The organism is Wolbachia endosymbiont (group A) of Acrocera orbiculus, assembly GCF_947250015.1.
Classification (GTDB): Bacteria; Pseudomonadota; Alphaproteobacteria; order Rickettsiales; family Anaplasmataceae; genus Wolbachia; species Wolbachia pipientis.
Genome location: NZ_OX366272.1, coordinates 749,729 through 807,399 on the forward strand (window position 1 = coordinate 749,729; position 57,671 = coordinate 807,399).

Here is a 57,671-nt window from a genome sequence, read left to right on the forward strand (position 1 = left end):
AATCATTCAATGCAGCATAAAGATCCATGCCAGCACTCTGCGTAGTTGCATAACATGGAAGAGACAAGTCTTCTCCGTGTGATAATCTTTTTATTTCTACTTTAATTTTACTTCTTTGCACTCCAATTTACCATCTATGAAGACTCAATTATAGCATGTAAATTGTATCTGCAAAAGTGATAAATGTTACATCGTATAGCATTTCTCATAATAGTCCAAACAGGTCATAGGAAGGCAGAATCAACAGCACGAAGAAAGGATTCGAATAGAGGAATGTTTTTCCTGGCTCTGTTTTTTATAGCAAACCAATGATGCTCAATTTTGTTGAAATCTGGAGAATAAGGCGGCAGATACAAAATTTCTGCACCAACCCCTTTAGCAAGCTCGATAATCTTATCAGACTTATGAAAAGTAGCATTGTCAAGAATGACAGTCTGTCCAGGTTCCAAGATCGGTGTCAAAAATTGCTCAAACCATCCATTAAAAACATCCATATTACAGTGGCCTTCAAAGGTTAACGGAACAACTATCTTTCTTCCACTTAAGGCTGCAACCATACTGATTCGTTGAGTTTTCTTTCCAGATTTTAAGGCATAAAACCGCTGTCCTTTCTGGCAATATCCGTAGGGGTAGTCTTCGGTGTTATCAATGCCAGACTCATCTATATACACTAAGTTTTTAGGTTCTTTTGTCGCTATAATTTTCAAAAATTCAGCACGTTTTTCTTCGTTTCTTTCCTTGTATCCATATGTCTTTTTTTGCGCGTAAATCCAATTTTTTTAAGGGCTCGATAGATCGTTTGGATACTAACGTTGTTCCAAAGTTTAGCCATTTCCGATAGAGTCTTTCCTCCGTGTTCTCTGGCAAATTTGGCAAAGGTATCCCAGTCGGTAATTTTGTGATTGTAACCCCCATTTCCAAGTTTTTTTGATTGAAAGTCTCCTGTTTCTTTTCTTCTTTGCTGCCACTCCCATAAAGTAGTTCGTCCAATCTTAAATCTTGCTGCCACTGTTTCTCTGCTTTCTCCTTCGTCTAGCGCTTCCATTGCTTTTTTTCTTAAATCATAACTATATGCTGCTGGCATTCAACCTCCTTATCATCATCTATCCTTATCCTATCACATCCGGACTTTTATCGAAAGAGCTATAAATGATGTCATTCCAGCGCGTGACGCTAGGCCATAAAATTCCTTGACAAGTTCAGTGCTCCTTTTTTTGTCATCCCAGTGCCCCTATGATGTTATTCCAGTCTGGAATCTAGTCCTTATTATGCAGCCACTTGGTTGAAATTAAGTCTTCTGGATCCCAGTGTCTGGGCACTGGGATGACATCATAAGGGCGCTGGGATGACACCCTGACAACCGTCATCCCGCTACTTGTTAGCGGGATCTAGAGATACCGCGAATGAATCGCGGTATGACGTAGATTGCTGTCATTCCAGTGTCAGCTACTTGAATGACACCCTCTTGGTATTCGTGTAGTTGTAAGCAGTATAGCTATAAATCACTCACAATCGATATGCTTGAATTATTCTCAGTAAATAAATCAAGCATAATGTTAGGTATTCTACCATCAACTATGTGAACAACTCCAGCACATTCCTCCGCCATTTTAACGTATGCCATAAGCCTTTCAATAAATTTTTCCCCTTTAATTTTCCCACAATCAATCGATGCATTTAAATTTTTAACAGATATCTTCCTGCCACCAATTTTATCTATTTCTTCATCTGTGTCACTCAAGATTATCATTTTAGATGCAGAAACTGCAATTGCAATTGCGCTTGCAGTGCTATCGGCATCAATATGATACGTTTCCCCATCTTTTCCATGACCAATTGGTGCAATAACTGGTATAAAATCTGATTCTTCAATAAAAAATAATATATCAGGATTGATTTCAGTGGGTCTACCGATGAACCCCATGTCTAATATCTTTTCGATATTATTTGATCTATCTTCTCTAAGCGTAGCGGTTATTTTTTCGGCTTTAATTAAGTGACCATCTTTTCCACATAATCCAATAGCTGAACCACCAGCAGAATTTATATACTGAACAATTTTTTTATTAACTGAACCACACAGTGCCATTTCAATGATTTTCATAGTGTCTTTGTCTGTAAGTCTGATACCATTCACAAACTTACTGTCCATACCCAGCATTTTTAACACCGAGTTAATTTCATATTCTCCGTCATGAATTATTACCGGATTTATACCAAGCTGCTTCAACAAGACAACATTATGCACAAAAGTATTAAATAGTGTTTCATCTAAGATTATTGTACCACCGCATTTAATGACAAAAGTCTCGCCTACAAAGCTAGGTATGTTAGATAGCACTTCAAGTAATATTTCTGCTTTTTGTTCAAATGATACCTCACCCTTTAAAAATTCACTACTCTTCATTTTTTTATCTTGTAAACTTGAAAAACTCATCTCTTACCTTGGTTATTTTATGCTTAACACGGATGCTCATTTGATGAATTGACACATTCTCATTATTAATCCATTTTTGAATATCTTCTATAACAGCACCTAAGCTTTTTTGACTTACTTTATCTATTTTTGTTAGCACAATGTTAAAGTTAATGTTATTATATATTAACCAATAAATGAAGTCTTTGTCTATTTCTTTTAATCCTACCTTGCTATCTATCAACACAAACACTCTTCTTAGATTTCTTCTTTGAATTAGATAATACTCAATTAAGTTTAAATATTGTATAATTTCCTCCTTGCCTGCATGAGAGTAGCCATACCCTGGTAGGTCAACAAGTCTGAACTTATCATTGTACATAGAGTAAAAATTTATTTGTCTAGTGCATCCAGGTTTAGAGGAAACTCTGGCAGCTTTTTTGCTGTTTATCAGTAAGTTGATCAGACTGGATTTTCCTACATTTGATCTACCAGCAAACGCAATCTCTGGAGCCGACTCATTTGGTAATGATTTTATGTCCGAAGCTCCAAATATGAAATTGCAGTTTGATGTTATCTGTTTTGCCATTATATTCAACTAGAAGGTAGTAGGTATATTATAGTGTTATTGCTTGATATAAGAAATTTTTTATTTCAGTATATATTACTTAGCTAGATCTGTGCTATATGGATATGGAAAATAATTTACAAGACTTAAAGAAAAAATTTAATGATATAGAGAGGAATTTGGAAAATCCTACCAATTTAAGTCAAAAAGAATTCATTACCCTTTCAAAGGAATACTCTGAGCTCAGGCCAATAATCAAGATAATTGATGAATATAACACGCTGAAAGAGGAAATTTCAGACTTAGAAGAAATAATGAAAGATGAAAACAGCGAAGGTGATATAAAAGAGTTAGCAAAAGAAGAATTTTTCGAAAAGCACAAGGTATTATTACCAAAAATAAAAGCAAAATTAAAGTTAGCATTATTGCCCAAAGATGAAGATGACTCAAGAAATGCAATATTAGAAATTAGAGCAGGTACAGGCGGAGAAGAAGCAGCATTATTTGCAGCAATGTTATTTCGTATGTACCAAAAATATGCAGAAAGAAGAAATTGGAAATTCGAGCCAATAAGCATTTCTAATACAGGTATAGGTGGCTATAAGGAAGCTTCTGCACTCATTAATGGAACAGAAGTTTTTGCAAGGTTGAAATTTGAATCAGGAGTGCACAGAGTACAGAGAGTGCCAGAAACTGAATCCTCAGGAAGGTTGCATACCTCTGCCGCTACTGTTGCGATATTACCTGAAGTAGAAGAAGTTGACTTTAAAATAGAAGAAAAAGACTTACGAATAGATGTTTATAGATCCAGTGGTCCTGGAGGGCAATCAGTGAATACAACTGACAGCGCAGTAAGGGTCACCCACTTGCCAACAGGGATAGTTGTGATACAGCAAGATGAAAAATCGCAGCACAAAAATAAAGCTAAAGCGCTCAAAGTATTGAGGGCAAGGCTATACGAAATTGAAAGACAAAAAAAAGAAATGGAAAGGTCAACAATGAGGAAAAGTCAGATTGGCTCTGGTGATCGTTCCGAGCGCATAAGAACATATAATTTCCCACAATCAAGAATAACAGACCACAGAATTAATCTAACTTCACATCGATTAGAGCAGATTATAAAAGAAGGTGAACTAGATGAGTTTATTGAGGCATTAATTTCACGTAATGAAGCAGAAAGATTGGCCGGAGAGAGTTAAAATTGATTAAACAATTCTGCAATTGTTCTCTAATCAAAACAGGCTTATACACGTACTCTGCTTGTAGTTCTTTTCACAGAGATCTCAAACCCTCTAACACTTAATGCTAAGACTAATCTATTTTTTTTAAATATTTCTATTGATTTCTTGATAAATACTAATATAGTATTTATGTACTAACTAATAATAGTAGTAAAAGAATGCATAATAGTCCTAACGATATAAGCGGTGAAGTAATTCAAGAATTGAACGATTCAGCGAGAAGCAGGCGAATAAACAAATTTAGAGAGACATTTAATAGCCTCAGTAACTACCATAAACAGTGCTACCTTGACATAGCAACACTGGGGCTTCGTAATCACGCTATGTCTCTTATACTGATAGCAGTGGCAAAAGATCAAGCTGCTGTGGTATTTTTTGATCTACTCAAAAAGAATCAAGATTTTGCGTTCAGTACATTGAAAGCTACCTATCGTTTTCAACGTGCTTCATATAAAACTCTATTTAATAAATTAAATTATCGGCAAAAAGAAGGCTATCGTGCATATTTAGACAAGTCATCGGCCAGAACTTGGTCTACCCTAAGGAAAATTTGCTCAAACAATAAAGAGGGTTCAAGCAAGCTAAGAACCGAAAACTCCAATACAGACAGTTTAGGTAATGAATCGTTAGCGCAAAAAAGAAAGAGATCTTTTCAGGATGAATTTTCAACGTTAAATAATTCAATAAATTTCCTTCCAAATTCTGCTCCGTTAGAGGAGACAACTGATCAATATGGGTTGAATCCCAGAGGCGTCGTTCCAAAATCTACTCTTGTGGACAATTGTATCGTCGATTTTGAGGATCAATCATGCGATGAATTGACCTCCTGGGTGATTGGAGAGCAGCCATCAAGTAGTCTTCGATCCTCAATATTAGAAAAGTTTGATAGACTAGATGAGTTGGAAGAAATACGTATAGAACCAGCAGCAAAGCACCAACACGTATCACAGTAATAACTGAAAATGAGAAGATCTATATACCAATAATTATAGATCTTCTCCAGACCTTGAAAACAATAAGTAGACAGTAAAAATAAGTTCTAGTACTATTGCAGATAAAACAAGAACAGCTACACTGATTGCCTGACCATTGTAAACGTAGCTTGTTAAGCCGATAAAAATAGCCATGATAAAAGCTCTAATGAATGAGACTGCAGAAGAAGCTGTGCCTTTAATTTCAGGGAAAACATTTATTGATGCATTAAAAATCACTGCCTGGCAAATTGCACAACCGATAGAAAAAATAATCATAGACAGTGTTACTAAGTAGAAAGAGTGGGGTGCAATTATACTGAATATTATAAGCAATAGAGATCCAATAGCACACACGCTCGTACCAGAAATTACACACTTTATTGCTCCAAGTTTCTGCAAGATTTTGCCAGCAAATAGACTAATGAGTGAGAAGCACCCAACTATTGCACCTTGATGTAGTGCATAAATAGTGCTAGATAAACCAAAAGTCTTCATATACAGAAAAGGTCCACAAGTAATGAATGACATATACGCAGCAGAAAAGAGGCTTGACATCAAAGACAACGTAACAAACCTCGGATTAGATAGTAGTTTTCTGTAATCTTTCATCGTTTTTTTCAAACTGAAAATATCGCGGTCCTTTTTTGTTTCTGGTAACGCTAAAAGCAGCAAAACCCAAGAGATTAAACAAAGTATTGCAACAGTTGCATAATTACCACGCCATCCTACAATTTCATTGATGAAACTGCCTAACACTGGCGCAATTGCCATGACAACTGTAAGAACAGAATTCATGATTCCAATAAATTTCACCGCTTCGTCACCTTTATAGCTATCTGCAATTATGGCAAACACAACTACAGATGTGCTGACACCAATGCCCTGAACAAAGCGAGAGATTAAAAGCCAAAAAATCGACGGTGCAAAAACACAACCAACAGCGCCGATTAATAACAAAGTGTTACCTATGATCATAATTCTCCTTCTGCCATAGCATTCAGACAATGGACCGAAAAACAACCCTCCTATGCAAAAGCCTAAAAAATTATAAGCAATAGTTATAGCTCTTTCGATAAAAGTCCGGATGTGATAGGATAAGGATAGATGATGATAAGGAGGTTGAATGCCAGCAGCATATAGTTATGATTTAAGAAAAAAAGCAATGGAAGCGCTAGACGAAGGAGAAAGCAGAGAAACAGTGGCAGCAAGATTTAAGATTGGACGAACTACTTTATGGGAGTGGCAGCAAAGAAGAAAAGAAACAGGAGACTTTCAATCAAAAAAACTTGGAAATGGGGGTTACAATCACAAAATTACCGACTGGGATACCTTTGCCAAATTTGCCAGAGAACACGGAGGAAAGACTCTATCGGAAATGGCTAAACTTTGGAACAACGTTAGTATCCAAACGATCTATCGAGCCCTTAAAAAAATTGGATTTACGCGCAAAAAAAGACATATGGATACAAGGAAAGAAACGAAGAAAAACGTGCTGAATTTTTGAAAATTATAGCGACAAAAGAACCTAAAAACTTAGTGTATATAGATGAGTCTGGCATTGATAACACCGAAGACTACCCCTACGGATATTGCCAGAAAGGACAGCGGTTTTATGCCTTAAAATCTGGAAAGAAAACTCAACGAATCAGTATGGTTGCAGCCTTAAGTGGAAGAAAGATAGTTGTTCCGTTAACCTTTGAAGGCCACTGTAATATGGATGTTTTTAATGGATGGTTTGAGCAATTTTTGACACCGATCTTGGAACCTGGACAGACTGTCATTCTTGACAATGCTACTTTTCATAAGTCTGATAAGATTATCGAGCTTGCTAAAGGGGTTGGTGCAGAAATTTTGTATCTGCCGCCTTATTCTCCAGATTTCAACAAAATTGAGCATCATTGGTTTGCTATAAAAAACAGAGCCAGGAAAAACATTCCTCTATTCGAATCCTTTCTTCGTGCTGTTGATTCTGCCTTCCTATGACCTGTTTGGACTATTATGAGAAATGCTATAATTGAATTGTTCCTTCTGATACGTTAAAATAGCGCACCATATCAGGAAAACTAGGTACGGAAATGTCAATTTCAATGAACTTGGCAATTAGAGACAGGATTAACAGAAATGGTAGTAACATTTAAGATTTTCAATTAATGAATAAAAATATCACATTTAAAGCGTTGAAAGAAGAACATTTTTTACTGCTATTAAAATGGTTAGAAACACCTCGTGTAAAGAAGTGGTGGGATCAGGATATTCATTGGACACCAGAGTTAATTAAAGAAAAATATGACAACTATGTTAAAGCTCTTACTCTCTGTCCTAACTTTACTTATTTCCTCTTACTTTTTCAACAGTCCGTCTAAATTACTACAAGCAGTTTAATTTTTAGTAAATATGTCATTATTCAAAAATATGCAAGAAGCTTTATAGAAACTTAACATAATTTTATCATAAAAATGTCATTCTTAAGTCCTGTGTAAAAACAAATTTTGGCACTAATTTAATTAACTATGAGCTGGATAAATTGGAAAATAAATTTTGTTTACTTTTACAATACCTTAAGATCTAATATCACTTTATCAGTCAAAAATATTACAATAGGCTAGTATGTTCCTTACTCTTTTTCTCAAAATATTACCTATTTATATTACAATATTTATTGGTTACTTAGCAGGAAAATATCTTAAAATTGATAGAAACACTATATCTCAAATACTTTTTTATATAGCTAATCCAATAGTGATTTTATATGGAGTCTCTCATACAGAAGTTAACTTAAAAGTAATTTCTCTGCCGATTTTGATATGGTTTATAGGTAGCACTATGTCCTTATCAGTGTATTATCTTTCTTCTTTTTTATTTAAGGATAACACAAGAAACATATTAGCATTTAGCTCGGGCAGCACAAGTATGGGTTATTTTGGCCTGCCGATTGCCATGGCTTTATTTGATGAAGATTCAGTATCTGTATATGTTGTTTGTTATATAGGAATGGCGCTATTTGAAAACAGCTTAGGATTTTACATAGCTGCAAATGGTATTTATACCGCAAAAGAATGCATATTAAAGTTGTTCAAACTTCCTTCGCTTTATGCGATGGTTCTGGGCTTCTTTTTAAGTATATATGATATACAAATACCTACTTTTTTAACAGATGTTATGATGAATATTAGAAGTACATTTGTCACATTAGGAATGGTGCTACTTGGAGTGAGCATTGCGAATATTGCAAGCTTTAAAATAGATTGGAAGCTTGCTTTGATCACTATTACAGCAAAGTACGTATTCTGGCCACTGTTTGTTTTAGGAATTGTCCTTTTAGACAAGCATGTTATAGGTATATACGATGAGAGCATATATAAAGCACTGATGTTGCTGGCTATTATTCCAGTTTCTGGGTCCAGTATAATACTTGCTAATATTTTGAATTATCAACCAGATAAAGCTACTCTGTTGCTTCTAATCAGTACTGCAGTGGGACTGTTTTATGTTCCACTAATAATATCATTATTTTTTACTAAACTTGTTCCTTTTTGATCAAAAAATTAAGCGCTTGCACAACCATTATTTGGGTAACAACACAAGACACTGATAAAACTTGAATTTATAGCTAAAGCAACTTCTACAATTTGGTAACCCGTCATCCCGCTACTAGTTAGCGCCGCGGCGGTAAATTGACCTTACCCAGAAAAAGTAGAGAGAAAGTTAAGACGTTTTTGGAGTAAAATAAAACGTTTTTTCAAAATATGACAAATAGAAGAGAATATACAGCAGAATTCAAATTAGAAGCTGTTAAGCTGGTTAAAGAAACAGGTCAAGCAAGTACAAAAATAGCAAAAGATCTAGGTATAGATGGCAGTATGTTAAGTAAGAAAATATGATGGAAAAATGTCTGGAGCATACGCATTTCCAGGCAAAGGCTCCTTATGACAAAGAAAGATTTGATCTAAAAAAAGAACTAACAAGAGAAAGAGACATTTTAAAAAAAGCCCTGGGCAAAGAAAAAGAGTAAAGTATTCTTTTATATAGAAATTGCTATAAAACACAGGAACTATGTAGGGTTTTGTACTGGTGGTATTGGTTGCTAAGGAAAAAAGCAGTAAAGAATTAGCAAAAGAAGGGCTTCTAGCAGATATTCAAAAAATACATCAAGCTTCTAAATGCAGATATGGAGCTCCTAAAATTCACGCTGAATTAAAAGCTTTAGGCAAAAATTAAAACAGTACAAAGTGTTATGCAAGAAAATGGCATTAAAACCAAGCTTAGACGAAGGTTCAAAAATAAAAAACAGCAAATAAGCAACCGAGTTGTGGCTCCGAACACATTGGATCAAAATTTTACTACTGATCAGCCAAATAAAGTTTGGGATTACCTACATAAAAACTAAAGAAGGTTGTTGGCGGCAATAATTGACCTATATTCACGCATGGTGGTTAATGAGTAACATGATAATTAGTTATAGATTCTTTATTGATGGCCGTTGATAAACGCAAACCCGATAAAAATCTGCTGTTACATAGCGATCAAGGGTCACAGTATACCTCTCAAAATTACCAATTTCTATTGAATACAAAAAACATCATTTCCAGCATGAGCCATAAGGGCTGTTGTTACGATAACTCTGTTGCAGAAAAGTTCACTTAAAAGGGAGCTGCTTATTGATACTTCTCGCTCAACAAACCAGAACTGCCATATTTGAATACATAGAAATCTTTTATAACAAATAACGTAGACATTCTACTATTAACTATTGCATTCCTGCACAATTTATTCTCATGATAAAAACGTCTTAACTTTCTCTCTACTTTTTCTGGGTAAGGTCAAACATGCAATACCAATAATGCTAATATATTTTATAATTTTTCTCATAAGATATTTTACAATGCTTCTAATAATATTAGATATCATCTATAAAATTAAAAAATCCATGAAAGGGGATGAAAATATGTAAAAAAGTATTATTGATTAATTAAAAACAGATTTTGATTTGATAATACTAATAAAATCGATTTATCTTAAATTTACGTTGATTTTTACCTGTTATTTTTTGTAGTTTATCCAACGTAAATTCCAGGTAAAACAAAGTCGTTATCTCCAACCGTTACAACCAACTCTCCTTCTTTAATTTTTATTTGATTAGGTGTATGGTCCCATACCATCACACTCTGGGATCATACACCTAAAGTACTCCGACACTGGGATGACACCCCGGGGTTTCTGGGATGACAAAAAAGAGCCCCCTGAGCAAAAATCTTATAGCCACTTGAATGATAATTGACTTTTTGCCTAAAATAACTAAGAAAGAAACTTCTCATCAAGATAACTTAAGTATATACTAATTCTCTTATTTTTAAACGATTTCTCATCATGAATTGCACGATCAAAAACCTGAATTTGACTTGTTATAATGCTACAATTATTACTTGCAACTTCTAATACGCCACTATCAATTACAACCTTCTTTTCTGTTTGGTTACTCATTTTAACAGTAATCATACCAGGCAATAAATAAATTAAGTAAGGAGCATGGTGAGCTAAAATCATAAGCTCCCCTTCGAGCCCAGTTACTGAAAGAGAAACCACTCCACTGAATGAAATTTGATCATCAGGAGAGAAAAATTGCACTTTAAAAGTATTCATAATCTTTAACTTTTATTTAGCTTCAGCTTGTATTAATTCAGCCTTTTTTATTGCTTCATCTATATTCCCCACCATATAAAAAGCAGCCTCTGGTAAGTGATCATATTTGCCTTCAACAATCCCTTTAAAACTGGAAACAGTATCAGAAAGTGAAACAAATTTACCAGGCATGCCAGTAAATATTTCTGCAACGTGAAAAGGTTGAGAAAGAAATTTCTGAATCTTACGAGCCCTATCAACAATAATTTTATCTTCATCAGATAGCTCATCCATACCAAGTATTGCGATAATATCTTGCAGTGATTTATAAGTTTGCAATATACGTTTCACCTCAGAAGCTACCTTATAATGTTCTTCACCAATGATTTCAGCAGATAAAGACTGAGAAGTTGAATCAAGTGGATCAACAGCAGGGTATATTCCCATTTCAGCTATTTGCCTTGACAACACTGTGGTGGCATCAAGGTGAGAGAACGTAGTTGCTGGAGCTGGATCAGTTAAATCGTCCGCAGGAACATATATAGCTTGCACAGAAGTAATAGAGCCAGAAGTTGTTGAAGCTATTCTTTCTTGCATTGCACCCATATCAGTTGCAAGGGTTGGCTGATAACCAACAGCTGACGGTATTCTTCCAAGTAAAGCAGAAATTTCAGAACCAGCTTGTGTAAATCTAAAGATATTATCCACAAAAAATAGAACATCTTGGTTTTCACGGTCACGAAAATACTCTGCCATAGTAAGTGCTGTTAAAGCAACTCTAGCCCTTGCTCCAGGAGGCTCATTCATCTGACCATAAACCAAAACAGCTTGAGATTTTTCATGCTCATTTATATTTATTACATTTGAAGTGATCATCTCGTGATAAAGATCGTTACCTTCACGCGTTCTCTCCCCTACCCCGGCAAACACAGAAAATCCTTTATGAGCTTTTGCTATATTATTAATTAATTCCATTATTAGGACTGTTTTACCAACACCGGCTCCACCAAATAAGCCAATTTTTCCTCCTTTAAGATAAGGTGCAAGAAGATCTATAACTTTTATTCCCGTAACTAAAACTTCTTCCTTTATTCTCTGTTCAGTAAAACTTGGAGGTGCTCTGTGTATAGGCTCTAAGTTATATTTTCCCTTCAGTGGACCACACTCATCTATAAGCTCTCCAACAACATTAAAAATCCTTCCTAAAGTTGAACGCCCAATTGGCACCGATATTGGTGCACCTGTATCAACAAATTCATCCCCCCTTGACATGCCATCTGTGCTATCCATAGCAATACAACGAACTATATTGTCACCTATATGCTGCGAAACTTCTAAAACCAGCTCCTTATCCTTATATTTTAGTTTGCTTTTTAAAGCATTAAATATTTTAGGCAATTCACCTTCAAATTTTATATCAACAACTGCTTGAGTTACCTTAATCGCTCTACCTATATTCATCTCTTTATTTTTATCACCTAACACTATAATTCCATAAAAGAACTTCTAAAGAAAATAAATTTTATATTATTAATAGAAATTTTGCAACATTAAAACGCTTACTAGTTACGCTTCATTACAAACAATGCAAACGCATTTAATAGCCAAGTAATAATAAACAATACTAAACTAAGCGCATAAGCAGCAAGAGTTTGTACACTATTGAAATCCTGATCTCCGGTAAGTAATGTAGCGATCTGCACGGTAATGGTAGTAACTGAATTAAGAGGGTTAAAAGTCAAATTTGCGTTGATTCCCACAGCCATTAGCACAATCATTGTTTCACCTATCACTCTTGAAATTGACAATAAAATTGCACTTAAAATTGTAGGCATTGCATAAGGTATTGTTATATGCCATATAGTTTCCGCTGGAGTTGCACCAAGTGCCATGAAGCCATAACGCAAGCTTTTTGGAACAGATCTTATGGCATCTTCGAGTAAAGAAATAATAAAAGGAAGAATCATTATCCCAATCGATAAACCGGCAACTAAGGCACTTTCTGAGTGTATACTTAAACCAAAAAAATTTGCTACCTGCTTTATAAAGAAAGACAAAAACACAACCGCGAAATATCCATATACAACCGTAGGAATAGCAGACAAAACTTGCAAAGTTGTATTAACAATATAACGCACTTTCTCACTCGCATATTCACTAATATATATTGCAGAAAATAAACCAAGCGGAACGACAACTAACATTGCTATAATAGTTATAAGTAATGTACCAACTAAAAGCGGCGCTATACCAAAACATCCTATCTTCTCTTCATTGATAGTGACTACATTGTGGCCCCATTTCAAGCAAAACAAGAATTCTGAAATAGCTACTTTATTAAAAAAACTAATGGATTGAATAAAAATAGACAGCATTATAAATAAAGTGATAAAAAATGATATGGCCAAAGCCACAAATAACGAAAGTTTTATTATCTTATTTCTTTTATTTTTAAAGATAAAAGCAAGCATGAAAAAAAGTAACGCTATAGAAATAAAAGTTACAAAACAATTATTATAGAATACTAATAACCAAGTTAGCATCCATACACAACTAAGATATAGATAAGATTTAACCTTATTTACTTCTTGAAACCTACTAAAACAAAATAAAAGGATTAGTAAGACAGGTATGACTATCACCGAATTCATTCTTCCATGCATCAAATTTTATTCTACGAAAATGTCATACAAGTTCACCATTATTTGACAATAAAGTAAAACAATTTAAAATAAATAATTATATTAATATAAAAACAATGAAGAGAACATTTCAACCAAAAAATTTGATAAGAAAGCGCAGACACGGATTTCGTTCACGTATGGCAACAAGAGCTGGAAGAAAAATCCTTAATAGGCGCCGTTCATTAGGGTGTAACAAATTATGCGCATAGTAAGTATAAAAAAAAAAGATTTTTCTTCTGCTTTCAAAAATAAGTTAGCACTCAACAGTCTTTTTTATCGTGGGCTTTGTATATCACTGTACGCTATAAAAGAAAGAGAACCTGAAAAGTACATTCATACTATTAGAGTAGGTCTGGCTATCAGTAAAAAAACCGGAAAAGCAGCAAAAAGAAATAAAATAAAAAGGCAACTACGAATGCTTGCTAAAATTAGCATTTTAAATATAAGTAATATAGGGCACTACTACATAATACTAACTCATAGAAACATTATGCAAGCAAGTTATAAAAACTTACAAAAAGATCTAACTATTTGCTTAAAAAAGATAAAATAAAAAAAAATCTCAATTAAGGTATTTACAACTATATTTTTTATGATAATATAGGTAAAATTTTTAAAAATAGTTAATGGGTGTGGTGAATGGTAGAGCATATAAAAGAGGTAAATAACACAGGCTTTGGTCAGATGTATCAATTCTTATTTCTTCCTAAAGGAACAGGAACAGATTGGAGGTCAGCATTTCGCCAACAAGAAGAATTATTTAAAAAAGTGGGAAGTAATGTAATATTACCAGAAATCAGTAATTCTCCTTCAAAAGGGAATCAATTAGGAGAAGTAGGAACAATGCTAAATAATGTAGAAAATGACCAAAAACATATAAGAAAAAAAAGATATCGTGGTTAAAGTAAAAACTTAAAGAATAGTAACAAAACAAGAAAGTTAAAATATAAGTATACCTACTGTCTAATTAACAAAGAAATTTTTATAAACTTGGCGGCGACCTACTCTCCCTTTTCAAGTACCATCAGCGCTAAAAAGTTTCACTTCCGAGTTCGAGATGAGATCGGGTGGTTCATTTTTGCTATAGCTACCAAGTCAATAAAAATTTCTAACTTAACAATTTTAACTTAATATTTAACACTGCATACACACATATAGAAAGCAAATAAATCAATCAGGCTATTAGTACTAGTTAGCTTCACATGTTACCATGCTTCCACACCTAGCCTATCAACGTGGTAGTCTTCCACGGCCTTAATTGGGAAATCTTTTTGAAGAGGGTTTCTTGCTTATATGCTTTCAGCAATTATCCCATCTATACATAGCCACCCAGCGATGCTATTGGCATAACAGCTGGTACACCAGAGGTATATCCATCTCGGTCCTCTCGTACTAGAGTCAGACCTTCTCAAATTTCCTTCACCCACGGCAGATAGAAACCGAACTGTCTCACGACGTTCTAAACCCAACTCACGTATCACTTTAATCGGCGAACAGCCGAACCCTTGGGACCTTCTTCAGCCCCAGGATGTGATGAGTCGACATCGAGGTGCCAAACGGTGTCGTCGCTATGAACGCTCGAACACCATCAGCCTGTTATCCCCGGCGTACCTTTTATCCGTTGAGCGATGACCCTTCCATACAGAATCACCGGATCACTATGACCGACTTTCGTCTCTGCTTGGCTTGTCAGCCTCGCAGTCAGGCAAGCTTATGCCATTATACTATCAAGCTGATTTCCGACCAGCTCTAGCTTACCTTCGCACGCCTCCGTTACTTTTTAGGAGGCGACCGCCCCAGTCAAACTACCCACCATACAATGTCCTAGTTCCAGATAATGAAACATAGTTAGATATCAAAAGTGTAAAGGGTGGTATCTCAAGGTTGACTCCATTATAGCTAGCGCCATAACTTCAAAGTCTCCCACCTATCCTGCACATCACACTTTTAATAGCAATGTAAAGCTATAGTAAAGGTGCACGGGGTCTCTTCGTCTAACCGCGGGTACCCCGCATCTGCACGGGGAATTCAATTTCGCTGAAGTGATGTTGGAGACAGTGGAGAAATCGTTACGCCATTCGTGCGGGTCGGAACTTACCCGACAAGGAATTTCGCTACCTTAGGACCGTCAGTGTTACGGCCGCCGTTTACTGGGGCTTCAATTCGGAGCTTGCACCCTTCCTATTAACCTTCCAGCACCGGGCAGGCGTCAGACCCTATACTTCCACTTACGTGTTTGCAGAGTCCTGTGTTTTTAGTAAACAGTCGCTACTCCCTATTTTGTGCCACCTACTCATAGTTGCCTAAAAGCAGGTTACCCTTCTTCCGAAGTTACAGGTATAATTTGCCGAGTTCCTTCAACATCATTCTTTCAACACCTTAGTATACTCTACTCATCCACCAGTGTCGGTTTGCGGTACGGCCTCATAAATATAAGTGCTATTTCCTGGAGCTTCTTTTAAGCATAGATCAATCCAATAAGATCTATACAAATACGAAACCCGTCACACTTAAGAGGTTTAGGAATATTAACCTAATTGCCATCGACTACTCCTTTACGGACTCGCCTTAGGAACCGACTAACCCTACGCAGATTAACTTAACGTAGGAACCCTTAGATTTTTGGTGAGAGTGTTTTTCACACTCTTTTACGCTACTTATGTCAGCATTCTCACTTCCGATATCTCCAGCAGTTTTCACAAACCACCTTCACAGACTTACGGAACGCTCCGCTACCGCGCCTATTGATCGAAATCAATAAGCACTCACATCTTCGGTATACAGCTTTAGCCCCGGTACATTTTCGGCGCAGAAAAACTTATTTAGACAAGTGAGCTGTTACGCTTTCTTTAAAGGATGGCTGCTTCCAAGCCAACCTCCTAGCTGTAATGGTTTTTCTACTTCCTTCCCCACTTAGCTGTAATTTTGGGACCTTAGATAGTGATCTGGGTTGTTTCCCTCTTCACCACGGACTTAGCACCCGTAGTGTGCCTGCTGTATAATTAATTGTTGGTATTCGGAGTTTAGTTAGATTTGGTAAGACGGTGAATCCCCCTAGTCTATCCAGTGCTCTACCCCCAACAACATACATACAACGCTCTACCTAAATAGATTTCGCGGAGAACCAGCTATTTCCAAGTTTGATTGGCCTTTCACCCCTAATCACAACTCATCCAATAATGTTGCAACATTAACTGGTTCGATCCTCCAGTGTGTTTTACCACACCTTCAATCTGGTCATGACTAGATCACTTGGTTTCGGGTCTAATCCATAAAACTAAAACGCCCTATTCAGACTTGCTTTCGCTACGCCTACACCTAACGGCTTAAGCTTGCTTCATAGATTAACTCGCTGACCCATTATGCAAAAGGTACGCTGTCACTCTAAATATCAATAAATTGATATAGAGCTCCAACTGTTTGTAAGCACTTGATTTCAGATTCTATTTCACTCCCCTCCCGGGGTTCTTTTCACCTTTCCCTCACGGTACTTGTTCACTATCGGTCGTTAAGGAGTATTTAGGCTTGGAGGATGGTCCCCCCATATTCAAACAGGATTTCACGTGCCCCGCTCTACTCAAGGATTTAAAAACTTTCTACTTATACAGGACTATCACCTTCTATGGTTACTATTTCCAGAGTATTCTAATTCTTATTCTTAAATCACTAGCCTTTTCCGCTTTCGCTCGTCACTACTAACAGAATCTCGGTTGATTTCTTTTCCTTTGGCTACTTAGATATTTCAGTTCACCAAGTTTGCTTTACATACTTAGTACGTAATAACTAGCTAAACTAGTTGGGTTTCCCCATTCGGAAATCTGCGGATCAAAATTTGTTGACAATTCCCCACAGCTTATCGCAGCCTGCCACGTCCTTCATCGCCTCTTAACGCCAAGGCATCCATCAAGTGCTCTTAATAATTTATTTATCCGACTATATGCAGAATATGCAGAGTTAAATATTATTAAAATTGAATTGAGATTAAATTAATCTCTACCATAAAACTTGTCAAACATCTAAAAACTAAATTAATCTTTTATATATTATAACCTAATAAATAATATGTCAACGCCTTTTTGCACAAAACATTTACTTATATTATCAACAACAATATACTAGCAATCCTAAACAGTATAATCTGAGAAATATGTGGTAAACTTATATATACAGTAAAAATTAATAAATAAAGATATTTTGTAAGATAAAATGTGTTAAAATCAATTGCCTAAAAATGATAATAAACATTCGGAGTATTTCTAACGTATGAAAAGTAATCTCTCTTTTATAAAAAACGTTGCTTTAAATTGTATGTCTAAGCTCATTGGCGTATTAAATATTAAGAAAGTAAAACACTTCATTGTGAATAAATATAATACTCTTCATAAAGAAATGACAGTGCTTCTTAAAAAATCTAAGAACCTGTTAAACACCAACATTGAAATCGGTTTATATCACTTTTATAAAGGTAGCATATCAGATGCAAAGTTACGATTTTGGTTAATTAGCATATTTTACCCCCATTTACCTATAGTCTGGTATAACATCGGAAGGTGTCATTTTGCGGTAGGGAATACTAACAAAGCTTATAATTATTTAACAAGGACGCTAAAATTAGATAATGACCACGAGGAGGCGTCTTACTATATAAAAAAAATGACAAACTCAGCGCTTATTACAGAATTGCCAAAAAACCTCATAAGACAATATTTTGATTACACAGGTGAATATTTTGTTGAGCATTGGTTGATTGCCAAACAATATAGAGGGCATGAACTTGTACACATGATAATTACAAAAATCTTCAACAACTCCACTTCTGAGCTCAATATACTTGACCTTGGTTGTGGGACTGGAATATGTGGTCATTTTTTAAAAATAAATAGTATTGGAAACCACATAACAGGAATTGACATTTCAAGTAGAATGCTAAATATCGCAAGAGGATGCTTTATAAAAGGTAAGCCTGTTTACAATGAATTAATACATATGGAAATGAAAGAGTTTCTTAAACAAGAGAAAAACCAGCAGTATGATGTAATTATCTTTGCTGAAGTGCTACATTATCTACATGACTTTCAAGAAGAATTGAAATTAGCAAAAAGATCTACGAGCAAAAAAGGAGTTATTGTATGTTTAATAAGAAGAAAGGAAGGTGAAGGTATTGACTTTGTAAATAAAGGAGACTATTTTCGTCACTCAGAAAGTTATGTTCAACATGTTGCAAAAGAAATAAATATGCAAATAAGTTATATGAGTTACTGTAAAATATATGGCAGTCAGGTTGACGGTATCTTGTTTGCATTACAGCATCAACAAGAAAATCCGAAAAACCTAACTTAAAAATCGCTCAAAATGACTTTTAAGTATCTATATATAATAAAAGAATAAAAGGAATTTTATGAATAACATTACCATTAATTACGCAAAGGACAGCAAATTAAACGACTTTGGAAAAGCAGTTCTATCAGACAGGTATTTAATAGAAAATGAAAGTTATCAAGACCTCTTTGCACGTATTGCTAATTACTATTCTGATAATAAAGAACATGCGCAGCGTCTTTATGACTACATGAGCAACTTGTGGTTCATGCCTTCAACACCAATACTCAGCAATGGTGGCACTAAGAGAGGGTTACCTATCTCTTGCTTTCTTAATGAAACCGAAGACAGCTTGCAGGGAATAGTTGATCTATGGAACGAAAATGTTTGGCTTGCTGCACGTGGAGGAGGCATAGGTAGTTATTGGGGAAATTTACGCTCAATAGGCGAAAGCGTAAAGGGTAGCGGCAAAACATCAGGAATTGTTCCATTTATTGTAGTGCAAAATGCTCTAACGCTTGCAATTAGTCAGGGATCCCTAAGGCGAGGAAGTTCAGCAGTCTACCTTCCTGTATCTCATCCAGAGATAGAAGAGTTTCTAGATTTACGCAAGCCAACAGGCGGTGACCCAAATCGCAAAGCGTTAAATATACATCATGCTGTAATAGTAACAGATAAATTTATGCAGGCTGTTGAGAATGATCAAGAATGGAATTTAATAAGCCCTCACAACAATAAGGTTATTTCAACTGTAAAAGCGCGGGATATATGGATCAAAATATTAACAGCAAGAGTTGAAACTGGAGAACCTTACATTATTTTCCTTGATGCAACAAATAACAATAAGCCAGAATCTTACAAAAAGCTCAACTTAGACATCAAGATGTCAAATCTATGCAGTGAAATAACTTTAACCACAGGTTATGATCACCTGAATAAGTCACGCACTGCCGTGTGTTGTCTATCATCCGTAAACCTTGAGTACTACGAAGAATGGAAAGACAATAAACTCTTCATAGAAGATATAATGCGCTTTCTTGATAATGTATTGGAAGATTTCATAAATAAAGCACCGAATGAAATGCAGCGAGCAAAATATTCTGCAGCCAGAGAACGCAGTATTGGTCTTGGTGTGATGGGCTTTCATTCATTTTTACAAAGCAAAATGGTTCCTTTTGAATCAGTAACAGCACAACAATGGAATAAAAAAATATTTAAGTATTTACGCGAGCAAGCAGATATAGTTTCTAAAAAATTAGCAGAAGAAAAGGGAGCATGTCCTGATGCCAAAGAAGTTGATCTAATGGAAAGGTTTACACACAAACTCGCTATTGCTCCTACTGCCTCGATCTCCATTATTGCAGGTAATACCTCCCCTGGAATAGAACCATACGCAGCAAACGTATTCATACAAAAGACACTTACAGGCTCATTTGTAGTGCGAAATAAATTCTTGCAAAAACTATTAGCAGAAAAAAATCAAGACAATGATAAAATATGGTCTGCAATTTCAACAAACGAGGGTTCCGTTCAGCATTTAGATTTTCTTAGTGAGCATGAAAAATTGACATTTAAAACAGCGTACGAGCTTGACCAAAGATGGATTATAGAACATGCAAGTAATAGAACTTCGTATATTTGTCAATCTCAATCAGTAAATCTGTTCTTACCTGCCAACGTACATAAACGTTACTTGCACAAAATACACATGCTTGCTTGGAAAAAAGGATTGAAGAGCTTATATTACTGCAGATCACAATCAATGCAGAGAGCCGATAAGGTCTCGCATGACATATTCAAAAAAAGTGAAATATTGCAACAAAAAACAGATATTGACTACGATGAATGTCTGTCATGCCAATAGCGGCCTTACTCAAAAAAGTAGAGAGAAAGTTAAGCAAATGGGTAAATAGACTTCTTGCATAACCATATAACGCACTTTTATTGGGAATAGAAACGAAAAAACTTTCTTGACAAACTCCGCCAGCCCCCTTATCATGGTACTGAAGCTATTTATTTATCTTCGCAATCTGTGCAGGTTAATGACAAAAAACTTAGGGTATTTGGCATCTCATGTTTAATTTTTCGCACTACGTGCATCGCATGTCTTTAAAAATTTCTAGGTTTTTACCTATATAAGCTGAAACGCGCTTACAAAGCGTTTAAGACAGCAAAAAACGTCAAATTGACAAGGGAGAATTTGAATACTAGCTACCCTAGGGTTTCTTTGCCTTTTTTCCTGCTTGGTAAATTTCTTAAACATTTATGGCTAAACGACAATCGTCATCCCGCTACTTGTTAGCGGGATCTATTGCCGAGATACCGCGAATGAATCGCGGTATGACGATAAGCTCGTCGTCCCGCTACGTGTTAGCGTCGTAGCGGTATGGTGTAGGAAAATTAGCTATATAGCTAACTTGTACCACGCGTTAAAGCTTTTAAACAGGTCTTGGTTTACTTACTCCATTATTTTCTTTATTATCAGATATCATTTTAAATAATATGGAGGAGCAAATTGTCAGCAATTGCCATTATTGATTTTGGTTCACAGTTTACACAGCTTATCGCAAGACAAGTAAGAGGAATGGGTGTTTATTGTGAGATATTTCCAAGCAACATCAGTTTTGAAACAATATCAAAATTCAATGGGTTTATTCTCTCTGGAGGACCACAATCTGTAAATGATGATTGTTCTGAAACAAGTAGAGTAGTACATGAAATTATAAAACTTAATGAGGCAACAAACGTTCCTATACTTGGAATATGCTATGGACAGCAACTCATTTGTCATTATTTTGGAGCAAAAGTAAAAGAGAGTTTCAAACAGGAGTTTGGTAGAACTAAAATCAAGATACTAAAAGAATCCCCCATTGTAAAGGATACCTGGGATGTTAATTCTGAAGTGGATGTATTAATGAACCATGCGGACAGTGTTGATACTATACCACAGGGATTTACTGTTATCGCATCAGGTGTGATAAATCAAACAATTGCAATGATTGTCAACGAACAGCGGAAGATTTACTGTACTCAGTTCCATCCTGAGGTTAAGCCCACAACAAATGGCAGTAAATTGCTCTCTAACTTCTTGGATATTGCAAATTGCAAAAGAGACTGGACAATGAAGTCGTTTATTGAGGAGCAAAAGGAAAAAATCAAAAATGTAGTAGGAGAGAAAAAAGTAATCGCTGCAGTAAGTGGTGGGGTTGATTCAAGCGTTGCAGCGGCTCTCACACATAAAGCTATAGGAAAACAATTGAACTGTATTTTTATCGATACTGGGTTGTTACGCAAGAACCAAACCATCGCTATGTTGAAAGAGATTCCGATAAATTACGTTGATAAATCAAATTTATTTTTGAGTAGGTTGAAGGGAATAACTGATCCAGAAGAAAAGCGAAAAATTATCGGTAACACTTTTATTGAAGTGTTTGAAGAAGAAGCAAAAAAAATAGGTGATGTGGATTTTTTGATGCAAGGTACCATCTACTCTGATGTAGTTGAGTCAGGGCATGCCTCAGACAACACTAGTACAATTAAGTCTCACCATAATGTTGGTGGGTTGCCAGAAAAGATGAATCTGAAGTTAGTGGAGCCTTTACGTTACCTCTTTAAAGATGAGGTAAGGCTACTTGGAAAAGAAATTGGGCTTTCAGACGAGATAATATTTCAACATCCATTTCCTGGACCCGGACTTGCAGTGAGGATTATAAGTGAAGTCGATAAAGAAAAGGTGCAAATATTGCAAGAAGTAGATGAAATATATATTAATACGATGAAAAATTACGATCTATATGATAAGATATGGCAAGCTTTTGCTGTATTATTACCAATAAAAACTGTAGGCGTTATGGGAGATGGTCGTACGTATGGATATGTTTGTGCTTTAAGGGCTGTAACATCATCTGATGGTATGACAGCCGATGCATTTCCATTTGAAGATAAGGATCAACACTTGCTAGTATTTTGGGATTTTTTACGCAATGTCGGCAGTATAATTGTTAATAATGTTCCCGGAGTAAATAGAGTTGTTTATGATATCACTTCTAAACCACCCGCAACTATTGAGTGGGAGTAAATCAAAAAGATCCCGCTGCTTGTTAGCTGGATCTAGAGATACCGCGAATGAATCGCGGTATGACGGTTAATTTTCTTTATTTTGCTTATAATTTCCACAAGCAGTGCAAACATAAATGAAGAATACAAATATCCTTTTGGTAATTCTATATGAAATCCATGAAGTATGAGGTACACACCGACAAGTAAAACAAATAAAATGGCGATTATTTTTAACCCTGGGTTAGATTTGATTAACTGGGCGGTATAACTTGATAAAAACAGCATTGCTAGCATGGAAAATGTAAATGCTGTAGCAATTATTACCATGTTATAAGTTAGTGCTATAGCAGTTAATATCGAATCAACCGAAAAAACTAAATCTATTAATATAATTTGTAGCACAACTAAAAAAAATTTTGATTTAACGTTTGCTTTCTTTTTATTTTTCTTACATACAAAGATGTCATCCCGTAACTCCATAGAGCTCTTAACAATAAGGAATAATCCCCCTGCGATCATAAGTAAATCCCTTGCTGATGCAGTGTGAAATATAGGTTTTTGCATTGATAATATAGATGATGTAAAAAATAGTATTACAAAACGCATTAATAGTGCTAATCCAAGGCCCATAAGGCGCACTCTTTCTCTCAGCGCATTTGGTACCTTATCTATTGCTAGAGAAATAAAGATTAAATTGTCTACACTAAGTATAGTTTCAAGTAGTGTAAGTGTCAGTAAAGTCCAAGCATCAGTTAGCATTTTTGTTTCAAATTCGGTTCTTCTTACTCTACAATAGATGTGTAAAAATTAAGTGACTTCACTCAGAAGTTTTATAGCAGTTCTCCAGAAAAACAGGATATATAAAGTTCAGCAGCTTCTTCTATTTTCGTTTTTGAGCAAAATCAATAATAAGAGAGTTTCTTATTTTCATGCACGCAAATAAGATAAAGCCTTATTTTCATTTTTGACTTTATTTGAAAATAATATATACTATAAAAATAGTGTGCTCGGTTGAATGAATGTATATTAAAGGATCACCATCAGGCAAAGTATTCGCTGGTTATCAGGCATTTATACCAAGCCCCTTGCCACCAAAATTTGAATGGGACAATGATTTAGTTAATAGTCTTTAAACCCTTACTTTACTATAAGGAAAGTGGTTGAAAACTTAGGTGTCGTATTTACAACAGCCCAAAGAGCAATCGTAAAGCTTGAAGATTTAGGCATCGTTTCACAAACTTCTCAAGGAAAGAGAGATCGGGTTTATTGTGCAACTGATATTTTGAATATTCTAGAAGAACCAACTAAGATTACAGAGAACTTCGATAGCACATTGTAGCTATTGTGATGAATAAATTCAGCAAACAGCAAGCTTAAAGAGTCTGATCCAATGGACATGCTGAACAAAAAGTAAGGAGCTCCTTTTGGAGGATTATATTAACTTATTAATTAATTGCTTGACTTTTAGCAGGATTTATTATATTATTTATTAATGAGTAATGCAATCAAACCAAGGAGGATAGCATGATAAATAATTTGGATTCAATAATTCTTGGAATAAAAGATGGTGAAAAGGCGATTGAAGATTTAAGGGTTGTTCTTAAAAAAAGAAAAGAAGAAGTTATTACTACACAGACATTTAATTACGCTTTACGATGCCCAAAAACTACAAAGGAAGCGATAGTACGCGAAATTCTGCTTCATTTTATACAAAATCCTGGCGAGCAATCACTAGAACAAGTGATACAATGCTTAGATAGAGCAATACAATCTGGGATATATGCAAAAAACAACCCAATAAGAAATCTAGATGAAGAATTTCGTACTCATATAAACTTTAAAGATGAAGAGGGAAATACATTACTACATCATGCAGTTATAGGTAATAAAACTGAAGAAATAACCACCCTTCTTGTTACATATAGTGCAAATCCTTTGATACAAAACGCGGATAATAAAATTCCTTCAGATTTAGCTCAAGGAAAAACAAAAGAAGTGCTTATTAAAAGTATGAAAAAACAAGCTCATACGAAAAAAGAAAGCGCTATGATAGGCAGTTTAGTGCCTGGCATAATGATTGGTGGTTTTCTTGGTGTTGTACTTGGAGCTGGTGTGTATGTTGCAGTAAGTCTTTCTGGTGGTATGATACTAGGTGTAATGATAGCATCTGTTCTTGTTACTAGTATAGCTGTTGGGCTGGCCATGTATTTTTTGAGCCAAGACTATGAACAGGCTAAAGCGATAGAAAAAACTATTAGCACTGTTAGCTCTGTTAGCTCTGAAATATCTGTTGGTGCTGCAAATGGTAAAAATGATAAAGAAGGGCAACAACTTACATAGAAAAAGCTATAGTATTTTTCAAACTAAATAATAAACCTTGTAATTAGGATATTCTGGATTCCAGCGTCACGCGCTGGAATGACAACTGCGTTTTTTGTTTTTTTGTCATCAAATACTCCTACTCTTTATGTCATCCAAGTGTCCTGACTACTTGGATCCAAGAAATTTAATTGTTTTAAATTTTCCCCTCTATACACCTATTTAAAATTTATGTTATTCACATGTGCAATATAATCTATAATAACGTTTATCAATACAATATATTAAAAAATATTATGAGCTTCGTAAAAGAAAAAAACACCCCTGTGATGGAGCAGTATTTGAACCTGAAAGCTCAATACAAAGATCATCTGCTATTTTATAGGCTAGGAGATTTTTATGAATTGTTTTTCGATGATGCTATTAAAGCTGCGAAATTGCTGAATATAGTGCTCACTAAGAGAGGTAATTCGTGTGGGCAAGAAATACCAATGTGTGGAGTGCCAGCACACAGTAGTGAATCTTACCTACACAAGCTAATAGATTTAGGATTCAAAGTAGCAATCTGTGACCAATTAGAAACTGCTGATGAAGCAAAAAAGAGGGGCTATAAATCCATAGTAAAACGTGATGTAGTGCGAGTTGTAACTCCAGGTACAATTATAGAAGATTCACTACTGGAGGATAAAAGCAATAATTATCTCGCGTCCATAGTTGAACAAAATGACGAATATGCTATTAGTTGGCTTGAATTATCGACGGGAAAATTTTTTCACACTTTAACGAGTTTGAAAGCTCTAGATAGTGATTTGTTGCGTATATCACCAAGAGAATTATTAATTTCTGAAAAACTCACTGAGGACGAAAAAATTAGATCGATTTTAAAAAACTATAAAATATCAATTACACAACACGCCCAGAGTTTTTTTGAGTATAGTAAATCTCACAGAACGTTATGCGAGTTTTATAAAATCAGGGAACTTGGGAGTATAGGAAATTTCAGCAAAGTAGAGATCATGGCGTGCGGTGCACTGCTTGAATATGTCAGAGTAACACAAAGGGGCTCTATTCCAAGGCTTGAATTCCCAAAAACCTATAAGCAACAAAATTTCATGCTTATTGATGCTTCAGCAAGGAGAAATCTTGAGTTATTTTCAACTCAATTTGGTGAAAAGAAAGGTTCACTAATTTCAGTTATTGATCACACAGTTACAGCCTCTGGTGGACGCCTGCTCAAGCAAATGCTCGCTTCACCACTTGCTTGCTTCAAGGCAATCAATTTGAGGCTCAGCACCGCTCAATTTTTTGTAAATAATCATGAGCCACGCAGAAAAATACGAGAGATATTATCTAACATTCCGGATATTGAGAGGTCTTTATCGCGCTTAATACTAGGGCGTGGTTCACCAAAGGATATGAACCTATTGAAAATAGGCCTAGGAAAAACTTTAGAGTTATCTGAGTTTCTGTCTACCTTGCATAATTATTGTTTAAGTGAAGAACCAGTAGCTAACTCTCAGATGTCATTCCAGTGCTTGGCACTGGAATCTAGAGAAAAGGAGTCAGTGTCTACCACTCAGGTGATAAGTAGTGACGAGAGTGAACTCAGCACAATACATAAAAGTCTTGGCAATCATAAAGACCTGTTTGAGCTTCTAAACGGTGCTGTGCTTGATAACAATCTTAGTTCCGTAAAAGAAGGAGGGTTTATCCACTCAAAATACAACTCAGAATTATCTGAGTTATCCTATGTATTAAATAATAGTAATAAACTAATAACCAAACTCCGTGAATCTTATCGCGACCTAACTGGCATTGCCGCACTCAAAATATTACACAACAACATACTCGGTTATTACGTTGAAGTGTCAGCAAATCACAAAATAACTTCGGATATATTTATTCATAGGCAAAGCTTAGCAAATAGCATGCGCTACACTACTAATGAATTGAAAGAACTAGAAAATAAAATTCTTACGGCACGTGATGCTGCAATCGGCTTAGAAATGAAAATTTTTAGTGAACTGTGTAGTGAAATTGCTAAAGAGTCTGAAAAAATTGCTCTTGCTGCAAATGCTTTGGCAAAACTTGATATTAGAACCGCGTTTGCAGAGCTTGCAGTGCAAAATAATTATGTAAAACCCACTATCGATGACAGTAAAGAGTTCAATATCTGTGGAGGAAGACATCCAGTGGTTGAGGTTAACGATAAATTCATTGCAAATAGCATCAATTTAGCTGGTATACATCTAATTACTGGTCCTAATATGGCTGGAAAAAGCACTTTCTTGAGGCAAAACGCTCTCATTGCAATTTTAGCTCACATGGGGTCATTTGTGCCAGCAGAGAGTGCACATATTGGAGTGATTGACAAGATATTCAGCAGGGTTGGCGCAACGGATAATATAACGGCTGGTTATTCTACCTTCATGGTAGAGATGATCGAAACAGCAACGATAGTAAATCAGGCAACGGACCGTTCCTTGGTGATACTTGATGAAATTGGTAGGGGCACAGGGGTATATGATGGATTATCTATTGCACAGGCGGTGATTGAACATATTCACAATGTAAATAAGTGCCGCGCCATTTTTGCAACTCATTATCATGAATTAACTAAAGTAAGCAAATACTTGAAGAACGTGAAATGTTTTTGTGTAAAAATAAGGGAGTGGAACGGAGAGGTTATCTTTTTACATGAAGTAATTGAAGGCATTGCAGATGAGTCATATGGAATACATGTGGCAAAACTTGCTGGTTTTCCTGATTCTGTTTTAAATAGAGCAAGTGAAGTGTTTGAGGAGCTGAAGGCTTGAATCATTATTATAAGTGAAGAATTACCTATACAATCGTGGTAGTAGCTATAGAAACGAAAAACTTACTTGACACCCTTCGCCAGCGCCCTTATCATGATAGTGAAGCTATTGTATTTGCTTTCGCCAATCTGCAGATTAAAAGGTAAGGATTACTTAATGTATCGGCGTCTTATGTTCAATTTTTTGCAGTATATAGATACTGTATGTCTTTACAAAACTTCATCTACATCTAGATTTTTATCTAAATAAGCTGAACGCGCTTATAAAGCGTTACAAGACATCAAAAAATGCCAATACTCGACAGAGATAGTAAAAGACTAGCTAACTCGGGGATTCTTTGTCTTTTTTTCTGCTTAGTAAATTTCTTAAACATTTGCAGCGTAAGTTAGTTGCAATTAAAAGCAGCTTAATCTTGCTTGTCAAGCGTTTAAAACATAAAAAACGCCAATATTTTAAAGCGGATAATAACCCCAGGGCTTCTTTTGCCTTTTTTTTTATTCGGTAAATTTCTTAATATTTATAGCTAAACGACAATCGTCATCCCGCAGCGGGATCTAGAGATACCGCGGCGTTATGACAGTTCGCGGCGGTATGACGTAGAGTGCTGTCATTCCAGTGCTTGGCACTGGAATCCAGCCTTTATTATGCAGCCACTTGGTTGAAATTAAGTCTTCTAGATCCCAGTGTCAGCTACTTGGATGACAGGAGAAGGAAGCACTGGGATTGGGATGGAAAAGGCTATTTGTGTTATGCCAATGAGTGATAGAAAGTTCTGCAAGAAGTCATTAATTGCAAAAATTTAATATAAGTGGTAAAGTAGAACCACTGAATAAAAAACATATGTTAATTAATACAACGTCGGAGCTGGAGGACATATGTGAGGGGTTGATAGCAAAAAAGCCAAAATTTATAGCAGTTGACACGGAGTTCATTAGAAATAATTTAATCTACTACCCAAAATTATCGTTAATTCAAATTTCTTACGGAGAGAAGAGTTTTATTGTAGACGCATTAGTGCCAGAAATTGATTTATCATTCATTAAGAAAATAATGCTAAATCAGGGGATAACCAAAGTGTTTCATAGCTGCCGGCAGGATATAGAATCCTTACTCACTGTATTTAAATGTATTCCCACTCCCATTTTTGATACCCAAGTTGCTGCTATGTTTTGTCATTATTATCATGACTTTATTGGTTACTCAAAAGTAGTGGAGCAATATCAAGGAATAGCACTGGATAAAATTAAAGCTAAAAATTCAGATTGGTTAAGGCGTCCGTTGTCCGAAGATCAGTTAGATTATGCAGTAAACGACGTGGTACACCTATATGACCTATACCAAATATTGTGCAATAAACTTGAAGAAAATAATAGGATGGGTTGGTTTCAAGAAGAGATGGAATCAATAGTTGATATAAATAAGTATTTACATAGCCCAAAAGATGCATGGAAGAGGATTAAATTTAATTATGAAGTAAATCCAAGATTGATACTAACTGTTAAAGCAGTTAGTGAGTGGCAAGAAACCTTAGCACAGCGCTATAATATGAACCGTAATAAAATAATCAATAATGCTGTAATAGCTGATTTTATTGAAAAAAATGTAGAGCATGTTGATGAGATTTTAGATGATCTCAAGAGGAATACAAAAAATATAAAAGATGCGGATTTACTAGAGTTTGTGAATATTTTTAATGAAAATGAGAGAAATTGGATGCAGCAAAACAACACCTTATCGAGTAATTATGATAAATCTGTACTTGATATACTCTCAATTATTTTAGATAGTAAATGTAAAGAAAGTAACATATCAAGGAAATTAGTTTCTTCAAAAGATGAGTTAACCGGGTCAATATCTAGACAGACAGATAAATTATTCAAGGGATGGAGATATGATTTTTTTGGCAGGTCAGTTGAATCATTTTTGAACACAAGCTCAAAATTTGAGATTTCAGCAGTGAAATCCGCAAATAATATAACCAAAATTCAGAGTAATTTAGTGGAGAATAACTGTTGCTAAAGTAACTTAGATTTATCGACAATCGTCATCCCGCTACGTGTTAGTGGCTAAGAGATACCGCGGCGGTATGACGGTTAAGTAGGGTGTCATCCCAGTGCCTTGACTACTTCGATCCAGGAAAATTGATTGTAAACGAGCAAACATTTTCGATAAAATTACCAAAAAGCTAGATTCCAGACTGGGATGACACCACCTACAAATTGCAATGTTCGTATAGTTATGTGCTTGACACTGGGATCTAGAAAATCTAGTTAATATATATAGAGAAACCTTAGCTATAGTTTCAAAAGAAGTCGAATGTATTTTGTTATATGATTATAAGTCTAACAGGCGGAATTGGGGTAGGAAAGAGCTTTGTAGCTAATTGCTTTCAAGAGTTTGGTGCTGTTGTATTTGATGCTGATTCTGTTGTACACCAACTTTATAAAGTGGATAAAAGCATAATAAGTTATGCAGAGAAAAATTTTCCTGGAGTGGTAGTAAATGGTGAAATAGATAGAACAGTACTGTCTAAATATTTCTTAGCCTACGATGAAAATTGGAAACAATTTCAATCTTTGGTTCACTCTGCTGTGCTGCGTGAATTAGAATTTTTTATTGCCAAGGAAAAAAAGATCGATAGAAAACTTTTAGTTTTAGATGTGCCACTTCTATTAGAAACAAAATTTTATTTATATTGCGACCTTATTGTTTTTGTTCATGCAGATAGCGTTGTGCAAGCTCAAAGACTTAACGAACGCAACATAGATAAAGAAAAGCTTAATCTAATCTCCGATGTTCAGTTATCTATTGAGGAGAAAAGGAAGATGAGTGACTTTATTATCGATACCAGTGTAAGCAAAGAGTATGTTTTTTCTCAAGTAAAAGATATAGTGGATTCATTAAACCTAAACACGTAGCTCTACGTCATACCGCCGCGGTATCTCTAGATCCCGCTAACAAGCAGCGGGATGACGGTTGTCAGGATCCCAGCAGCCTCCCTCCCCTGTCATCCAAGTAGCCCCCTATGGTGTCATCCCAGTGCCCAGACACTGGGATCCAGGAAAATTGATTGTGCACTATAGCAACATTTTTGATCAAAAACTGGATTCCAGTGGGCTTTGTTGCATAGCAACTGAAAAAATCTGGTGGCTACTGACAAAATTCATTATAAAATAGCCATTTAACCTTGAAAGAAAAAATATGCCACAAAAAATGAGGGTCAGTAACCATAGCGAATATAACAAATTTCTAGAAAAAAGAGGAAATATTTTTCATTATATCAACGAAGCCATAGAAAAGTGGTACGAGAATGGTCCAAAAATACCAGGTGGCAACAATATTTATAGCGATAAAGTTGTAATTTTGGTGCACATAATAACTTGTTTATTTAGAATAGGCCTGAGGCAAACAGTTGGGTTTATAGCAGGATACCTTGAGCAAATTGGGAAAAATTTGCAAGTTATCAGCTATTCACAATCATCAAGAAGGTTTAAGAAACTCAATATTAAGATCAATGATTGCAGAATTGATAAAAATAATATGGAAGATATCGAAATTACTATAGACAGTACAGGAATTAGTATATACAACAACACTCCTGGTCATAGCAAAGAAAATAGCGAAGATAGAAAGTATCGCAGCTATGAACAGACAAGAAAATTGCATGTAATGTTGAATACAAACAGCAAAAAAGCCATAGCTGTAAAATACAGTAACGGTGTCTACTCTGATCACTATGGAGCTTGTGATTTGCTAAAAGAAGTCGATTTTCAGTATGTCATAAAAGTACTATATGCAGATAGGGCATATGACAGAGAAAAGCTCTATAAGCTGTGTAATCAATATGGTATAAAAACGAAAATTCCTCCGAAAAACAACGCAGCAGAGCATCCAAAATTGGATTATATGCTTGATAGAAATGCCGCTATTCAGTTAATGAAATTACATGGTGAGAATGGTATAAAAAGATGGAAAGAAGAAGTAAATTACGGAAAAAGATCGTATATTGAAGGATTTTTCTCAAGGTTGAAGCGAATATTTGGGTTTAGTTTTAGGAGCAAATCTGAGATTAATCGTGAGAAGGAACTGCTACTCAAGTGTTATTTGCTTAACAAATTTACTGAAATAGGCATGGCTAAGTTTGAGATAGCTTCATGAATTTATTGTACGTTACCTACTATCCGAAGAGCGATGCAACAAAGCCCACTGGGACCCAGGAATTTTATTAAGTTGGTGAGCATAAAAATAGCTGTTTTACGTTAAAATACAATGTTTTGATGATTATGGAAAGGCTGGATTCCAGTGTCAAGCACTGGAATGACACCATAGGGGCACTGCCATCATAAAGGAACCAGTGTCGGCTACTCGGATGACATCATAGGGGCGCTGGGATGACACCCTGACAATCGTCATCCCGCTACTTGTTAGCGGGATCTGGAGATAACGTGACGGTATGATGAGGGAGAACAGTTAGCGGATGAGATACCGCGAATGAATCGTGGTATGACGGTTCGCGGTGGCATGATGTAGGACTGCTGTGACACCATTATAGAATGAACCAGTGTCAGCTACTTGCATAGAAAATGTTTATGACTAATTTTTAGATCAAACATGGAATTTCGACAAACTTAACTTTTTTGTGAGACTGTTCAGCAATAATAAATAAATTGAGAGGAAAGGTTATGGCAATAAAAAAGGAAAAGTTTTTTGAAATAATAAATGAGGTAAGCAAGAGTGAAGGTTTAAATGAGAATAATTTACTTGAAAGAATAGGGAATAAGCTAAAAGGTGTAAACTCAGGAGTATATGACACTTATAACAAATTGAAGATAGGTAATACAAGTAAGACATTCAGTACATTTAACAAATTGAAGATAAATGAGATAAATAAGATGTTCCGTGTATCAGATTCATACAAAATTGTAAATTATACATTGTTACATCTTGCTGTGGAATGTAACAGTGTACCAATAGTAAAACTCCTACTAGCAAAGGGAGTAAAAGTTAAAAAACCAACACATGAACTTGATGGAGTTAAGTCTCAATTAACTGCTTTGCACATTGCTGCTTTGCATGGTCATCAAGAGATAGTTCAGCTTTTATTGAATAATGACGCAAATCCTTTACTAAAAGATAGTCAAGGCCGAACTCCAAGGGATATTGTCGGTGATGTAAAAGGTAAAAAGGCTATAATAGAAATGTTAGAGGAAGGAGAACAACGTTATGCTGAGGCAGGAGCTACGAGAAGACAAAATAGACAAGGCACTTTACCGCAGCCTAATAATAAAACTCCAGGAAATTTAGCTGTGAACGGAAATAACGCAACTGCTGCAGTGCAAGCATGTAATGCAAGAGATCAGGAAGAGAACAACGGAACTACACCAAACAACAGAAAAATCTATGTACAAGATGAGGATGAACAGACTTCTTCAAACTCAATCGTTAATGAAAACAATACAGACAAAGTAGATGATACATTAGAAAGAGAACAGGCTATAAGAGAAAGAGATGCTATGTTGCAAAAGTTGCGAGAGGCAGAGCAACGACTTGCCAATAATCAGAAGCGCATAGAACAAGATTACTTGCACGATCAACATCTAGAGCAGTATACTATACATAATGGTGAACAGACCTTTTTAAATAAAAGTAGTAGTGACGACAGTGGAATATGTTTTGATGGAGATGGATCTGAAGCTTTAGGCCAATCTATATTAGAAAATGGAGAAGACATTGATGCACAAGATAAAGATGGCGTGACCCCTTTACATTGGGCTGTTGCAGATAACAATAAAGAATTAGCAAAACTTTTGATAAAACATGGAGCAGATGTTGATGCACGAAATAGAGATAAACATACCCCTTTACATTATGCTGCTGTGCATGGTTATGTAGAGATTGCAAAGTATCTAATAGATAATGGAGCAAATGTTAATGCACAAGATCAAGATGAACATATCCCTTTATACTTTGCTGTTACAAATGACAATAAAGAATTAGCAAAACTTTTGATAAAATATGGAGCAGATCGCTCATTGATAAAGGATGAAGACCTAATAGATAGACTAAACAGTATGTGTGATCAGCCATCTGAGGTTGTACCTAGTACCTTTTCTCATTCCAAAACACACAACGCAACGGAAACTCCAGAAAAAGCAGAAAAGGTTGAAAAACGTAAAGCTAAGTTAAAAGAATTACGTACTCAGCTAAAGGATGAGCAGAAAAAGAATGAATTGCTAAAACAAAAAATACAAGATCTAGAAAGTAAAAATACAACACTTAATAGCGAATTAGAAGAAAACGAAAATAAGCATTCTAAAACAAAAGTGTTGTTAGAAAAAGCGCAAAAGGAACTAGCAGAATCAAAAAGTTGCATAGTTGGACATGAGACTAAGTTGAAACAATTCAATAAAGAGAATGAATCACTAACACAAAAAATAAAAAGTCTGGAGAATGAAAACACACCACTTGAGGGTGAACTGGGCAAAACTAAAACAAATGAAGTGTCGCTAGAAAAAGCAGGAAAAAGACAAATGAGTTTCTTAAAAGTTGCTTCTGTGAATCTTGTAACTATGTTAACAGTAGGTGCTACTCTCAGTATTGCTTTCGACTTGTCTGTTCTACCAATAATTGTAGTTTTTGTAACATCTGCTGCATTGCTAGCTAGTTGCGTTACATACGCAATATCAAAACCCATCGCTGAACCAAAACCTACCACTGAATTGAAAGAAGTGGATATTCAAGGTTCAGCACAACGGTGTTTGTAAAACTTAGCACCTACATCTGTACGAACATTGCAGTTTGCAGGTGGCAGATGCAAGTAGCTGCACTGGAATCCCAAAAAGGATGATGTCATTCCAGTGCTTGACACTGGAATCCAGCCTTGCCGTAATCTCATTAAGAACGTTGTGTTTTAACATAAAACGGCTACTTTTATGCTTACCAACTTAATAAAATTCCTGGATCCCAGTGTCAAGCACTGGGATGACAAGAAGAGAGGGTACTTGGATAAGAGTCATTGCCCTCCTGGTAGGCCCAAATTGCAATGTTCGTACAGTTATGAGTTACACAGTAGTGCGAATTTTTTACTTTGGTAGTTTTTTTATTACAGTTATAATCATAAAAGTAGTTGAGTTTAATTAATATGAAAACTTTTACGAAAAGCTCTAAGAGTAAGGGAAAAAAGCTGGAGGAGTTTGATAAGGAAATTGAAGATATAACAACTATAGCTCAAGATAAATTTGCACATGAACTTGAGAACATCGCATATGACAGTGTGCAAAAATTTCGCAGTCTGCTTGCTAAAGAGTTAAACTCCACCTTCAATAATATTCATTCTCAAAATGTCAATCTACTAAAATCCAGCCTAGTTGAATATGCTATAAGTTCAAATTTTATCAACAAAAAAGGAGAAACAGCTTTAATACGTTCTCTTCTTAATATATTCATACGATAAAGCACTCAGAGTTGTTGCTGCGCCAATTTAACTTAATGTTGCATGCAAGCTGCATAGCTAAAGTAAGTAAGATTTGCCCCACGCTGTCACGAGGTAAACCTTACTTATTCTAGCTATATCAAAAAGGAGGGTTATTATGTCAATAAGATCTACTTCACCAAGAATATCTGTGCAACGTAAATCTAAGCCTGAATCTTTTCCAGTTACTTTAGAAGAGGTTAAATCTTTTTTACGCATTGAGAACGACCAGGATGATAAGTTGATTTCAGATCTAATTTTTATGGCAACTGATTACGCTGAATGGCATATGGAAAAGTCACTGGTGAAACAAACATGGTAAGTTTCATATGAAGATTATGTACCTCGTAGGATCTATTTAAGCTATGGCCCTGTGAGTAAGATAGTATTGGCTACTGCAATGATGTCTAAAAATCAAGAGAAGAGTACACTTAAGTATTATTTTAGTGATGTAGGGGGCTACGTTGAGTTTTTCAATTGTTTGAATGCAATAAGAGTTGATGTTGTATACGAAGCTGGTTATGACAATGTTCCTGAGCAGATAAAACTAGGTATTATGCGGCATGTTTCTGCTCTTTACAAAAATCGTGAATCGGAGGTAAGTAGCCATTTATCTGAAGTGAAGAAGGTATATTCTCCATTTCGCGAACCAAAGGTTGTTTTGTAGCTCTTTCTGGTCATTCAAACTGGGCTACTACGTCATACCGTTACGGATAGATCCCGCTAACAAGCAGCGGGATGACGAGTTTCTATATATCTTTCGAGGGTTAATCATGGAAAAAATTCAAGCTATAAACGAGTTGTACAATAGCGTTTATGCAGCACTAAAAGCAAATTCTGATTTAAGGAAATATGTTACTAACATTTATGACTACTTACCTAAACAGGTCACCATTCCTTACTTGAGATTGCGCGCAGTGAATTATAATAACCTGCATATGCTGTCCAATTTTGCTACAAAGGCAAGATTTTCATGCGACATATATACTTATCATATAGACAGTATGTTTGCCATTATAAGGCATATTAACTTGATACTTAAGAGCATTGAAGGTTTTAATAATGAGGCCATTTTAGAAAGTAATTGTGCTATGGATCAGCACGATGAAATTTTACATTCAACAATTAATTTTGATATTTTAATAAAAGGAGGTGATAATGAGCAAATTACAGCTAAAAATTAAAGATCATGACAATAATTTTATTGTGTTAAATAATATAAGAAACCTAAGGTTTACTTTGCGTAATAACAGAGAAGAGGTGAAAGATATTTCTTCTTTTGGCTGGAGGAAAGTGCTCGATTGTGCTGGAAGCAGACACATTACGATAAAAATTAATGGAATTTTAGACTCTGTATTAGCTGATGAATTATTACGTAATTCTGCTATGCTAAACTCTAATAATGATTATGAAATTAGTTTTAATGCTAAGGAAAAGATAAGGCTTAGGCTTAGGTGTTCAGTTGAATTGTATGAGAGGTATTATGATCCTGTTACTTTTGACAGCTTTACTGTAGTTTTAACTAGTGCTGAAGTTGTAAACGCTTTTCATTAATGTTAATTTAATTTTTTCATATACAATAGTAACTGGTGAGAATTTTAACTAAATTAAAAAAAATCATGAACGACAAAGACCTTTTCGAGGAAGACGGTGATGATATTGAAGAAAATAACGATGATAAAAGAGAGAAAAGTTTAGAAAATGAAAATCAGCAAAATCAAGAAGAACAACACAAAGAGGAAGATAAGCAATACATAATACAGTATATTCAAGACTATTTGAAAGTTTTTGAGGATATTCTAAATCAGATCGACGAAGGAATTGGTAATTCGGATAGTTACGAAAGGACTATGCAAATAAAGCGAAGCATAGACAGGCTCATAGAGACTTTATATAGTCAGGCTGCGTCCGAAGATATTGATGCAGAATTTGAAACTACCAAACACACTCGCGATAAATCAGAATCTATGAAAAGAGTTAGAGAGAAGAGAAGAAAGCAAGTGATAGAAGAAGTATTAAGTAGCATGTTTGCCCAGCAACAAAAGGAGCTAATGAACGCTAAACACTTAAGTCATGGACATGAAACAGCAAAAGATGGGGATGTCCACGAAGCAAAGGAAAAAGTGAAGTCTTCAATCAGGGGAGTGTTGTTTTCGGTGATTGCTCATAGGATGGATCCAAGAAGGAGGGCAGGGGAAACTGCTGACGGTAACGAAAAGCAAGCTCATATATATGGCAGGGAAGCAGTTGGTGGAGCTTTAGGTGCATTGTTAAAAACGTTTTTAACAGCAGTTATTGCCGTTGTGCGTGAAATTGCTAAGCCACTTCAGAAACCGGAAACATCTTTTGCAAAACAAGTTGAAGAAAGCAGAAACGCAGATTCACAAAAGGGTCGATCTGTGTAGATTTCTCCTTGTAATAATCTTTCGATTCTACTGTCTGTTAATTCAAATTAGGGTTATAAAATTTTAGAAGCCAGCTCTTATATAACCAATTTATAGCAAGAAATTACGATACAAAAATCAGCGTCCGTTAGAAAATAAACATAACACAGGGTGATAGAGTTGCCCCTATCCATAAGCGTCAGTTAAGCTCAAAATTGTAAGCTTAAAATATGGTTGAATAATTATTAATAATAGTATATAATTATTAACTTTTTTCAGGCATTTTTGTTATGGGTGCGCCAAGTAAGCGTTTAGAATACAATTGGTGAAAATCCAACTGACCTTACCCAGAAAAAGTGGAGAGAAAGTGTGGAATGTTTTTTACAAAAAGAATGATGCATCAAATTGTTCTGGAATGCAATAGTTAATAGTGACGTTGTTTGTTATAAAAAATTTCTATGTATTCAAATATTGCAGTTCTAGTTTGTTGAGCAGAGTGTTGTGAAGTATCAATAAGTATTTCTCTTTTCAATGAGCTAAAGAAGCTTTCTGCAACAGAATTGTCGTAACAACAGCCTTTATTACTCATCTATATTCTTTACAGCTAAGAGATATTGATACCCTTGCGCAGTATATTGTGAACCTTGGTCACTGTGCAGCAGTAGATTTTTAACAGGTTTACGCCTATTAATGGCCATTAATAAAGAGTTCATAACCAATTGTTTATTTATTGCACTACTCATTAACTACCATACGTGAGAATTATTGCTGCCAAATATAGCCATCCCTCCTTGGTTTTGATGTAAGTAATCCCATACTTTATTTGGTTGATCAACAATAAAGTTTTGATCTAGTATATTGGGAGCTACAGCTCTATTATCTGTTTGTTGTTTTTTAATTTTAAACTTTCTTCTCAGTATAGCCCTGATGTCATTTTTCTGCATAATACTTTGCACCGTTTTCAAATTGCAACTTTTACCCAAAGCCTTTAATTCAGCATGAATTTTAGGAGCTCCATATCTACATTTAGAAGCTTGATATATTTTTTGAATATCTGCTAATAACTCTTTATTTGCTGATTCTCTACTGCTTATTTTCCTTGTAGTCCACTTATAGTAGCCACTAGCAGAAAATCCTACATAATTCCTGTACTTTATAGCAGTTACTATATAAAAAAATATTTTACTCTTTTTGACTGGCCAGGGCTTTTTTTTAAATGTCTCTTTCCCTTGTTACTCTTGCTTTGTAAATCAAACCTCTCTTTGTCGTAAGGAGCCATGTTACCTCTACCTGGAAATGCATCTGCTGCCGACTTTTTTTCGTTGTGTTTCTTTATCCATTTTCCTAATAAACCACCCTTTATTCCTAAATCTCTTGCTATTTTTGTAATTGTTTGACCTGCCTTTCTTTGTTCATTTGCCAGTTTAACAGCTTCCAATTTGAATTCTGCCGTATATTCTCTTACCATTTCTAATCCTCCAAAATTTTATTTTACCCAAAAAAACTCTTTTCTTTCTCTCCACTTTTTCTGGGTAAGGTCAGTCTTTAGGCACCCAAACAAAGGGAAATGCTGGATAAAAAGAAAATACTTTAAAAAGTATAATAACGATAACTGGCGTTTTATGACAAGTAACAAGATACATCTTATTATACACAGCGATCATGATATTAAACGACATATCAAAGTGCAAAAAACCAGATCTCCATATGATGGTGATTGGGTATATTGGGGTAAACGTCTGAGAAAAATACCAGATAAGCCATTAAGAGTAATAAAACTATTGAAGTTACAACAAAGTAAATGTGATAATTGTAGACTATGGTTTAAAAGTGATGATACAATAGAAATACATCACAAAGACCGGAATAGACGAAACAACATGATCAAAAACTTATCTTTGTTACATGGACATTGTCACGATGAATTACACAGGAGGTGTGCATGAAAAGCACCAAATTGGAGAGAAGCCGTATGAGGCGCAAAGTCTCACGTACGGTTTTGAAGTCGAGTGAGGAGGGGCGACCTTCTTCACTTAGACAACAATATGCAGATGAAACTACGGAAGAAGACTTAAGGAAAATAGCAGAAAAAGCACCAATAATAAAGTTAGCCTACGATGAATTAGACAGGTTTAGCTGGAATGAAAAAGATTTAGTAGCATATGAAGAAAGAATAATGGATCTGCGGAAAGAAGAAGGCATCCTCGCTAAAAAACTTGATGAGGGAAAGATTGAAGTAGCAAAAAACCTACTTAAGGCTGACATCTCTATTGATATTATCTCTCAGACAACCGGCCTTCCTCAAGCTGAGATTAAACGACTTCAGGAAGAAATCACCTAAAAGGCTAATGATCAACGAAAAAATTGTAAGAGAGAACTTAAAAAAAGTCATAGAGCAAAAAAGCGGTAAAGATGTGACCGCTCTTGGCATAATATCCTCAATTATTATTAAAGGTCAAGATGTTGGTTTTGTGCTTGAAGTTGCCGGTAACACGCAAGCAAATGAAGAATTAAGAAAAAATTGTGAGCAAGCTGTTAAAGCTATACCGGGGGTGACAAAAGTGACCGTGGTTGCTACTGGTCAAAAACAAACTGGGCAACAAAAAGCTAAATTACATATCGAAGGAGTGAAAAATATAATCGTTGTAGCCTCTGGTAAAGGCGGTGTGGGCAAGTCCACAGTTGCGCTAAATCTTGCTCTCTCATTAGCAAAGTTGAAACATAAAGTTGCGCTGGTTGATGCAGATATATATGGTCCTTCAATTCCTAAAATGCTTGGCGCTGAAAAATTAAAGCCAGAAATACAGGATAGTAAAGCAATGCCTATAGAAAAGTATGGACTGCATACTATTTCAATTGGCTATTTTATCGATAAAGATCGTGCAGCAATATGGCGCGGACCTATGATTACAAAAGCACTTTATAGTCTGCTAATGGGAACAAAATGGTCCGATATAGAGTATTTGATAATTGATACACCACCTGGAACTGGCGATGTGCATTTAAGTCTTATGGAAAATTTTAACTTAACTGGGGCGATAATAGTTTCAACTCCACAGGAGCTCTCTTTAATCGATGCTCGCAAAATTTATGATATGTTTACAAAGCTCAGCGTACCGGTTATTGGCATTGTAGAAAATATGAGTTATTTCATTCAAAGCGGCTCAAAAATATACATATTTGGAAAAGACGGTGCAAAAAAAATGTCTGAGGAGCTGGGCATCAAACTTCTAGGCAGAGTTCCTCTAGATCCACAAATATGCCATGCTTCTGATTGCGGAAATCCTTTAATGCTAAGTGAGGATTTGGCAGAGATTTATGAAGACATTGCTCAAAGTATAGTTAAACAATAGAATAAGCGTGAGAAACATGCGAATCAAAGTCCTCTTTTGTTAGTTACAAAATAGACTGCTTGCATAACCATTATTTACATGAAAAATTAGCAGCTTTTGTCATTCCAGCGCGTGACGCTGGAATCCAGAAAAAAAGAAGAATGGATCCCAGTGGGCTTTGTTGCATCGCTAGCTATGATGGATTAAAGATAAAAAAGATAGGGAATATCAGTAGCTTATTATTCTGGTATTTATAACAAGAACGGTCAGTGAATACCTAAATTTGAGTAAAAGAAATTTCACTACCACTCACTAATCTGGCTAAAATTCAAGAATTTCAATGCTTTAGCTATTTTCAATAGAATTAAATTTATTAATGTAAATAATAAATTACTATTCTTAAATTTGATCAGATTGATTGCAAAAAAACAAGATTTTCAATAGGTTACTTATAATCCTAACTATAGTTAGCCTTTCATAAGTAGCGATGCAACAAAGCCATCCTAGTGTCAAGCACTGGGATGACACCTTTATGTTTGAGGCAAAACCGGCCATAGCATTTAACATACTGCCTTCGCAAAATGTTCGTACAGTTGTTCGTTACGTGCTGGAATGACAAGGTGGAGTGTCTTTAGATGTCATCCAAGTAGCTGACACTGGGATCTAAAAAATTTAATTTATATATAAAGTTTGTTTAAACTATTTTCAAAACAGATAAAATATAATTTTACAATTAGCGTAAATAAAATGAATTATGATGTAATCATTTCAGGTGGTGGGTTACTTGGTCTTATTACTGCCATTGGCCTCAGTTGTGACTCTGTGTCTGTAGCTGTGATTGAAAAAAATAGTCTACCACGTGTAGTAGATGATAATCGAGCATTTGCTATTTCTCAAGGCTCGAAAAAAATATTGGAAAAGTTAGGGATTTGGCAGTTTGTGGAAAGTGAAGCTGAGCCAATACTTGATATATGCATATTAGATGCGGTTACTGTGCATTACAATCATAAAATGGTTAGCGAAGAGCCAATGGGTTATGTTATCAACAATGCTACTATATGGAATGCAATCAACAATAATTTTCTAAATAAACTGAATATATACTCTCCACATTCCTATAAAACAATTGCTTGTGATTCAGGATATGTGGAAGTGATTCTTGATAATAACCAGGAATTAATATCATCGCTACTTATCTGCGCTGAAGGCAAAAACTCTAAATTACCAGAGTTATTTTCTATACCGACAGTGAAATTTGACTATAAACAAAGTAGCATAGTATTTAATGTAAAGCATGAACTGCATCACCAAAACTTAGCTGTGGAGCGTTTTTTCCCTGGCGGTCCATTTGCAATTCTACCGATGAAGGGTGGCTATACTTCTTCGATAGTTTGGACAGAAAAATCTGAAATTTCAAAAATGCTAATGGATCTGTCTGAAGAAGAATTTATTATAGAGCTTAAAAAAAGATTTGGTTCTTATTTAGGAGAGATAAAATTAGAGGGTGAAAGAAAACTTTATCCTTTAAGTTTTGCTTTTGCAAAAAAGTTATATAAGGGTAGAGTTTTGCTTATCGGCGATGCAGCACATTCAATTCATCCAGTTGCAGGTCAAGGGCTTAATCTTGGAATTAGAGATGTAGAAAGTGTTATAAAGCACGTAGTTGCTGCAAAAGCGGCTGGTACTGATGTTGGCAGTAGTTATTTATTAAAGAAAATTTCACGTAACAGATACTTTGATAATTTTACAATGGCGCTTGCAACTGATGGATTAAATAGGATGTTTTCCAACAGAATATTCTGCGCTAAAGCACTAAGAAATCTTGGCTTGATTGCAGTTGAAAATTCAAATTTCCTCAAAAAACGCTTCATTCGGCATGCTATGGGATTTATATAAATCACTATTTTATAGCTAATGCAAGTCAGGTTTCCCACGTCATACCGCCGCGGTATCTTGGCCGCTAACACGTAGCGGGATGACGAATGTATCTGTTCAGCAGTTGTGTTAAAAGTCAATAGAAAAATTGATGTAGCTGTGGATAAGTACTTTTATCTGTATAAACGTGCTTATCCACAGCTATGCTGGCTCTTAGATAGAAACAGACAGAGAGTTATATTCCTCAGTAAAAACCCTGTCATCTCTGACTAAAGAGTTAGCAAGAATAAGCAATTTCCTCATGGCAGCAGTGGAAGCAATTTTATATGGCTTTTTATATTGACTATATAATCTAGTAAAGAAAGGTTTGATATAGGAATTAGGGGGGGAGGGGGGGATGTATGGTCCCAGAGTGTGATGGTATGATAAAATATGAGAAAACAATACCATCAAAGGAGGAATTATGGGACAAATATTACATGGGTGCGCCAAAACAACAGAGACAATTCGTAGAGCAATACAAAATAGTAAAGAGAGCATAGCAAAACTCTCCAGGTATAGCTCTTTCGATAAAAGTCCGGATGTGATAGGATAAGGATAGATGATGATAAGGAGGTTGAATGCCAGCAGCATATAGTTATGATTTAAGAAAAAAAGCAATGGAAGCGCTAGACGAAGGAGAAAGCAGAGAAACAGTGGCAGCAAGATTTAAGATTGGACGAACTACTTTATGGGAGTGGCAGCAAAGAAGAAAAGAAACAGGAGACTTTCAATCAAAAAAACTTGGAAATGGGGGTTACAATCACAAAATTACCGACTGGGATACCTTTGCCAAATTTGCCAGAGAACACGGAGGAAAGACTCTATCGGAAATGGCTAAACTTTGGAACAACGTTAGTATCCAAACGATCTATCGAGCCCTTAAAAAAATTGGATTTACGCGCAAAAAAAGACATATGGATACAAGGAAAGAAACGAAGAAAAACGTGCTGAATTTTTGAAAATTATAGCGACAAAAGAACCTAAAAACTTAGTGTATATAGATGAGTCTGGCATTGATAACACCGAAGACTACCCCTACGGATATTGCCAGAAAGGACAGCGGTTTTATGCCTTAAAATCTGGAAAGAAAACTCAACGAATCAGTATGGTTGCAGCCTTAAGTGGAAGAAAGATAGTTGTTCCGTTAACCTTTGAAGGCCACTGTAATATGGATGTTTTTAATGGATGGTTTGAGCAATTTTTGACACCGATCTTGGAACCTGGACAGACTGTCATTCTTGACAATGCTACTTTTCATAAGTCTGATAAGATTATCGAGCTTGCTAAAGGGGTTGGTGCAGAAATTTTGTATCTGCCGCCTTATTCTCCAGATTTCAACAAAATTGAGCATCATTGGTTTGCTATAAAAAACAGAGCCAGGAAAAACATTCCTCTATTCGAATCCTTTCTTCGTGCTGTTGATTCTGCCTTCCTATGACCTGTTTGGACTATTATGAGAAATGCTATACTATAACCTTAATCCAAAAACTATCATTAAATGGAGAAAACGGTCTTTTGCCAAAGACGCTGATATGGGTCCGAAGCATGCAAGATCAACTGTTTTAACTTTAGAAGAGGAGGCTGTAATTGTTGCATTTCGTAAGCATACTCTATTGCCATTAGATGATTGTCTCTACGCTTTGCAAACCTCAATCCCACACTTGACTCGCTCTAGTCTACATCGTTGCTTACAGAGGCACAGCATTAGCAGACTACCAGATGTTGATGGCGAAGTTAAACCAAAAAAGAAATTCAAACAATATCCTATAGGCTATTTCCATATTGATATTGCAGAAGTCAGAACAGAAGAAGGAAAGTTATATTTGTTTGTTGCAATAGATAGAACATCCAAATTTACGTATGTTGAGTTGCATAAAAGTGCTACAAAACCTATAGCTGCTGAGTTTCTACGTAATTTGATTAAAATTTTACCATATAAAATCCACACTATTTTGACAGATAACAGTGTACAATTTACCAACCAAAAACGCCATAAATACGCTTTTCAACATATATTTGATAGAGCTTGTGAAGAAAATGACATTGAACACCGTCTAACAAAAGTTAGCCATCCTTGGACAAATGGGCAAGTTGAGCATATGAACAAAACTTTAAAGAATGCCACTGTTAAGAAGTATTACTATCAGTCTCACCAGCAACTCAAAGAGCATCTTTATGACTTTGTTATGGCCTACAATTATGCTAAAAGACTCAAAACTCTTAAGGGTCTTACACCTTTTGAGTTTATATCTTTACAGTGGACAAAATCTCCTGAATTGTTCATACTAAATCCACACCATCACACTCTGGGACCATACACTCCCTGTGTTTCGTAATATTATACAATCAAATTGATAAAAGCTGTATTATCTCCTTGCAGCATTAAGTGTATATTTTTTGCTATTTTTTCCACTAAGGGAGTAACATTATCAAAATTTGAAAATTTTGATAACACATAATCTGCTAAGCTTCTTTGATCTTCAGGTCTACCCACTCCAAATCTCAAGCGCCAATAATCGTTGCCAATAAAACTATCTATGGATTTAAGTCCATTATGTCCAGCAGAACTACCACCTTTCTTTACTTTTATTCTTCCAAGTTCCAAATCAGCGTCATCATGTATGACAACGATATTATCTAGCGATAATTTGTAAAAGTTTCGTATTTTTGCAACAGGGATGCCTGAATTATTCATAAATGAATAAGGCTTTATTAACATGATTTTATTATCATTAATCATGCCAGAGGTTATCAGATAATCGGCTTTTTTAGAGAACAACTGAAAACCCCAATATTTGCAGATTGCATCAACGGTGATGAAGCCGATATTATGATGAGTTAGCTCATATTGACTGCCAGGATTACCAAGCCCAACTATCAGGTGCACTATTCCTCTGTTTCTGCTTGAGGTTCTTCAACGTCACTATCGGCAGCAGAAATTGTAACAATGGTAAAATTTTCTTCTTCATGAGCTACAAACTTAACACCTTCTGGTAATTTTACATCATTAATATGTATAGACTGGCCAATCATTTTACCGGATAAATCAACTTCAATAACCTGAGGTATTTTATCAGGAGAGCATTTAACAGCAATAGAACGACACAAAACATTAAGCACTCCACCTAATTTGATTCCTGGAGCTTTACTTTCATTCACAAATGATAGAGGTATGTCTATTTTAATTTCACTGCCTTTATCAACAAACTGAAAATCAACATGTTGCACAGTATCCTTTACTACATGCAATTGGATATCGCGAACAAGAGCATATTCCTTTTTGCCCGAAATATTCAGCTCTATCAAATGTGCAGAAAGAGAGCCGGACTTATATTGCTTTGTGAATTCCTTTGCAGACAATGTCAAATTTACATTATCATGGCCCTTTCCATATATGATTCCAGGGATGTTTCCTTTCTTCCTTAGAGAATGCATCGCTTTTGTTTTTGTTATATCACGTAACTCTGCATTAATTGTTACTATTTCCTGTTGCGTCATCGGTTACTCCTATTCAGCTAATCCTTTTAATATAATTTAATAATAATATAACATAAAAATATTTATTTCAAACTTCATTCTTTCATACTAATTGTTTGTGAAAGGATTTATTTAGATATATATTTAAGCTTATTTAACAAGAACTATGGGCATTGACGATAAAGTAGTTTTTAGGATTTATAGACCAACAAGAACTGCAACACAATCTGGTTTAGGTAATACAAATTTCTGGCACCTGAAAATTGAATCTGGCTCTTACTACATTGAACCTTTAATGGGGTGGGTTGGCTCAAAAGATCCAAAAAAACAGATTGTATTAAAGTTTGATTCTCTTGAAAAAGCAGTATTCTACGCAAAAAAACGCAACGTTAAATACATAATTGAAATGCCAAAAAATGTTAAGAGGCTGCCAAAATCTTACGCAAGCAATTTCATACTAAAGTAAGTTGCACAACAAATGGTGTTATGCAAGTAGCTGACACTGCTTTCCTTTGTCATCCCAGTGCCCAGACACTGGGATCCAGGAATTTTATTAAGTTGGTAAGCATAAAAATAGCTGTTTTACGTTAAAATACAATGTTTTTGATGATTATGGAAAGGATGGATCCCAGTGTCAAGCACTGGGATGACACCATTTGTTGTAAACTCACTTTTACTCTATGGTTATACTACCTTGCCGCTATCCTGAACGGATACAAAGTAAGTTTTATTGTGATGTGCTCATCTGTAAAAAATAAGACTTAATCTCACTGTTGATCATGGATTTTAAGTTGTGCTAGCACACTGCGGCCATTTAAAGAGTCAAGATTTTTAACCTGGCTAGCCAGTATTAAAGAGTTATTTTTCAGGTATTTCTTTACAAGGCTTGCAAGTCTTTTTGGATTATTCAAATAGCTCCACTCTGCTTGTAAAACTTTTATATCACTTTGTACTAAATTAATTTCACTTTTTATTTTTATTAGCTCTCTATTTAACGACTGAACATGTAATTTTACCTTAAATAGTCCTACAATGCTAAGAAAAAACATAACTATTGAGATGATGCAGAAAGTTCTCACGACAACCTCTGTATAGCTCTTAGTTTTGCTGAGCGTGAACGCGGATTTGCACTTACTTCTTCTATACTTGCTTCGATCACTTTTTTATTTAGCAGAGAGAATGTCTTGCAATCAGTAGCACATAAATCTTTAAAAAAAGTTTTGACTATACGATCTTCTAAGGAATGAAAGGTGACGACAATTAATTTGCCATTCTCACTTAAAATCTCAGATGCAGCTTTAATACCCTTTTCAAGTTCTCCCAGCTCATCGTTTACCCATATTCTGATTGCCTGAAATGTTCTGGTTGCAGGATCAATTTTGCTTTTTCCACGAAATACCACGGAACGTACAATATCCGCAAGCTCAAATGTAGTTTTGATAGTTTTCTTCTTCCGTGCATTTATTATTGCTCTTGCAATTTTGCGAGAATGACGTTCGCCTCCGTAGTTATATATAGTATTTGCGATTTCTTCTTCGCGTAAAGCGTTAACAAACGTTGAAGCATTTATATAAGAAGAGTTATCCATGCTCATATCGAGTGGACCATCATGTAAAAATGAGAACCCTCTATCTCCGTTATCAAGCTGCATAGATGAAACTCCGATGTCAAAGACCACTCCATCCACCCCGTTTGATGTCATTCCAGCGCGTGACCAGTTATTTTTTCCAGTATCAAGTACTGGGATGACAGGAGATGGCTCAACGCTGCTTAGTATACTTTTAATATTACTAAACTTCTCAATGAATAGTTTTATTCTATCTGGATATCTAACGCTTAAATCATCATAAAACTTAGTTACCGTTTCATCTCTATCAATTGCATATACTTTGCAATCAGCTGACTCCAATATTGCTTTGCTATACCCTCCAGCTCCAAATGTGGCGTCCACGTATATGCCACCATCCTGCGGTGATAGTAGTGATAGCATCTCTTTTAACAAAACTGGAGTGTGTGTCATATCAAAAAATTTAAGTACAGTTGGTGTAGATATCCTACTCTACTCTTCACATCAATTTTATTTATGTACATAGATTTTCTTGCCAAAATATGGTATCTTATCGGAATATATGAGCAATAATATTAAAATCAAGGTTTAATATTGTTAATATAATATTCACATAACGTTCACATTTTTTTTTATATATAAGATCAAACAGGCTATAGGGAAATTATGCAGCAAATAACAAAAGTAATATTTTCAAGTTTGATTTGTAACACTTTATTGTGGTATGACCACATGCTTTTTGGCCACTTAATAAACATAATAGGTGGTGTGTTTTTTCCATCGGATGATCAACTAACCAGCGTATTGAAGGCTTTTGGAGTGTTTGCAGTGGGTTTCTTAATGAGACCAGTCGGTGCTGCTATATTTGGTCACATTGGTGATAAACATGGCAGAAGAGTTGCCTTATTGCTCTCGATTATATTAATGACTTTATCAACCGTATTAATTGCTTTTGTTCCAGGTTATCAAAGCATTGGAATACTAGCGTCAATGCTGGTAGTGTGTTTAAGATTATTGCAGGGTATATCTCTTGGAGGAGAAGCAGGAAATGCACCATTTTTAATAGAACATGCTCCTAAAAACAAAAAAGGATTTTTTGGCAGCATTGAGGTATTAAGTGCAATTCTTGGTTCAATATTAAGCCTGATAGCGGTACTCATATGCAAAAAAGTATCTGATTTTGAATCTTGGGGGTGGAGATTACCTTTCATTTTCAGTTTAGCAATGGGATTAATTAGCATATATATGAGATATATACTTGATGAAAGCCCAGAGTATAAAAGACAAAAAAATCCGTCTAAATTGCCACTAAAAGAGTTATTAAACAATTACAAAAAGCCTGTTCTAATATCAATAGGTATTGACTTGGTTGAAAATGCGTCTCTCTATATATATTTGGTATTTTTCAATGTGCTTACGAATAAAATATTAACAGTAAATACTCATTTTAATCATATAGTGGAAATACTGAGTCAAATTGCGCTCGGAGGATTGACAATATTATTTGCTATACTTTCTGATAAGGTAGGAAGAGAAAAAGTTATGAAATTTGCATTTATAGCTTTTGTAATAGTAAGTTATCCAGTTTTTTCAATGTTATGTAGTGGCAATTACTTGCTGGCACACATTCTTTTTATAATTCCAATAGCTGCATCGCTTGGTCCTGTCAGTGCACTTATGTGCGAATTATTTCCAACAAAGGTTCGGTACAGTGGATTTGGTTTATCAAGAAATATAGCTGCTGGATTTTTTGGCGGCCTTGCACCATTTATATGCACAACAATTATCAAGGTTACAGGACAAGAGACTTCAGCTAGTTTTTACATGATTTTCTGTGCATTAATTGGGCTAGTTGCTATATCGCAAATTAAGGGTGAGCTTTCTTCAAAATTACCCAAAGTAAACCAAGTATAGTTGCAGTATAGCAGAATTTAAAAAAATCTAATTATAAGGCGGGAAGTGCCAATTTTTAGGTGATAATGTGAATATTTCAGCACCATCTTTTGTTACTCCGAGCGTATGTTCAAATTGAGCAGAAAGTGAAAGATCGCGTGTTGTCACTGTCCAATCATCGAGTTTACTGAGCAGAGTCTCATGTTTTCCAGCATTAATCATTGGCTCTATTGTAAAGAACATACCTTCCTTCAAGACGAGATTTTCATCTTGATCATAGAAATGCACTACATTTGGTGGAGCATGAAAGACTTTTCCTATACCATGTCCGCAGTAGCTGCGTACGATAGAATATCCAAAATCTCTAATATATTTCTCTATAGCAAGCCCTATTTCATTTAACTTATTGCCGGGCTTAACTTGTTTGATTGCTTCCATCAATGCATGATAAGTAGCGTCACACAAGCGTTTTGCTTTTATTGATGGCTTGCCAACCCAAAACATGCGACTTGTATCACCATGCCAGCCATTTAAAATCACCGTGACATCAATATTTAAAATATCTCCATCTTTAAGTGGTTTATTATCGGGAACACCATGGCACACAACTGCATTTTTTGAAGTGCAAATCGATTTTGGATACCCCCTATAGTTTAGTGGTGCTGGAATTGCACCTGCATTAATTATAAAATCATGACATAGATCATTTAACTCATTAGTTGTCACCCCTACCTTTACGTACGGTGCAATGAAATCAAGAGTTTCAGCAGCAAGCCTGCCAGCCTTGCGCATAAATTCAAAATCTTCTTGTGAGTGTATAGTTATGTTCATATTTTCCATGTCTTATTGTAATTGGTACGCTTACTCGCAAGTACATAAACATAATAATTTTACATATTATAAAAATAAGTCCTATGGATCCTAGTGTCAAGTCATTTGTATGAAAGGTGGTAAAACAGAAATCTAGACTGTAACTTTTGATTTAACCCAATTATACAATTTACTCATTTTACCATCCTGACCTAAAATACCAGAATTATTTTTATAAAAAGTGTCAACTATTAGCTTTATAGAGCCTATAGCAGCAGAAAATACAGGATTTTTATCATATTCGCCATCAAGACCGCTACAAGACTCAGGGCACCCAATTCGAACTTGCTTATTGAATATATAGCCTGCAATTTCCTTCATGCTTGTGAGTTGACTAGTTCCACCTGTGATCACTACTTTATTAATTGGATCTTTCTGCTCTTGAAATTGCTCTCTTACCATTTCAAGTATTTCTTCAACTCTTGGTCTTATGATGTTAATAAGCTCAGATTTGAATACTTGAGTAGGTTCATCATTTTCGTTGTTTTGCATTGTAATGTACTCATTCTCATCTATTGAAGTTACGATAGTGCTGCCATACAGTATTTTTATATACTCTGCACGTTCTATGCTTGTGCATAGCCCGTAAGCAATATCTCGAGTGATATGAACACCACCAATTGGAACGCTGCTTGCATACACAAGTTTCCCTCTTTTGAAAATTCCAATTGCAGTGCACCCACCGCCTATATCAACAATAGCAGTCCCGAGCTCTTTTTCATCTCCACTCAGACAGGCAAGACCTGCAGAATATGCAGAAGCAATACAACCTGCCATATTTAATCCACCATTATTGGTAATACAGTTTTCAATATTGGTAAGCGCTGGACGCGAAGCAGTGACAACATTAACATCAGCAGATAGTCTTTTTCCGTACAATCCACCAACTTCTTTTATGTCAGTCATGTCATCTAAGTGATATTTTAGTGGTATATTGTGAATGATAACATTGTCTTCAATATATTTCTCAAATGTTTGAAAAACTACACGTCTTATATCACGCTCAGAAATCTCATGGTTAGCTGCAATAATTTCATTATGTACATTGAAAGATGAGATGCCACATCCAGCAATGTTCACATATATCTGATCTATGGTTTCTTCTGATACTTGTTCAGCTAAACCTATAGTTGATGAGATGGAGTAATTTGCGTGTTTTACATTAGTTATTGATCCACCGTTTACACCTTCTGCAATCTTATAACCCGTTCCTGTTACTTTATAGCTGAAGTTGCCATTTATCTTAACGATTAGACAGATAATTTTTGTTGTACCTATGTCTAAAACAGCAAAAACATTTCTCTTTGGTTTTGCTATTACTGCAGAGTACATTAGTTAACCTTATTACGCAATTTCATTTAAATTGTAGCTTTCTTTAATAATTTATATTTCTATTATAGATATAGCAATATTTTAATATACACTAAATTCTGGACAAAAGGAAAAGCAAAACATAGAATTATAATTTTTATGTCCATATTACCAATTGTAATTGCCCCTGATGAAAGACTAATCACACGTGCCAGTGAAGTAACAGATATAAACGATAAAATTAAAGAATTAGTAAACGACATGTTCGAAACTATGTATGATGCAGAAGGTCTTGGCCTTGCTGCAGTGCAAGTTGGAGTGTTAAAGAGAATTTTTGTTGTGGATGTTCAGCTAGAAACAATTGAAAATGAGCCAGCAGGATATGAATCAATTGGCAAATTTTGCATGATTAATCCAGAAATTACGGAATTATCTGATGAACAAGTGACTCTCAAGGAAGGGTGCCTTTCAATTCCAGAGCAAAGCTATGAAATTAAGCGTCCAAAGTATTTAACTGTGAAATACAGAGACTTAAATAACGAAGAACAGACGCTAAAAGCTAGTGGTTGGCTTGCAAGGTGTATTCAGCATGAATTAGATCACTTAAACGGCATATTATATATTAGACATTTATCTAAATTAAAGTATGATATGGCCATGAAAAAAGCACAAAAGGTTAAAAAGCATTATGAGCAATAAAGACCTAGAATTATTAAAATTTTACCATGAAGTGGGCGTTGATTGCACACTAATGGAGGGTGAAGAGGAAAAAAAATTGGAGAGCAAAGAGAGTGTACAACCCTCTGTTATCCAAACTGGGACCAAGAAGAAAGATGCAGATACGCGCTGGGGTGACACTAAAGATGGAAAAGACATGTTTCCAAGTGACTGGATAATCGAAGCAAGGAAACTTGCAAGCAAATGTAATAGTGTGGATGAACTAAGAAGTGCAGTTGAATCATTTGAAGGTTGTGAGATAAAAAAAACTGCAACTAATACTGTCTTTTCCGATGGTAATCCAAACGCAAAAGTTATGCTCGTTGGTGAAGCTCCAGGAGCAAATGAAGACCTTCAAGGCATACCATTTTGTGGTGCAAGTGGAATGTTGCTCGATAAAATGTTAAATGCAATCAATCTTGATCGCACTAAGGTATACATAAGCAATACTGTATTTTGGCGTCCACCTGGCAATAGAAAGCCAACCGACCTAGAGCTTGATATGTGCAGACCATTTGTCGAAAAACACGTTGCACTAGTTTCACCACAAATTTTAATTTTGGTCGGGGGAATCGCATGTTATAGCCTTCTTGACAGCACAAAAACTATATCGAATTTGCGTGGTAGATTTCATACGTACACTAACCAATATTTGTCCAATTCAATCACCACAGCCGCTATATTTCATCCAGCTTACCTACTTCGCCAACCGGCACAAAAACGTTTAGCCTGGGAGGATTTGAAGAAGATTAGGGAGTATCTTGATAACACCAATAACTGTACGAATACTTAACACCACTGGTGTCGGAAAGTAGCCTGCAGAAACGAAAAAACTTCCTTGACAAACTCCGCCAGCCCCCTTATCATGATAGTGAAGCTATTGTATTTGCTTTCGCCAATCTGCAGATTAAAAGGTAAGGATTACTTAATGTATCGGCGTCTTATGTTCAATTTTTTGCAGTATATAGATACTGTATGTCTTTACAAAACTTCATCTACATCTAGATTTTTATCTAAATAAGCTGAACGCGCTTATAAAGCGTTACAAGACATCAAAAAATGCCAATACTCGACAGAGATAGTAAAAGACTAGCTAACTCGGGGATTCTTTGTCTTTTTTTCTGCTTAGTAAATTTCTTAAACATTTGCAGCGTAGGTTAGTTGCAATTAAAAGCAGCTGAATTTCGCTTGTCAAGCGTTTAAAACATAAAAAACGCCAATATTTTAAAGCAGATAATAACCCCAGGGCTTCTTTTGCCTTTTTTTTTATTTGGTAAATTTCTTAAATATTTATAGCTAAACGACAATCGTCATCCCGCTGCTTGTTAGCGGGATCTATGCTTTGAGATACCGCGAATAAATCGCGGTATGACGTAGAGCTCGCGTTAGCTATACTTTTATGCTTATTATGCTTACCAACTCAGTATCCAATCAAAATCCTGGATTTCAGTGTCAAGCACTGAAATGACACCAAAAGGGCTACTGCTGTTTTGGATGGAAACCAGTGTCAGCTACTTGAATCTGCCACGCAAATTGCCTGCAAATTGCAATGTTCGTACAGCTGTGCGTCATGCGCTGGAATGGCATCAAGGGGTAACTTTTTATTTAAACAATGATTGTAAAATGATTATAATAAGAGATCTATTGAAATTTTAAAGTTATTAAATATTGACGCTGTATACTTAAGTGTTAAAATAGAATGAAAAGTTTTTAGGAGTTTATATGGCAGCAGGTGGGAAAGCAAAGACAGCTAGTAAAAATAACCCTACTCAGCGTAAGAAGGCCGAGCAAAAAATGTATAAAGATAAACCGGTAAAACCTGTTAGATATATAGATCGTGACTCGCGCATGAATTATATGTCTGCTCAATATGACAACGGCAATCTGGTTGAAGATGAGATAAGCGGCAATCCTATAAAGTGGGAAGCTGTATAATAGTTGTGGTTAAAGTTACTATTAATTCTAAGGAATGTGAAGTAGAGCATGGGCTCACTATAATTCAAGCTTGTGAAGTTGTGGGCGTTGAAATTCCACGTTTTTGTTATCATGAGCGTTTAGCAATTGCTGGTAACTGCAGAATGTGTTTGGTTGAAGTGGAGGGTGGACCTCCAAAACCAGTAGCCTCTTGTGCAATGCCAGTTGCAGAAGGGATGGTTATTCACACTGATACCCCTAAGGTTAAAAAAGCACGTGAAGGTGTGCTTGAGTTTTTGCTAATTAACCACCCGCTTGATTGCCCAATTTGCGATCAAGGTGGTGAATGCGATTTGCAAGATATCACGATGGCTTATGGGAAAGGAACCAGCAGACTTGATGAGCATAAGAGGGCTGTGCCAAAAAAACACTTCGGACCACTGATTGAGACTGCGATGAATCGATGCATTCATTGCACTCGGTGTGTTAGATTTTTGTCTGATGTTGCAGGTACAAATGAACTTGGAGGAATCGGAAGGGGAGAAAATGTAGAGATTAGCACTTACATAAAAAGGCATATTAGTTCTGAATTATCTGGAAATATCATAGATCTCTGCCCGGTAGGGGCTTTAACTTCAAAGCCTTACTCCTTTACAGCGCGTCCATGGGAGCTATCACATTGTGAGACTATAGATGTGCTAGATGCTGTGGGTAGCGCAATTAGAGTTGATTATCGTGGCCCGGAGGTTATGAGGATATTACCAAGGCTGAGCGAAGAGGTAAATGAAGAATGGATATCAGATAAAACCCGCTTTGCCTATGATGGACTAAAAGTTCAGCGTCTTGATCGACCTTATATAAAAAAAGATGGTAAATTAGCCCCAGTTGATTGGAATGAAGCATTAACTGTTGCTGCAAAGAAATTAAAGAATACAAAATCAAATAAAATAGCTGCAATTGCAGGTGATTTAGCAGATTGTGAGTCTATGCTTCTACTCAAAGAAGTGATTCAGAAGCTCGGCTCGGGGAATATAGACTGTAGGCAAGATGGTGCAAAGCTTATACCAAGTAATCGTGGATCGTATGTGTTCAATACCACTATTGAAGGTATAGAAAATGCAGATTTATGTCTGCTTATAAATACAAATCCAAGGATAGAAGCACCGATTATTAACGTAAGATTGAGAAAGAGATATTTACAGGGCAACTTTCCTGTTGCAAGTGTTGGTCCTAACATTGAATATTTGTATCATGTTGAGAAATTGGGCGATAATCCTGATATTTTGAGTGAAATAGCAAATGGAAATCATAAGTTCTGTGAGCTGCTGAGTGCTGCTCAGAGCCCTATGCTGATTATCGGTCAAGATGCATTAGTAAGAGACGATTCTGAATCAGTTCTAGTTCTAGCTGGCAAAATTGCAGAAAAATTTAACATGGTCAGAGATGACTGGAATGGCTTTAATATGCTGCATAAAGCTGCAGCAAGAGTTGGTGGGCTAGATACTGGGTTTGTTCCTAAAAAAGGCGAAAGGGATATTAATCAAATATTGGAACATGCAGAAAGTGGTGAAATAGAAGTGGTTTATCTTCTTGGTGCAGATGAAATTGATACATCAAAATTAGAAAATACATTTGTAATTTATCAAGGTCATCACGGTGATAAGGGTGCACATGTGGCAGATGTTATCTTGCCTGGTGCTTCATATACAGAAAAATATGCAACTTATGTAAACACTGAAGGTCGAGTGCAAAGAACAAATTTAGCTGTATTTCCTCCAGGTGAAGCAAAGGAGGATTGGTTAATTATTAAAAATCTCTCGCAATATTTGGATCTTTCCTTACCATATGATAGTTTATTTGACGTAAGAAAAAAATTAGATACTATCGGTCCACAGTTTAGAAATGCTGATCAAGTGGTAAAAAACACATGGGTACCAATCAGCAATGGTAAAATAAATTTAAGTAATACACCTTTTACTTTAAAGGAGTGTAATTTTTATATGACGGATTCAATAAGTCGCGCTTCAAAAATAATGGCAGATTGTACTAAAGCTTTTTATGAACACGCTAGTTAATATTTTATTTATTTTAGTACCGCTACTACTTTCAGTTGCATATTTGACATACTTTGAGCGTAAGGTCCTTGCTGCAATTCAACTAAGGCACGGCCCGAGTGTAGTTGGACCTTTTGGGCTATTGCAGCCATTTGCAGATGCTATTAAGCTACTGATTAAAGAGCCGATAATACCATTTAGAGCGAGCACCATACTGTTCATTATGGCTCCAATGCTTACCTTTATCTTGGCATTAATTGCCTGGGCAGTTATACCGTTTGGTGCTGAAGTAATTGTAGAAAATGGCCAGCAAGTAGTTATTCCTAAGGTTATAGCAAATATTAATGTTGGAGTGCTTTACGTGCTAGCTATATCGTCGCTGGGAGTATACGGCGTGATTATTGCAGGCTGGTCAAGCAACTCCAATTATGCATTCCTTGGCGCTATACGGTCGGCTGCTCAGATGATTTCATATGAAGTTTCAATAGGCTTAATAGTTGCTGCAGTCGTTATTACCACTGGAACATTAAATCTTGGAGAGATGGTGGTAGCGAAACACAATATGCCATTTTGGGTTGATTTGCTACTAATGCCTATAGGAATAATATTTTTTATTTCTTTGCTTGCAGAAACTAATCGTCACCCATTTGATTTACCAGAAGCTGAAGCAGAGCTTGTCTCTGGATATAACGTTGAATATTCATCCATGCCTTTTGCCCTCTTTTTTCTTGGAGAATATGCAAATATGA

At 35.6% G+C, this 57,671-nt stretch carries 50 protein-coding genes, 2 rRNA genes and 7 pseudogenes (2 of these 59 running past the window's edge); 39 read left to right on the top strand and 20 right to left on the bottom strand.

Features of this window, described 5'->3' with window-relative positions:
- The 4 genes from dut to yihA all read right to left on the bottom strand — a co-directional run.
- Positions 1-121: the beginning of a dUTP diphosphatase gene (dut, locus tag OOL03_RS03780; protein WP_006279458.1), read on the bottom strand. It extends 341 nt beyond the left edge of the window; only the first 121 of its 462 coding nucleotides appear in the window; the start codon lies at positions 119-121; its stop codon lies off the left edge, out of view.
- 103 nt (positions 122-224) lie between these two features.
- A protein-coding gene (locus OOL03_RS03785) for an IS630 family transposase (protein ID WP_264707034.1) occupies positions 225-1,084 on the bottom strand; the annotation gives its coding sequence in 2 pieces (ribosomal slippage) (positions 225-760 and positions 760-1,084; 861 coding nt in all).
- A 411-nt stretch (positions 1,085-1,495) separates the two neighbouring features.
- Positions 1,496-2,407 carry an acetylglutamate kinase gene (argB, locus tag OOL03_RS03790; RefSeq protein ID WP_264707043.1) on the bottom strand — a complete coding sequence of 304 codons (912 nt, stop codon included), beginning with the start codon at positions 2,405-2,407 and terminating at the stop codon, positions 1,496-1,498.
- Between the two features lie 4 nt (positions 2,408-2,411).
- Positions 2,412-3,005, bottom strand: coding sequence for a ribosome biogenesis GTP-binding protein YihA/YsxC (gene yihA / locus OOL03_RS03795; protein WP_182320107.1), 594 nt, complete (start codon positions 3,003-3,005; stop codon positions 2,412-2,414).
- Positions 3,006-3,103: 98 nt separating this feature from the next.
- Between yihA and prfA the strand changes: the two genes are divergently transcribed.
- Together prfA and OOL03_RS03805 are read left to right on the top strand one after the other, a co-directional pair.
- On the top strand, positions 3,104-4,183 hold the full coding sequence (gene prfA, locus OOL03_RS03800) for a peptide chain release factor 1 (RefSeq protein ID WP_007548640.1): 1,080 nt from the start codon (positions 3,104-3,106) through the stop codon (positions 4,181-4,183).
- A gap of 200 nt (positions 4,184-4,383) precedes the next feature.
- Positions 4,384-5,178 (top strand): hypothetical protein, encoded by a 795-nt coding sequence (locus OOL03_RS03805; protein ID WP_264707044.1) that lies wholly within the window; start codon positions 4,384-4,386, stop codon positions 5,176-5,178.
- 33 nt (positions 5,179-5,211) lie between these two features.
- Here the strand turns inward: OOL03_RS03805 and OOL03_RS03810 are convergent, their stop codons facing one another.
- Complete coding sequence (locus OOL03_RS03810) at positions 5,212-6,219, bottom strand: MFS transporter (RefSeq protein WP_319803712.1); 1,008 nt, start codon at positions 6,217-6,219, stop codon at positions 5,212-5,214.
- Between the two features lie 103 nt (positions 6,220-6,322).
- On the opposite strand from OOL03_RS03810, the gene OOL03_RS03815 reads away from it, so the two are divergent.
- A protein-coding gene (locus OOL03_RS03815; protein WP_264707034.1) for an IS630 family transposase occupies positions 6,323-7,182 on the top strand; the annotation gives its coding sequence in 2 pieces (ribosomal slippage) (positions 6,323-6,647 and positions 6,647-7,182; 861 coding nt in all).
- A 28-nt stretch (positions 7,183-7,210) separates the two neighbouring features.
- On the opposite strand, the pseudogene OOL03_RS06835 reads toward OOL03_RS03815, so the two are convergent.
- A pseudogene (locus OOL03_RS06835) lies at positions 7,211-7,333 on the bottom strand (multidrug effflux MFS transporter); the annotation flags it as partial.
- 16 nt (positions 7,334-7,349) lie between these two features.
- Here OOL03_RS06835 and OOL03_RS07175 point away from each other — a divergent pair.
- The 3 genes and pseudogenes from OOL03_RS07175 to OOL03_RS07180 all read left to right on the top strand — a co-directional run.
- Positions 7,350-7,502: pseudogene (locus tag OOL03_RS07175) on the top strand (N-acetyltransferase); the annotation flags it as partial.
- 304 nt (positions 7,503-7,806) lie between these two features.
- The gene (locus OOL03_RS03820) at positions 7,807-8,736 is read left to right on the top strand and encodes an AEC family transporter (protein ID WP_006279391.1); all 930 of its coding nucleotides are present in this window, start codon (positions 7,807-7,809) and stop codon (positions 8,734-8,736) included.
- 209 nt (positions 8,737-8,945) lie between these two features.
- A pseudogene (locus OOL03_RS07180) lies at positions 8,946-9,926 on the top strand (IS3 family transposase).
- A gap of 568 nt (positions 9,927-10,494) precedes the next feature.
- Here the strand turns inward: OOL03_RS07180 and OOL03_RS03840 are convergent.
- The 3 genes from OOL03_RS03840 to pstC all read right to left on the bottom strand — a co-directional run bounded on the left by OOL03_RS03840 (position 10,495) and on the right by pstC (position 13,469).
- On the bottom strand, positions 10,495-10,839 hold the full coding sequence (locus OOL03_RS03840; protein ID WP_065095371.1) for a F0F1 ATP synthase subunit epsilon: 345 nt from the start codon (positions 10,837-10,839) through the stop codon (positions 10,495-10,497).
- A gap of 12 nt (positions 10,840-10,851) precedes the next feature.
- Entirely contained in the window at positions 10,852-12,279 is a 1,428-nt protein-coding gene (gene atpD, locus OOL03_RS03845) for a F0F1 ATP synthase subunit beta (protein ID WP_264707675.1), read from the bottom strand.
- Between the two features lie 101 nt (positions 12,280-12,380).
- Positions 12,381-13,469, bottom strand: a complete 1,089-nt coding sequence (gene pstC / locus OOL03_RS03850; RefSeq protein WP_038199744.1) for a phosphate ABC transporter permease subunit PstC — start codon at positions 13,467-13,469, stop codon at positions 12,381-12,383.
- A 107-nt stretch (positions 13,470-13,576) separates the two neighbouring features.
- Here pstC and rpmH point away from each other — a divergent pair, with 107 nt between their 5' ends.
- The 3 genes from rpmH (at position 13,577) to OOL03_RS03865 (ending at position 14,405) form a co-directional block, all read left to right on the top strand.
- Positions 13,577-13,711, top strand: coding sequence for a 50S ribosomal protein L34 (gene rpmH / locus OOL03_RS03855; RefSeq protein ID WP_006279898.1), 135 nt, complete (start codon positions 13,577-13,579; stop codon positions 13,709-13,711).
- Positions 13,702-14,055 carry a ribonuclease P protein component gene (gene rnpA / locus OOL03_RS03860; protein WP_264707045.1) on the top strand — a complete coding sequence of 118 codons (354 nt, stop codon included), beginning with the start codon at positions 13,702-13,704 and terminating at the stop codon, positions 14,053-14,055. The genes rpmH and rnpA overlap by 10 nt, the downstream gene beginning before the upstream one ends.
- A gap of 86 nt (positions 14,056-14,141) precedes the next feature.
- On the top strand, positions 14,142-14,405 hold the full coding sequence (locus OOL03_RS03865; protein WP_264707046.1) for a hypothetical protein: 264 nt from the start codon (positions 14,142-14,144) through the stop codon (positions 14,403-14,405).
- An 85-nt stretch (positions 14,406-14,490) separates the two neighbouring features.
- Here OOL03_RS03865 and rrf read toward each other — a convergent pair.
- Both rrf and OOL03_RS03875 read right to left on the bottom strand, forming a co-directional pair.
- Positions 14,491-14,597: ribosomal RNA gene (gene rrf / locus OOL03_RS03870) — 5S ribosomal RNA — on the bottom strand.
- Positions 14,598-14,663: 66 nt separating this feature from the next.
- Positions 14,664-17,429, bottom strand: a 23S ribosomal RNA gene (locus tag OOL03_RS03875).
- Positions 17,430-17,765: 336 nt separating this feature from the next.
- Between OOL03_RS03875 and OOL03_RS03880 the strand changes: the two genes are divergently transcribed.
- The 3 genes from OOL03_RS03880 to guaA all read left to right on the top strand — a co-directional run bounded on the left by OOL03_RS03880 (position 17,766) and on the right by guaA (position 22,899).
- Positions 17,766-18,842, top strand: coding sequence for a methyltransferase domain-containing protein (locus OOL03_RS03880; protein ID WP_264705580.1), 1,077 nt, complete (start codon positions 17,766-17,768; stop codon positions 18,840-18,842).
- 58 nt (positions 18,843-18,900) lie between these two features.
- Positions 18,901-20,685, top strand: a complete 1,785-nt coding sequence (locus OOL03_RS03885) for a ribonucleoside-diphosphate reductase subunit alpha (protein ID WP_264707047.1) — start codon at positions 18,901-18,903, stop codon at positions 20,683-20,685.
- 651 nt (positions 20,686-21,336) lie between these two features.
- Complete coding sequence (gene guaA / locus OOL03_RS03890) at positions 21,337-22,899, top strand: glutamine-hydrolyzing GMP synthase (protein WP_151807741.1); 1,563 nt, start codon at positions 21,337-21,339, stop codon at positions 22,897-22,899.
- Positions 22,900-22,931: 32 nt separating this feature from the next.
- Here guaA and OOL03_RS03895 read toward each other — a convergent pair whose 3' ends face one another.
- On the bottom strand, positions 22,932-23,639 hold the full coding sequence (locus tag OOL03_RS03895; RefSeq protein ID WP_010082284.1) for a TerC family protein: 708 nt from the start codon (positions 23,637-23,639) through the stop codon (positions 22,932-22,934).
- Positions 23,640-24,036: 397 nt separating this feature from the next.
- On the opposite strand from OOL03_RS03895, the gene OOL03_RS03900 reads away from it, so the two are divergent.
- The 13 genes from OOL03_RS03900 (at position 24,037) to OOL03_RS03960 (ending at position 37,891) form a co-directional block, all read left to right on the top strand.
- Positions 24,037-24,219, top strand: a complete 183-nt coding sequence (locus tag OOL03_RS03900; protein WP_006279522.1) for a hypothetical protein — start codon at positions 24,037-24,039, stop codon at positions 24,217-24,219.
- A gap of 185 nt (positions 24,220-24,404) precedes the next feature.
- The gene (locus tag OOL03_RS03905) at positions 24,405-25,220 is read left to right on the top strand and encodes an ankyrin repeat domain-containing protein (protein ID WP_264707048.1); all 816 of its coding nucleotides are present in this window, start codon (positions 24,405-24,407) and stop codon (positions 25,218-25,220) included.
- Positions 25,221-25,495: 275 nt separating this feature from the next.
- Positions 25,496-28,015, top strand: coding sequence for a DNA mismatch repair protein MutS (gene mutS / locus OOL03_RS03910; protein WP_264707676.1), 2,520 nt, complete (start codon positions 25,496-25,498; stop codon positions 28,013-28,015).
- Positions 28,016-28,855: 840 nt separating this feature from the next.
- On the top strand, positions 28,856-30,034 hold the full coding sequence (locus OOL03_RS03915) for a ribonuclease D (RefSeq protein ID WP_141457325.1): 1,179 nt from the start codon (positions 28,856-28,858) through the stop codon (positions 30,032-30,034).
- Positions 30,035-30,345: 311 nt separating this feature from the next.
- Positions 30,346-30,933 (top strand): dephospho-CoA kinase, encoded by a 588-nt coding sequence (coaE, locus tag OOL03_RS03920; RefSeq protein WP_006280338.1) that lies wholly within the window; start codon positions 30,346-30,348, stop codon positions 30,931-30,933.
- A gap of 283 nt (positions 30,934-31,216) precedes the next feature.
- A complete protein-coding gene (locus OOL03_RS03925; protein WP_253303449.1) occupies positions 31,217-32,173 on the top strand; it encodes an IS5 family transposase in 957 nt (318 codons plus the stop codon).
- A gap of 524 nt (positions 32,174-32,697) precedes the next feature.
- Positions 32,698-34,779, top strand: a complete 2,082-nt coding sequence (locus OOL03_RS03930; protein ID WP_264707049.1) for an ankyrin repeat domain-containing protein — start codon at positions 32,698-32,700, stop codon at positions 34,777-34,779.
- 377 nt (positions 34,780-35,156) lie between these two features.
- The gene (locus OOL03_RS03935) at positions 35,157-35,468 is read left to right on the top strand and encodes an ECH_0659 family protein (RefSeq protein WP_264707050.1); all 312 of its coding nucleotides are present in this window, start codon (positions 35,157-35,159) and stop codon (positions 35,466-35,468) included.
- A 136-nt stretch (positions 35,469-35,604) separates the two neighbouring features.
- Positions 35,605-35,808, top strand: a complete 204-nt coding sequence (locus OOL03_RS03940) for a head-tail connector protein (protein ID WP_264707051.1) — start codon at positions 35,605-35,607, stop codon at positions 35,806-35,808.
- A gap of 51 nt (positions 35,809-35,859) precedes the next feature.
- Positions 35,860-36,153 carry a head-tail connector protein gene (locus OOL03_RS03945; protein ID WP_264707052.1) on the top strand — a complete coding sequence of 98 codons (294 nt, stop codon included), beginning with the start codon at positions 35,860-35,862 and terminating at the stop codon, positions 36,151-36,153.
- Positions 36,154-36,259: 106 nt separating this feature from the next.
- Positions 36,260-36,670 carry a tail completion protein gp17 gene (gene gp17 / locus OOL03_RS03950; protein ID WP_182319876.1) on the top strand — a complete coding sequence of 137 codons (411 nt, stop codon included), beginning with the start codon at positions 36,260-36,262 and terminating at the stop codon, positions 36,668-36,670.
- A complete protein-coding gene (locus OOL03_RS03955; RefSeq protein ID WP_264707054.1) occupies positions 36,645-37,040 on the top strand; it encodes a phage tail protein in 396 nt (131 codons plus the stop codon). Before gp17 ends, OOL03_RS03955 begins: the two co-directional genes overlap by 26 nt.
- A 65-nt stretch (positions 37,041-37,105) precedes the next feature.
- Positions 37,106-37,891 carry a hypothetical protein gene (locus OOL03_RS03960; RefSeq protein ID WP_264707055.1) on the top strand — a complete coding sequence of 262 codons (786 nt, stop codon included), beginning with the start codon at positions 37,106-37,108 and terminating at the stop codon, positions 37,889-37,891.
- 360 nt (positions 37,892-38,251) lie between these two features.
- Here the strand turns inward: OOL03_RS03960 and OOL03_RS07185 are convergent.
- Positions 38,252-39,338 (bottom strand): annotated as a pseudogene (locus OOL03_RS07185) (IS3 family transposase).
- 154 nt (positions 39,339-39,492) lie between these two features.
- On the opposite strand from OOL03_RS07185, the gene OOL03_RS03985 reads away from it, so the two are divergent.
- The 3 genes and pseudogenes from OOL03_RS03985 (at position 39,493) to OOL03_RS03995 (ending at position 41,223) form a co-directional block, all read left to right on the top strand.
- Positions 39,493-39,816, top strand: a complete 324-nt coding sequence (locus tag OOL03_RS03985; RefSeq protein WP_065095496.1) for an HNH endonuclease — start codon at positions 39,493-39,495, stop codon at positions 39,814-39,816.
- Between the two features lie 95 nt (positions 39,817-39,911).
- Positions 39,912-40,211, top strand: a pseudogene (locus OOL03_RS03990) (hypothetical protein); the annotation flags it as partial.
- 7 nt (positions 40,212-40,218) lie between these two features.
- Positions 40,219-41,223, top strand: a complete 1,005-nt coding sequence (locus tag OOL03_RS03995; RefSeq protein ID WP_236515147.1) for an Mrp/NBP35 family ATP-binding protein — start codon at positions 40,219-40,221, stop codon at positions 41,221-41,223.
- Between the two features lie 378 nt (positions 41,224-41,601).
- On the opposite strand, the gene OOL03_RS04000 is transcribed toward OOL03_RS03995, so the two are convergent.
- Complete coding sequence (locus tag OOL03_RS04000; protein WP_264705535.1) at positions 41,602-41,769, bottom strand: hypothetical protein; 168 nt, start codon at positions 41,767-41,769, stop codon at positions 41,602-41,604.
- A 180-nt stretch (positions 41,770-41,949) separates the two neighbouring features.
- Between OOL03_RS04000 and ubiH the strand changes: the two genes are divergently transcribed.
- The 4 genes and pseudogenes from ubiH to OOL03_RS04020 all read left to right on the top strand — a co-directional run.
- Positions 41,950-43,098 (top strand): 2-octaprenyl-6-methoxyphenyl hydroxylase, encoded by a 1,149-nt coding sequence (gene ubiH, locus OOL03_RS04005; protein WP_213863120.1) that lies wholly within the window; start codon positions 41,950-41,952, stop codon positions 43,096-43,098.
- Positions 43,099-43,540: 442 nt separating this feature from the next.
- Positions 43,541-43,636, top strand: a pseudogene (locus tag OOL03_RS04010) (IS481 family transposase); the annotation flags it as partial.
- 61 nt (positions 43,637-43,697) lie between these two features.
- A protein-coding gene (locus OOL03_RS04015) for an IS630 family transposase (protein ID WP_264707034.1) occupies positions 43,698-44,557 on the top strand; the annotation gives its coding sequence in 2 pieces (ribosomal slippage) (positions 43,698-44,022 and positions 44,022-44,557; 861 coding nt in all).
- Positions 44,558-44,588: 31 nt separating this feature from the next.
- Positions 44,589-45,455, top strand: a pseudogene (locus OOL03_RS04020) (IS481-like element ISWpi4 family transposase); the annotation flags it as partial.
- 2 nt (positions 45,456-45,457) lie between these two features.
- On the opposite strand, the gene pth reads toward OOL03_RS04020, so the two are convergent.
- Both pth and OOL03_RS04030 read right to left on the bottom strand, forming a co-directional pair.
- Positions 45,458-46,006 carry an aminoacyl-tRNA hydrolase gene (gene pth / locus OOL03_RS04025; protein WP_006280288.1) on the bottom strand — a complete coding sequence of 183 codons (549 nt, stop codon included), beginning with the start codon at positions 46,004-46,006 and terminating at the stop codon, positions 45,458-45,460.
- Positions 46,006-46,617 carry a 50S ribosomal protein L25/general stress protein Ctc gene (locus tag OOL03_RS04030; RefSeq protein WP_010962412.1) on the bottom strand — a complete coding sequence of 204 codons (612 nt, stop codon included), beginning with the start codon at positions 46,615-46,617 and terminating at the stop codon, positions 46,006-46,008. The genes pth and OOL03_RS04030 overlap by 1 nt, the downstream gene beginning before the upstream one ends.
- Positions 46,618-46,762: 145 nt before the next feature.
- Between OOL03_RS04030 and OOL03_RS04035 the strand changes: the two genes are divergently transcribed.
- Entirely contained in the window at positions 46,763-47,062 is a 300-nt protein-coding gene (locus tag OOL03_RS04035) for an NADH dehydrogenase ubiquinone Fe-S protein 4 (RefSeq protein ID WP_065094969.1), read from the top strand.
- 301 nt (positions 47,063-47,363) lie between these two features.
- Here the strand turns inward: OOL03_RS04035 and ftsL are convergent, their stop codons facing one another.
- Together ftsL and rsmH are read right to left on the bottom strand one after the other, a co-directional pair.
- The gene (gene ftsL / locus OOL03_RS04040) at positions 47,364-47,645 is read right to left on the bottom strand and encodes a cell division protein FtsL (protein WP_220467440.1); all 282 of its coding nucleotides are present in this window, start codon (positions 47,643-47,645) and stop codon (positions 47,364-47,366) included.
- 26 nt (positions 47,646-47,671) lie between these two features.
- A complete protein-coding gene (rsmH, locus tag OOL03_RS04045) occupies positions 47,672-48,616 on the bottom strand; it encodes a 16S rRNA (cytosine(1402)-N(4))-methyltransferase RsmH (RefSeq protein WP_006279684.1) in 945 nt (314 codons plus the stop codon).
- A 213-nt stretch (positions 48,617-48,829) separates the two neighbouring features.
- On the opposite strand from rsmH, the gene OOL03_RS04050 reads away from it, so the two are divergent.
- On the top strand, positions 48,830-50,077 hold the full coding sequence (locus OOL03_RS04050; RefSeq protein WP_264705539.1) for an MFS transporter: 1,248 nt from the start codon (positions 48,830-48,832) through the stop codon (positions 50,075-50,077).
- A 27-nt stretch (positions 50,078-50,104) separates the two neighbouring features.
- Here the strand turns inward: OOL03_RS04050 and map are convergent, their stop codons facing one another.
- Positions 50,105-50,887: a type I methionyl aminopeptidase gene (map, locus tag OOL03_RS04055; protein WP_006279681.1), complete on the bottom strand. Its 783-nt coding sequence runs from the start codon at positions 50,885-50,887 to the stop codon at positions 50,105-50,107.
- 132 nt (positions 50,888-51,019) lie between these two features.
- Complete coding sequence (gene ftsA, locus OOL03_RS04060) at positions 51,020-52,258, bottom strand: cell division protein FtsA (protein ID WP_010962406.1); 1,239 nt, start codon at positions 52,256-52,258, stop codon at positions 51,020-51,022.
- Positions 52,259-52,396: 138 nt separating this feature from the next.
- Between ftsA and def the strand changes: the two genes are divergently transcribed.
- The 5 genes from def to nuoH all read left to right on the top strand — a co-directional run.
- On the top strand, positions 52,397-52,936 hold the full coding sequence (gene def / locus OOL03_RS04065) for a peptide deformylase (protein ID WP_006279678.1): 540 nt from the start codon (positions 52,397-52,399) through the stop codon (positions 52,934-52,936).
- Positions 52,926-53,747, top strand: coding sequence for a uracil-DNA glycosylase (locus OOL03_RS04070; RefSeq protein ID WP_264707057.1), 822 nt, complete (start codon positions 52,926-52,928; stop codon positions 53,745-53,747). Before def ends, OOL03_RS04070 begins: the two co-directional genes overlap by 11 nt.
- 929 nt (positions 53,748-54,676) lie before the next feature.
- A complete protein-coding gene (locus tag OOL03_RS04075) occupies positions 54,677-54,889 on the top strand; it encodes a hypothetical protein (protein WP_017532424.1) in 213 nt (70 codons plus the stop codon).
- 5 nt (positions 54,890-54,894) lie between these two features.
- Complete coding sequence (nuoG, locus tag OOL03_RS04080; protein ID WP_264707058.1) at positions 54,895-56,943, top strand: NADH-quinone oxidoreductase subunit NuoG; 2,049 nt, start codon at positions 54,895-54,897, stop codon at positions 56,941-56,943.
- Positions 56,927-57,671, top strand: partial view of an NADH-quinone oxidoreductase subunit NuoH gene (gene nuoH / locus OOL03_RS04085; RefSeq protein ID WP_015588803.1) — the 5' portion only. 281 nt of this gene lie beyond the right edge of the window; the window shows 745 of its 1,026 coding nt (coding positions 1-745); it begins with the start codon at positions 56,927-56,929; the stop codon falls past the right edge of the window. Before nuoG ends, nuoH begins: the two co-directional genes overlap by 17 nt.

Coding starts and splice junctions, on each gene's coding strand:
- argB (WP_264707043.1), bottom strand. CDS start 2,407: ATGAAGAGTAGTGAATTTTTAAAGGGTGAGGTATCATTTGAACAAAAA.
- yihA (WP_182320107.1), bottom strand. CDS start 3,005: ATGGCAAAACAGATAACATCAAACTGCAATTTCATATTTGGAGCTTCG.
- prfA (WP_007548640.1), top strand. CDS start 3,104: ATGGATATGGAAAATAATTTACAAGACTTAAAGAAAAAATTTAATGAT.
- OOL03_RS03805 (WP_264707044.1), top strand. CDS start 4,384: ATGCATAATAGTCCTAACGATATAAGCGGTGAAGTAATTCAAGAATTG.
- OOL03_RS03820 (WP_006279391.1), top strand. CDS start 7,807: ATGTTCCTTACTCTTTTTCTCAAAATATTACCTATTTATATTACAATA.
- OOL03_RS03840 (WP_065095371.1), bottom strand. CDS start 10,839: ATGAATACTTTTAAAGTGCAATTTTTCTCTCCTGATGATCAAATTTCA.
- atpD (WP_264707675.1), bottom strand. CDS start 12,279: ATGAATATAGGTAGAGCGATTAAGGTAACTCAAGCAGTTGTTGATATA.
- pstC (WP_038199744.1), bottom strand. CDS start 13,469: ATGAATTCGGTGATAGTCATACCTGTCTTACTAATCCTTTTATTTTGT.
- rpmH (WP_006279898.1), top strand. CDS start 13,577: ATGAAGAGAACATTTCAACCAAAAAATTTGATAAGAAAGCGCAGACAC.
- rnpA (WP_264707045.1), top strand. CDS start 13,702: ATGCGCATAGTAAGTATAAAAAAAAAAGATTTTTCTTCTGCTTTCAAA.
- OOL03_RS03865 (WP_264707046.1), top strand. CDS start 14,142: ATGGTAGAGCATATAAAAGAGGTAAATAACACAGGCTTTGGTCAGATG.
- OOL03_RS03880 (WP_264705580.1), top strand. CDS start 17,766: ATGAAAAGTAATCTCTCTTTTATAAAAAACGTTGCTTTAAATTGTATG.
- OOL03_RS03885 (WP_264707047.1), top strand. CDS start 18,901: ATGAATAACATTACCATTAATTACGCAAAGGACAGCAAATTAAACGAC.
- OOL03_RS03895 (WP_010082284.1), bottom strand. CDS start 23,639: ATGCTAACTGATGCTTGGACTTTACTGACACTTACACTACTTGAAACT.
- OOL03_RS03905 (WP_264707048.1), top strand. CDS start 24,405: ATGATAAATAATTTGGATTCAATAATTCTTGGAATAAAAGATGGTGAA.
- mutS (WP_264707676.1), top strand. CDS start 25,496: ATGAGCTTCGTAAAAGAAAAAAACACCCCTGTGATGGAGCAGTATTTG.
- OOL03_RS03915 (WP_141457325.1), top strand. CDS start 28,856: ATGTTAATTAATACAACGTCGGAGCTGGAGGACATATGTGAGGGGTTG.
- coaE (WP_006280338.1), top strand. CDS start 30,346: ATGATTATAAGTCTAACAGGCGGAATTGGGGTAGGAAAGAGCTTTGTA.
- OOL03_RS03925 (WP_253303449.1), top strand. CDS start 31,217: ATGCCACAAAAAATGAGGGTCAGTAACCATAGCGAATATAACAAATTT.
- OOL03_RS03930 (WP_264707049.1), top strand. CDS start 32,698: ATGGCAATAAAAAAGGAAAAGTTTTTTGAAATAATAAATGAGGTAAGC.
- OOL03_RS03935 (WP_264707050.1), top strand. CDS start 35,157: ATGAAAACTTTTACGAAAAGCTCTAAGAGTAAGGGAAAAAAGCTGGAG.
- OOL03_RS03940 (WP_264707051.1), top strand. CDS start 35,605: ATGTCAATAAGATCTACTTCACCAAGAATATCTGTGCAACGTAAATCT.
- gp17 (WP_182319876.1), top strand. CDS start 36,260: ATGGAAAAAATTCAAGCTATAAACGAGTTGTACAATAGCGTTTATGCA.
- OOL03_RS03955 (WP_264707054.1), top strand. CDS start 36,645: ATGAGCAAATTACAGCTAAAAATTAAAGATCATGACAATAATTTTATT.
- OOL03_RS03960 (WP_264707055.1), top strand. CDS start 37,106: ATGAACGACAAAGACCTTTTCGAGGAAGACGGTGATGATATTGAAGAA.
- OOL03_RS03985 (WP_065095496.1), top strand. CDS start 39,493: ATGACAAGTAACAAGATACATCTTATTATACACAGCGATCATGATATT.
- OOL03_RS03995 (WP_236515147.1), top strand. CDS start 40,219: ATGATCAACGAAAAAATTGTAAGAGAGAACTTAAAAAAAGTCATAGAG.
- OOL03_RS04000 (WP_264705535.1), bottom strand. CDS start 41,769: ATGTTAAATGCTATGGCCGGTTTTGCCTCAAACATAAAGGTGTCATCC.
- ubiH (WP_213863120.1), top strand. CDS start 41,950: ATGAATTATGATGTAATCATTTCAGGTGGTGGGTTACTTGGTCTTATT.
- OOL03_RS04030 (WP_010962412.1), bottom strand. CDS start 46,617: ATGACGCAACAGGAAATAGTAACAATTAATGCAGAGTTACGTGATATA.
- OOL03_RS04035 (WP_065094969.1), top strand. CDS start 46,763: ATGGGCATTGACGATAAAGTAGTTTTTAGGATTTATAGACCAACAAGA.
- ftsL (WP_220467440.1), bottom strand. CDS start 47,645: ATGTTTTTTCTTAGCATTGTAGGACTATTTAAGGTAAAATTACATGTT.
- rsmH (WP_006279684.1), bottom strand. CDS start 48,616: ATGACACACACTCCAGTTTTGTTAAAAGAGATGCTATCACTACTATCA.
- OOL03_RS04050 (WP_264705539.1), top strand. CDS start 48,830: ATGCAGCAAATAACAAAAGTAATATTTTCAAGTTTGATTTGTAACACT.
- map (WP_006279681.1), bottom strand. CDS start 50,887: ATGAACATAACTATACACTCACAAGAAGATTTTGAATTTATGCGCAAG.
- ftsA (WP_010962406.1), bottom strand. CDS start 52,258: ATGTACTCTGCAGTAATAGCAAAACCAAAGAGAAATGTTTTTGCTGTT.
- def (WP_006279678.1), top strand. CDS start 52,397: ATGTCCATATTACCAATTGTAATTGCCCCTGATGAAAGACTAATCACA.
- OOL03_RS04070 (WP_264707057.1), top strand. CDS start 52,926: ATGAGCAATAAAGACCTAGAATTATTAAAATTTTACCATGAAGTGGGC.
- OOL03_RS04075 (WP_017532424.1), top strand. CDS start 54,677: ATGGCAGCAGGTGGGAAAGCAAAGACAGCTAGTAAAAATAACCCTACT.